Below are 54,082 nucleotides of genomic sequence, written 5' to 3' on the forward strand. Positions count from 1 at the left end.
CGCCATCACGCGCAGGCTGCCTAACCTCTCACCCCAGATGGACCAGAGCCTCCGCTCCTGAACACCGCTGAATGTCCCAAATCATCTGACGACAGACAGTAAAGCGTTTTCGAGAAGGCGTTGCCAGACAGTAGAATGCACGAAGATGTTTGAACGGATTTGCTTCGTAGAGCGGTTTTAGCTTCGCTTGGGCGCGGTCTGGCGGCGAAGCCGTCCCATCCAGCGCAGAAAGGCGGTCGAGCGCCAGGATAATGAGGCTCGCATTCGCTCCCGCGAGGCCAGCGTTGCGTTGAGATGAAATTTCAGGTCCTGCATGGTCGCTTCCAACGAACTGCACAGTGCATTGAAGTGCGCCACCGTCTGCTCTCGACGGGCAAGTTCCTCGCCCATCTCAACCATCTTTTGCGCGTCGCGCGCTTGGATCCGGGAGGTTTCGTTTAACTCTTCGATTAGTGCTTCCCGCTCTTGCATGAGTTCGGTGATAAAGCTGGCTTGCTGCACTTGAATACGGGAAGTTTCGGTTAATTCTCTTCTGATTGCATCCCGCGCCTGGGTAAGTTCGGCGATGGAGGCCGCGCGCGTCTCGACCTCGCGGAAGTTCAGCGCATCGATACTACCGCCCCATTCACGGAGCCGGCTCATGTGCTCCGGCTCGCTCGCCAGATCAAACATCGTGTTGAGAGCAAAGTTTTGATGGTCCACCCGTGCTACGCGCCGGGCGATTTCGGCGACGCGCAGGGGTACGGGCTCGTCCTCTAGGACGTCAGCCTCTGCGTCGAACACCTCCGCAAACAACTCTTCGCTGAACGCCGCGAAATGGCGCAGAATTTTACTACTTTCATAAGTCGCTCGTAGCCGGGCCTCTGGGCTCGGTGCGCTCGCGTTGGCGTTATTTGCGCGGATCCGGAACGCAGTCAGGCGGTCCGGAAGAACGTGGATGCTGTGGCCAGCTACCAACATCCGGATCCACATATCGAAGTCTTGGAGGTTCGTCAGACGCGGGTCATAGGAGCCAGCTGCTGCATAGGCTTCCCGCCGGATCATAGCGGTCGGTGCGCACAAGATGTTGCCGTGGAAGAAGAAACGCAGCCACGTGCGCCGGGAGAAGTCCGTGAACCGCAGCGGCACGGTGAAATCGTTGAATGCTTCTGTCGGCAACCCTTCCTCATTTACCGGCCGCGGCATGCCAAAGACGAGGGAGACCTCTGGGTTGGCGTCGAGGAAGGCGACCTGTCGGAGAAGCCGGCCCGGCAGCGCCCAGTCGTCCGAGTTTAGGATTGCTAGATAGCGCCCGCGCGCTCGGGCGATCGTGGCGTTCATCGCTGTCGAGATGCCCCGGTTCTGGGGCCAGCATTCGAGGCGAATACGAGGATCCGTGAAGCTGCGTAGGATTTCGACCGTCCCATCCGTTGAGCCGTCGTCGGTGACAACGATCTCGAAGTCCTGGAAAGACTGCGCCAACACGCTTTCGATGGTCTGCCGGACGTAGGAAGCGTGATTGTAAGCCTTGATCAGCACCGAAACGGTCGGGGCCACAGCGGGCGCGGCCGGCGCGAGTAAAGGGAGCAGCGCATGGTCGGCCCGCGGCAGCTCTCGCTCCTCCCACCAAAGTGGTCGGACGCAAACCTCGCTCGGCTTCACTCTGGTGAGGTCGACAGAGCTGTACTCCATTTCGTCCCAGAAGGTGCGCAGCCGCTCTTGGCCCCAGAGATAATGCCGGCCGAAGCCTTGGGCGACGTCGATGTGCCCGAGCCGCTCGGCTTGGTCCGCCTCACGGGCGGCGTTCCGCTCGAAGCCGAGATGCTTGTAGTGCCAGAGCACCATCGCATCGTGAGCGGGCAGTAGTAGATCGCCCTGCGGCTCGGCGGCGTGACGCCCCGGGCCGAACCCAGTCTCATGTAGCGCCTCAGGCTTGAACAGACTGAGTTTGTTAAACGCAGCGCGGGATCGTCCACGCGTGACCCGCTCGGTCAGTAGCCCAGCATCGTCCAGCATTTCCTTGTGGTTGAGGTCGAAGCCCAACGCTGGAATTAGTGTCACGCCGCAATCGGCCTGTTCTGCGAGGTAATCCGCCATGGCTCGACCCGGCACGTGCAGGTGCTCGTCGATCGCCGTGACGACCACCCAGTCGGCCACGCCCCGACTCTCCTTCCAAGCCTCGTCCTGCATGGCCTTAAGGGAGAGCACGAAGGATCCCGCTTCGACGCGAGCGAAGTCGCGTAGCTCTACCTTCGGGTGCGCCGCTAGGATCTCGCGGGAGCCGTCCGTTGAGCCGTCATCGTACACGACGTAGCGGTCGACGAAGCTGTCGTAGTGGCGGAAAAAGAAGCCAAGCATGTCGGCCTCGTTCCAGCAGACTGTGTAGAGGTGGACGACAGGCTTCGTCATGTCACGGCTAGACCCTGGTAGCCGCCGATGTCGCGGCGCACGATGCGGGCCGGATTACCAAGGACGAGGCAGCCCTCCGGCACATCCCGCGTGACCACCGCCCCGCCGCCCACGACGGCGTTTGCTCCAATCGTCCGTTCCGGAAGGATGGTGGCGCCAGTGCCGGCGACGCTGCCCCGACCCATCGTGACATGGCCTGCCAGGACGACGCCTGGTCCGATTGAGACGAAGTCACCGAGAACGGCGTGATGGCCGATGCTCGCCCCGCGGTTGACGAAAACGAAGGCGCCGAAGCGGCTCSCCGCCCCGAGGCTGCAGCCTGCGTTGACGTAGCAGCCCCGCCCGAGGTCGAGTCGGCGTGGGGCTGCAACACTCGGGTCGACTAGGCGGAACGGGTGGCAGAACTTGGCCTCTGACGCCTCGCGCGCCGCTTGCTGGCGGTGAGCGGGGGTGAACAGCGGTACAAGGTAGGGCAAGGCACGGAGGTCATCTCCCGCTTCTTGAAGAGCTACTTCATGAGCTTCTTCTGAGAGATAGCTCTTGGCTGGCCGGTTTCGGATGCCAGCGGCGAGCGCAAATCCAGCGCGATGTAGGCTTTCTTCCACGTCCGCCACGACGGGGGAGCCAATGCCGTACAGGACAATACGCGTCATGCTCGGGCCTCAGACGCGAAGGTGCGAAGCGCGTCTGAGACCGCCTCCGGCGCCTCGACGGCGATCTCGGGCTGGATTGGCAGGCTGAGAAGGGTCGCGGCGAGCGCATCCGTGACAGGCAGGGCGCCAGCGGCGGCTTCCTGGAAGGCCGGATGTCGATGTAGGCCAGGAGCGTAGTGCACGGCGGTGCCGATGCCGGCCTTAGCAAGATGCCGCATTAGCCGATCGCGCTCAGGATGGGTGACGGTGAACTGGTGATAGACACTGCCGGACACGTCTGACGGAAGGGCAAGGCCGGGTAAGCTCAAGCTCTCCCGGTAGCGCACAGCTATGGCGCAGCGTTCGGCGTTCCCGGCATCGAGATGCGGCAGCAGTGCGAGCAGGATCGCGGCCTGGATCTCGTCGAGGCGCGAGTTGAAGCCGAGGCTCCCGCATACGCGCTCGGGACCCGAGAAGCCGTACTGACGCAGGGCTCGCAGCCGATCGCCGAGGGCGGCGTCGCGGGTTAGGATCGCGCCGCCGTCGCCAACGCAGCCAAGGTTTTTCGTCGGGTAGAAGGAGTAGGCGGCAGCATGCCCGAAGCTACCGAGCGGTCGTCCATCGAGATGAGCACCGTGGCTCTGCGCGCAATCCTCAATCACGGCGAGGCCACTCCGCTCGGCGATCGCCATCAGGGCCGGCATATCAGCTGGGTGGCCAAACAGGTGTACGGGTAGGATCGCGGCCGTGCGCGGGCCAATTGCGGCGGAGACCGCAGCTGGGTCGATGCAGCGTGTGACTGGGTCGACGTCGACGAAGTGGGGTAGCGCGCCGCAATGGAGGATCGCCTGGGCCGTCCCCGCGAAGGTGAGTGCCGGCGCGATGACCTCGTCGCCGGGGCCGATACCGAGGGCGCGGAGGGCGAGTGCCAGCGCCTCCGTGCCGGATGCGACGCCGATCCCGTGCGGCAGCCCGGCGCTAGCTGCGAAGGCCGCCTCGAAATCTGCCACCGCCTGCCCCAGGATGTAGGTGCTGCCGCCGAGGACGGAGGCGACCGCGCGGTCGATCTCCTCCCGGAAGCGGGCGATACGTCGCGGAGGCGCCGCCTGCGGAATAGTCATGCGTGGCAATCCGCGATGAACAAGTCCGGCCGTGCGCGGTCGTAGTGCTGAGTATTCTCGTATAATTCGGAGGCGCAGACGAGCATGATCGTGCCGGCCTCAAACTCGCGCAGGTGGATTAGGATGCCGGCGCGGATCCACAGTCCTTGGTCGTAGCGCTCAAGGCGAACGCCGACACACTCATTCCCATTGTCTACCTCGACAAGTAAGGAGCCTTTCAGAACGACGAGAAACTCGTCGCAGGAGTTGGCGTGGCCGCCGCGGATGCTCCCCGGCGCCTCGATCGTCATGAAGAACACGCGTTTAGGGGCGAACGGTAGGCTCTTGAATTGTTCAAGCGCAACGAGCGTCCCGCGGGGATCGACATGCACCTGATGATGAAGGAGATGTACGCCTTCGATGTATCTCAACATGGAATATTTATCTGAAAATTAAGCTCTTGTACCCTCTTTTAAATACTTATAATCGGTTTGACAAACACCTAATCGTCCCGTGTAACTCGGGACAATTTGGCAATATGTGAGCAGACGCGTTGATCCGCCCCCATTGAAGTGGTCCGCCCTTTGGTATGGCTTTTGAACCTGGAGGACGGACGAGATGGCAAAGCACCCGAAACCTGAGGAGATCGTTGCCAAGTTGCGGCAGGCGGATGTGCTGATCTCACAGGGCCAGAGCGTGGCCGATGCAATCCGCGCGCTCGGCGTGAGTTCGGTGACGTACGCGACGAACTCCTGAATGGCGAGATCTTCTACACACTCAAGGAGGCGCAGATCGTGATCGAAAGCTGGAGGCGTCACTACAACACTGTGCGCCCACATGCATCGCTGGGATACCGGCCCCCGGCACCGGAGGTGTTCGTGCCAGCGTTCTCCGCTTGGCCGTCTGCGCTCGCCCGACCAGCTGCGCCGGCCAAGCTACCCGTGGTGAAGCGGCCTACCGCGCACTAACTTTACCCTTGGACCACCGCATGGGGGCCGATCAGGGCGGCACTGCGCCGCTCCTGAGGTGAGCTCCGGAAACGACCGAGAGTCCAACAACGCACGCCGTTAACGTAAAAACCGGAATTCCGACGATTCCTCTTCGTTTGCGCAAATCGTCTGAAACCTGATGCAGCAATAGTCGATTAAATTGCGAGGTAAGTTCTGTAGTATCGAATGCATAAGGCCATTCCGAGGTGACCCCGTGAAATGGATCCCATTTGAGATATATCGTCAAATTCTCTTAAACATCCCAATTGCTTGTGTAGACATCGCCATCGTTTCGGAAGGGCGCATTTTGCTCGTCGAACGGATGGATGCTCCCGCCAAAGGGCAGATGTGGCTGCCCGGCGGAAGAGTTCACAAAGGGGAGCTTATGAGGGACGCCGCAAGCAGGAAGGCGATTGAAGAAGTAGGGATCGATTCCAACGTTGGGCCGATAATTCATACAGCGGAAACAATTTTCGATGATGGCCCGGATGGTATCGCTGTCCACAGTATCAACACATGCTTTTTCTTGTTCCCTAAAGAGCGAGACATTCGAGTGAAGCTCGACAACCATCATGCTCGCCACATTTGGACGGATGCAATTGCCGGCGATTTCCACCCATACGTTCGGCGGTGCCTCCTGGCAGCGGGCCTTCAGCGGTCATCAGACGGCTGATCCTGTCCGCTCCAATCGAGCGACCGATTCGCTATGGAAGAGCCGACAGGATCCATCACCGGCCGAACGTCCAGAGCGGCACCGCGCCGCTGGGCCGGCCCGGCTTGTCCCGCCTGTGGGTGGTTCGCTCGAACACGATCCGGTCGGCGAGCACGGACGACACCTTTTCGCCGCTGAGGACCATGGCACCACAGAAGTCCGGCCGGATGGTGCCGGCCTGAGAGTGGACGCCAAACAGATCCAGGGTCGTCCATCCGAGCGCCACCGCTTGCTCGGCGTGTCGGTCGAGGAAGTCGATCGCGGCCTCGTGCATGGCGACCCAATTCGGACCGGTCAGGCCTGGGCAGGGCGAGACGCTGGGGCGCAGGTCGAGGAAGGCCTTGCGCCAGAGCACTGGGTCGGCGGGGACGAGCTTCGGTGAGGCTGGCATAGGATCCGGCAGTTGGGGCTGGCCGGACGGGATAGGGGAGGTGGTTCCGCAAGCCTATGGCCGGAGGGTCACAGGCACCGTTTCGTACGCCTCGGCCGACTGTGCCGACTCTTGTGCGTCCCAAAAACACGGTCTGTTCTGGTTTGTCCGAGAAGTCCGAAAAGCCATCCCTCTGAAATACAAGGAAAGTTTGGCTGGGGCGCCAGGATTCGAACCTGGGAATGGCGGTACCAAAAACCGCTGCCTTACCACTTGGCGACGCCCCATCGCGCTCGGCGGAGAGGTGTCTAGACGCAGTATCGGGTGCTGGCAACAGGGGGAGGGGACGCTTATGGCTCTCGCGGGTTCAGCGGGAGGCGTTGGGACATGAGCGGGCGGATCGCGGTGGTGACGGGGGCAGGGTCGGGGATCGGACGGAGCGTGGCCCTGGCGCTGGCCGTGGCCGGCTATGATCTTGCCCTGGCCGGGCGGCGCTTGGCCCCTCTGGAGGCAGTGGCCGGAACGGCGCGGGCGGCCGGCGTGGCCGCGGAGGCGGTAGAAACGGACGTGGCGGACGCGGATTCGGTGGCGCGGCTGTTCGCCCGGGTGGGCGAGCGGTTCGGGCGGCTCGACCTGCTGTTCAACAATGCCGGGGTGTTCACGCCCGCGGCGGCGATCGACACGGTCGCCCTCGACGACTGGCGACGCTCGGTCGACGTGAACCTCACCGGTGCGTTCCTGTGCACGCAAGGTGCCTTCCGGATGATGAAGGCGCAGGATCCTCGGGGCGGGCGCATCATCAACAACGGCTCCATCGCCGCGCAGGCGCCGCGGCCGCATTCGGCGCCCTACGCGGCCACCAAGCACGCGATCACCGGCCTGACCAAGGCGACGGCCCTGGACGGACGCCCCTACGACATCGCCTGCGGGCAGATCGACGTCGGCAATGCCGAGACGGAGATGACGGCAGGGATCGCGAAGGGCGCCCGGCAGGCGGATGGCAGCATTCGCCCCGAGCCCGTGATGGATGTGCGGCATGTCGCCGACGCCGTGGTCTACATGGCGGGCCTGCCGCTCTCGGCCAACGTCCCGTTCCTCACCGTGATGGCCACCGCCATGCCCTATCTCGGACGCGGCTGAGTTTTGCGCATCGCGTCCGAAACGCCTACAGAACACCCCTTCGTCGCTTATCCGTCGCGAATGCAGTGCCGCCCACGGCGGACCCGGAAATTTTTGCCCGCCATGCTGATGCCGTCTGAGATCAAGCCGCCGGAGGCGAAGGCCGACCCCGTCGCCCGCCGCCGCACCTTCGCGATCATCTCGCACCCGGATGCCGGCAAGACCACGCTCACCGAGAAGCTGCTGCTGTTCGGCGGCGCGATCCAGCTCGCCGGCGAGGTCAAGGCCAAGCGCAACCGGGTCTCGACCCGCTCGGACTGGATGGGCATCGAGAAGGAGCGCGGCATCTCCGTCGTCACCTCGGTGATGACCTTCGAATACGGCGACTGCGTCTTCAACCTCCTCGACACCCCAGGCCACGAGGACTTCTCCGAGGACACCTACCGCACCCTGACGGCGGTCGATTCGGCCGTGATGGTGATCGATGCCGCCAAGGGCATCGAGGCGCGTACCCGCAAGCTGTTCGAAGTCTGCCGCCTGCGCGACATCCCCATCGTCACCTTCATCAACAAGCTCGACCGCGAGGCGCGCGACCCCTTCGAGCTCCTCGACGAGATCGAGAAGGTGCTCGCCCTCGACGTGGCGCCGGTGACCTGGCCGATCGGTCGCGGGCGAAGCTTCGCCGGCACCTACGACCTCGGCAACGGCCGGGTGCGCCGCCTCGACGCGGCGGACGATGCCGGGACTGTGGCGGTGACGGGCGTCGACGATCCGCTCTTCGACCAGCTGCTGACCGAGGACGGTGAGGCCGCGACCTGGCGGGAGGAGGCGGAGCTCGCCGAAACCGGACTGAAGCGCTTCGACCTCGCGGCGTTCCGCGAGGGCCACCTGACGCCGGTGTTCTTCGGCTCGGCCCTGCGCAATTTCGGGGTGCGCGACCTGATCGACGGGCTTGCCCGCTTCGCACCGCCACCGCGCGGCCAGGATGCCGACAAGCGCCTCGTAGAGCCGACCGAACCGAAGATGACGGGCTTCGTGTTCAAGATCCAGGCGAACATGGATCCGAACCACCGCGATCGCATCGCCTTCATGCGGGTCTGCTCGGGGCGCCTGAACCGGGGCATGAAGGCCAAGCTGGTGCGCACCGGCAAGCCGATGTCGCTCTCGGCCCCCCAATTCTTCTTCGCCCAGGACCGGGCCATCGCCGATGAGGCCTTCGCCGGCGACGTCGTCGGCATCCCGAACCACGGAACCCTGCGCATCGGGGACACCCTGACGGAGGGCGAGGAGATCGTCTTCCGCGGCGTGCCGAGCTTCGCACCCGAGATCCTGCGCCGGATCAAGCTCACCGACGCCATGAAGGCCAAGAAGCTGAAGGAGGCGCTGCAGCAGATGGGCGAGGAAGGCGTCGTGCAGGTCTTCCGCCCGCATGACGGCTCCCAGGCTATCGTCGGCGTCGTGGGCGCCCTGCAGCTCGACGTGCTGAAGGAGCGTCTTCAGGCGGAGTACGGCTTGCCGATCGACTACGAGCCGACCCGGTTCTCGATCTGCCGCTGGATCACCGCCGAGAAGGAGTCCGAACTCGACAAGTTCATCGGCAGCCACGGCTCCGCCATGGCGAGCGACCTCGATGGGGCCCCGGTCTTCATGGCCACGACGGCCTTCTCCCTGCGCTACGAGGAGGAGCGCGCCCCGGAGGTCCACTTCAGCGACATCAAGGACTATCAGAAGCGCTCGGCCTGACACAGGCCGCCCAGCGCCAAGCTTTCGCGCTGCGGCAGACAGTATCCGAAAATCTTCGCTCACATATCCGCGCGGCTGAAGACAAGACCGCCGAAAGGGATTAGCGTCGAGGGTAGTCGCTCTCGGCGCAAGCACGCACGGGCATGCGCGGCGGGATTGGGTCCGGAAGGGCTTTTGTCTTGCCGAGACAGGCTCGGACGCCGACGTCGTGGGCATCCTCCCTGCGTGAGGGCTTGAGCCATGACGACCCTTCCGGTTCACGATCTCGGCCACAGCATGGCCCGCCCGGTGGTGAATGCCATCGACGGGCACGACCTCTCGATGGCGCTGCGCCGCGGCGTCGACGATTTCCTGGCGATGCCGACCCACGCCCTCTTCATCGGGCTGATTTATCCCCTCGTCGGCATCGTGCTGGCCACCGCCGCCTTCGGCACCGAGGTCCTGCCCCTGGTCTTTCCCCTGGCGGCGGGTTTCGCCCTGATCGGCCCCTTCGCGGCGATCGGCCTCTACGAACTGAGCCGCCGCCGCGAGAAGGGCCTGTCCACCGACTGGGCCTACGCCTTCGCCAACCTGACACGTCCGGCTGCGGGCGCCCTCGCCGGGCTCGGACTGCTGCTGGCGGTGGTCTTCGCCTGCTGGCTGGTGGCGGCGCAGGGGATCTACTGGGCGCTCTACGGAACGAGCGTACCGGATTCGATCTTTGCCTTCGCTCAGGACGTGCTTACCACCCCGCGGGGCTGGGCCCTGATCGTCATCGGCAATCTCGTGGGTTTCGCCTTCTCCCTCGTGGTCCTCGCGCTCAGCGTGGTCTCGGTGCCGATGCTCGTGGACCGGGACGTGGACATGCTAACCGCGATCGAAACTTCGCTCGCCGCCTTCCGGCGCAATCCGCGGACCCTGACGGCCTGGGGCTTCATCGTGGCCGGCCTGCTCATCCTCGGGTCGCTGCCACTCTTCGTCGGCCTCGCGGTGGTGATGCCGATTCTCGGTCATGCGACCTGGCACCTCTACAGGCGGGTCATCCCCGCCTGAGACCGACGGTCGGCCTCAGAACTTTCCCAACATCGGGAAGTCGATGCTCAGGGCCGATTCGGTGGCCAGCGGCGCCTCGCGCCGGCGCGGCTTGCGATTGATGACCTGCTTCAGCTTGGCCTTCAGCACCGACATGTCGAAGGGCTTGAGGATGAAGGCGTCGGCCCCGGCCTGGTGAGCGAGATTGATGTCCTCGAAGTCGAACGAGGCTTCCGTCAGCAGGAACGGCGTGTTCATCAGGGCGTCGTCCGCCCGGATCTCCCGCAGGAACGAGAGGCCGTCCATCGGCTCCATGTCGAGATCGGAGATCACGAGCGCGTAGCGGCGCTCCCGCATGCGCTCGAGGGCCGTGACCGCATCGGTCACGCCCTCGACATCGGGAAAGCCAAGCCGATTCATCAGCAGGATGACCAGCTTGAGCAACTTCTCCTGATCATCGACGATGAGGATCGCGGGCGTATCGCTCATAGAATTTCACGGGTTTGAGGACGGGGCGACGACGGCGCGCCACGCAACCGCAGCATCAGACGAAGAGGTGGTCGATACCCTGCTTCGTCATCGACTCCGCCTGAAGGGTCGCCGCGAGGGCATGGATCGCGATGCCCTTCGGCGTTCCGCGCTGGAACATCGGGAGCAGGTTGGCCTTCTGGAAGATCGCGTCGTTGACCGGACTCCGGATCCCCGTGGTGAAGGAGTTCACGAACTCACGTTTCAGGATCTCGCGCCATTCCACGATCTGCACGTCACGATGCCGCGAATCGTTGCTGATCCGGGCAAAGGTCTCGCTCACCGAAGCCCGCTCGCCCTCGATGACCTGCGCAGCGAAGTTCTGCTCGATGAGCAGGAAGCTGGTGATCACCGAAAACTCGTTCTTCTTCTGCGCCTGCCGCGTGATCTCGCCGATCTGCCGGGTGCGCGTCGCCGCGTCCGCCGCGAGGTTGAGTCGCGAGAAGTAGATCAGATGGACGAGGGTCGACCGTTTGGCTCTCATGATTTCGATCCACCACCTTGTTCCGGCGACCTTAGACGCGACGACGATAACGGCGCGTAAACGACCGCACCTGCGACCGTTGACCCGGCAAAAGCTGCCGATCGGACGAAGCAAAGTACGATTCCTGCCGGGTACCGGTCACGGATATCGACGAATAATCAACGACTTGCCCTTGGCATGCTGATTGCTCGATGAGGCTGAAGCTGTGCGGGAACGCGACGGCATTACCACCGTGACGCAAGGTTTTCGGCCATGGATGTCTTCACCGCGATGCAGACGGCCGTTTCCGGCCTCAAGGCGCAGGCGTTCTCGCTCGACAACATCTCGGGCAACATCGCGAATTCCCAGACGACCGGATTCAAGCGGGTCGATACGAGCTTCGTCGACCTAGTCGCCGAGCAGCAGACGCCGAGCCGGCAGGTCGCCGGATCGGTCGCGGCGAATTCTCGCCAGACCACGACGGTGCAGGGCAACCTGAACGCCACCGACATCGGCACGAACATGGCGTTGAACGGGGAGGGCTTCTTCGCCGTGGCCACCAAGTCCGGCGACGCCAACGGCCAGTCAAACTTCGCGACCGGCGATTCCTATACGCGACGCGGCGACTTCGCTCTGGACAAGGACGGGTACCTCGTCAACGGCGGGGGCGCCTATCTCAAGGGCAGCAGTCTAGACCCGCTGACCGGACAAGCGACCGGAGAAGGACCGATCAAGGTTTCGAATTCGATCATACCGGCGCACGCCACCACAACGATCACCTACTCGGCCAACCTGCCCAAGACGCCAGCGACATCCGCCGCGGACGCCAACAAGCCGAACTCGGAACTCATCGGCGATTCCGCGTGGAGAGCGAGTTCGACGGGCGCGCAGGTCAAAATCTCCGATCCGGCAGACATACAGAAATTCGTTGCAACCAGCATCGCTGGGCCGGCACTCACCGCCTACACGCCGAGCGGTGGACCAGTCGGCATCCAGATGCGGTGGGCGAAAGTTCAGAACGGCGCAGCGGCCAACGGGGCGACCCCGGCGACCAACGATATCTGGAATCTGTACTATGCCGACAAGAGCACCGTGTCGGATTCCGGAACGTCCTGGGTCAATGCCGGTACGGATTTCCAGTTCAACAGCAGCGGTCAGCTGATTTCGCCAGCCTCCAACGCGGTGACCATTCCTGCTCTCACGGTCGGCGACGTTAATCTGGGCAACGTTCAGCTCAATTACGGCAGCGGCGGCCTGACGGCCTACACCTCGGCCGGCGGCACCGTGACGACAAATACCCAGACTCAGGACGGCTACACCTCGGGGACACTCACCGGCCTCAGCATCACAACCGACGGCAAGGTCTCCGGTACCTACAGCAACGGCAACACCATCGCGCTGGCGAACATCAAGGTGGTGCAGTTCACCAACTCGGACGGCCTGAAGGCGAATTCGAACGGCACCTATCAGCAGACCCTCGAGTCCGGCACGGCCCTCGTCGGACTGAACGGAACCACCGTCGTCGGCAGCAACGTGGAGCAGTCGAATACCGACATTGCGGGCGAGTTTTCTAAGATGATCGTAACCCAACAGGCATATTCCGCCAATACGAAGGTTATCTCGACCGCCCAGGACATGATGTCCGCGTTGATCAACATCATCCGCTGAGGACGCCTGACACCGGACGCGATCCGACACCGAGGGGAGGGGCTTCGTGAGCTTCAACGCCATCAACACCGCCTCCGCCGGGCTGAAGGCGACCCAGGCCGCGATCGGGGTCGTCTCGCAGAACATCGCCAATGTCGGCACGGTCGGGTACACGAAGCGCACCCTCGACACCGTCTCGACGGGCGTTGGCAATTCCGGCGTCTCGGTCGGCACGATCGGCCGGGCCCTCGATGCGGCCTCCCTCCGGCAACTGCGCATGGAGACCTCGGGTGCCGCCTATACCGGCTCCCTCTCCGCGGTTCGGACGCAGCTCGATCAGCTCTACGGGACCCCCGGCGCGTCCACGGCCCTGGACGGCGTAATGAACGACTTCGCCCAGTCGCTGCAAGCCCTCGCCAGCGATCCGACCTCCGCACCTGCCCGTGCCACGGTCGTCACAAAGGCCGCGAACCTCGCCTCCACCATCGGCACGATCGCGCAGGGCGTCCAGGACCTGCGCTCGGCGACCGAGAGCCAGCTCGGCAGCGACACGGCGAAGGCGAGTGCGTACCTCGCCTCCATCGCCAAGCTGAACACGCAGATCACGGGCACCACCGACGAGGGGGCCCGCGCCAGCCTGCTCGACCAGCGCGACCAGGCCGTGACCGGCCTGTCCGCCTTCCTGGACATCCAGACCGTCGACCAGCGGGACGGCACCCTGACGGTCATCACCACGTCGGGCATGACCCTCGTCGATCGTGGCGCCGCGGCGATTCTCAGCTTCGACGGACGCGGCACGCTCTCGCCCGACTCGGAATACACGGACAACGCGGCGACCCGGGGGGTCGGAACGATCACCGCGACGACGCCCGGCGGCTCCAAGATCGACCTGATCGCCACCCAGGCGATTCGCTCCGGCTCGCTCGCCGCCGGAATCGAGCTGCGCGACTCGGTCCTGCCGCAGGCGCAGCGCCAGCTCGACGAACTGGCGGCTGGGCTCTCGCGCTCCCTGTCGGATCGCAGCGCGGTGGGTACTCCGCCCACCGACGGGACGACGGGGGCCTTGGATATCGACCTCGCCGGACTGAAGGCCGGTAATGCCGTGACGGTGAGCGTGCGCGACGCCGCCGGCACACAGCGCAACCTCGTCCTCCTCCCCTACACCTCGGACTCTGAGCCGAAAATCGATCGCGCGGATATCAACGACCCGACGGCATCGATCCTTCCGATCAAGCTGACGGGGACCAATGCCGGGCTGCGCGACGCCATCCAGACGGCCCTCGGGGCGAGCTTCAGCGTCACCAGCCAGCCGAGCGCCGGCACCGGCGGCCTGCGCATCCTCACCGATCCATCGAGTGGGGCGCCGACGCTCCTCGGCGTCAGCGCCAGCGTCACGCAACTGAAAGACCCGAACGATTTCCAGAGCGGCGCCGCACAGATTCCGCTCTTCGTCGACGGAAACAAGAAGGGCACGCTCTACACCGGCTCCTTCGACGGCGGTTCGCAGCTGACGGGTTTCGCGCAGCGGATCAGCGTGAACCAAGCGGTGGTCAGCAACACCGCTAACCTCGTGACCCTCTCGTCCAAGACCCTGGCGTCGGATGCGTCGCGGCCCCAGTACCTGTACCAGGCCCTCACCGGTGCAAGCCGAACTTTCGCGGCAGCCAGCGGAATCGGCGGCGTCGCGGCGCCCTACACCGCGAGCGTCCAGGATTTCGCCCAGCGGATCATCGACGCCCAAGGGGCGGGAGCGGCCTCCGCGCAGGACCTCGACGAAGGGCAGGGCATCGCGCTGGCGACCGCCCAGTCCCGCGTCGCCTCCGTCTCCGGCGTGAGCATCGACGAGGAGATGTCGAAGCTCGTGCAGCTCCAGACCGCTTACAGCGCCAATGCGCGGGTGCTCACCGCCGCCCGCGACCTCCTCGACACCCTCCTGCGGATCTGAGGCCGAGCCCCCATGTGCCGAGCCCGACCGAGACCCCGCCCACTTCCGAGGCACCGATGAGCATCGCTCCGTTCAATGCCAGCACCTATCTGGGCGACCGCAACACGGCCAACCTCGTCGGCCTGAAGAGTCGCCTCGATACGCTGACGAACCAGCTCTCCAGCGGCAAGGTCGGCACGACCTATGGCAGTCTCGGCACGGGGCGGACGACCAGCCTGAGCGCGCACGCGGCCCTCAGCGCCCTCGACGGCTACGACGCGGTGATCACGAACGCGACGACCCGTGTCACCCTCGCCAACGCGAGCGTGACGCAGATCAACACCCTCGGCGACGGGATGCGGCGCTCGCTGACCGCCAGCAACAGCTCGACGATCGCCAACACACCGCAGGCCGCGCGCAACAGCCTGGACGCGGCGGTCGATGCCCTGAACGTCGATCTCGCGGGCCAATACATCTTCGGCGGTCGCGCCACCGACTCGCCCCCGGTCGCCGCCACCGACACGATGCTGAACGGCGACGTCGCCAAGGGCCTCGCCGGCCTGAAGACCCTGATATCGGAGCAGAAGACCGCGGACCTCGGTCTGCCGACCGGATCTGGCCGGGTCAGTAGTTCCGTGACCGGGACGCCGGCCAACACCGTGACGATCAGCGAGGACGGGACCGGGGCCGCCGGAACCGAGACGCGGGCCAATTTCGGTTTTCGGCTCCTCTCGGCGACGAGTTCCAACACGACGGCGATCGCCGCCAGCGCTACCACCGCCGCGACGGCTCCGCCGGTGACGTTCACCCTGGCGAAGCCGCCGGCCGAGGGGGATCGCCTTCGGATCGCGATCAATCAGCCGGACGGAACGCAGAGCTTCGTCGATCTCACCGCGAAGGCGTCCTCGTCGGCGGGCGCGACAGACACCATGCCGGTCTTCGCCACGGCGGCCGAGGCGCAGACCTACCTCAACACTCGCTTCGCACCCTCGCCGGTCGCGAGCATCCAGGGCCCCACCGATCTCGGTGTGCAAGCCAATTTCGGAACCGGCACGCCGGCGTCGCTGACGCTTGGCGTCAATGGAACACCCGTCGCGGGCGACACCGTGACGGTCAGCGTTGCCATGCGCGACGGCACGACCCAGACCCTGACCCTGACGGCCAGCCCCAACGCCGATCCGACCTCCACCACCGAGTTCTCCCTGGCAGGCGGCCCACAGGCTGTTGCGAACAGTCTCTCGCAGGCCGTCACCAATGCCCTGAAGGGTACGGCTTCCACCAGCCTCGCGGCGAGCTCGGCGTCCCGAGCGGCACAGGATTTCTTCGCCGGGTCGCAATCCGCCGGCCTCGCACCGCGGCGCATCAGCACCGACGGCAACGGCTACGCCGAAGCGGCCAGCACCAAGACCGTGATCTGGTACACGGGCGACGACACCTCGTCGGATCCACGCGCCACGGCCACGGCGCAGATCGGGGCGAACCGGGTCCTGAACATCGGCGTGCAGGCGAACGAAGCTCCGATCCGGAAGGTGCTCGCCGGTCTCGCCATGATCGCGGCCGATGCGGGAACGACGGCAGTCAGCGGGACGCCGGAGGCCCAACGCTTCAGCGCGCTCGCCGACCACGCCGGCACCCTGCTCGTCTCGAACAACACCACGGGGGGCGTTCCGGGCATCGCCAGCGATCTCGGCCTCGCCGCCAGCACCCTCTCGGACACCAAGATGGAAAACCGGACCAACCGCAACGCCCTTCAGGGCTCGCTCGACGGCGTCGAGAACATCTCGGCGGAGGACGTGACGGCGCAGCTCCTGCAGTTGCAGACGCAGCTCCAGGCGAGCTACCAGGTCACCTCGATGCTCTCGAAGCTGAACTTAGTGAACTATCTCAGCTGAGATCGGCGAGTTGGTCCGGCGGACGGGATGGCTTAACCCAGGGGCCGGAGCGAATGCGGGAGCCCGGTCATGACCCCCAGGATGCCTACCGTGCTGGCCATGGCGATGCTGATCGTGCCCGGCCTCTCGGTGGGAGCCGGCGCGGCGGAGCGTCTCCGACCACAGGTTCAGGGGGAGAAACTTCTGCCCTGCCCGAAACAGGGTGCGGGCTTCGTCCGCGTGCCGGGCTCACCCACCTGCATCCGCCTCAGCGGCCGCGCCGTCGGTGGCATCGACGTCGGCAGCCACTGCGCCGCGCCGGTCACGGCGGGGCAGCTTTCGATCGACACGCGCAGCGAATCCGAGTTCGGGCCGGTGCGTGCCTTCGTCCGCATGGGTCACGGGCGTCCCTGACGCGCCCCGCGGACAGGCGTCCCGCCGCGCGTCCTGTTATTCAGAGGCTGCGCGACAGCACCAGCGGCTGGCTTCGCGCGACCCCGCTGCGGCCATAGGGGGAGGGGCCCTGGGACGGGCGGCCATAGACGGTGGGCGTGCGGGTGCGCCCGATCTCGTCCGCCAGGGTCTTCACGAGGCCTTCCGACACGGTTCGAGCCGTCGCCAGCACGGCCTGGTTGGTCTCCAGGGCATGGGCGAAGCGGGCATGGGCCGCCTTGAGGGTGGCGATCCCCTCCGGCGCGAAGCGCGCGAGGGCGATGGCGTTAGCCTTCGTCGCCTCGAGGCCCTGGAAATAGGCGGCCGCCAGGGCCGACTTGCGCTCGTTCTCGGCGAGGCCCTCCCGCAGGCGGCCGACGCGGATGTGGTCGCTCTCGCGGGCGAGCACGCCCTCAAGCGCTTCGAGGCTCGCGATCACCCCGGCGACCAGGGCCGTCGCCCCGGCCCGGTCCGACACGCGGGGCGCCGGAACGTCAGCTGACCTTTGCACCGGCACCCTCCTGCATTTTCATCATCTCGCGGAACACCTGGTCGGCAATACCGACGCCACCGCTCTTCACGATCTGGCCGGCGTATTCCTTGGTGAGCATCGACCGGTAGACGCCACCCCCGGTGCCGTTGTCGCCGAGCGGACCGTCGGTACCCTCGGATTGCGACAGGCGGTCGAGGGACTGCTCTAGGAACATCGATTCGAAGTCGGTCGAGGCCTTCTTGGCCTTGGCCTCGGCGGCCGACTTCGCGGTGCTACCGGCGCTCCCGCCGACCGCGCTCTGAACGGTCTTGGCGATGTCGCCGACGATGGCCTTGCCGACCCCGAGGGCGGCACTGGCGGCGAGGGGCGCGAACAGCATGGGTTCAGGTCTCCGGCTGGAGTTGGGAGAGGGCGGCGAGAGGCATCACATCACCTCGATATCGGCCTGGAGGGCGCCCGCGGCCTTGATCGCCTGCAGGATCGAGATGAGGTCGCGAGGGCCGACGCCCAGGGCGTTGAGGCCGTCGACGAGTTCGCGCAGGGTCACGCCCTCCTTGACCAGGGCGAGCTTGTTGCCGTCGCCCGTGTCGACCTTGACGCCGGTGCGCGGCACCACCGTGGTGGTGCCGCTGGAGAGGGGAGCAGGCTGGCTCACCTGCGGCTGTTCGGTGATGGTGACGGTGAGGTTGCCCTGTGCGATCGCCACGGTGGAGACCCGCACGTCGCGGCCCATCACGATGATGCCCGAACGCTCGTCGACGACGACCCGGGCGGTCTGGTCGGGCTCGACCTTCAGCTGCTCGATCTCGGTCACGAGCCGGATCATGTTGCCGGTGTAGCGGGCAGGGATCTGCAGGGTCACCGTGGCGGGATCGGTGGGTTCGGCGGTATCGGCGCCCATGAAGTCGTTAATCGCAGCGGCGATGCGCTTCGAGGTGGTGAAGTCGGGATTGCGCAGGGACAGGCGCAGCGAGCGCATGTCGTTCATCTTGAACGCCATCTCGCGCTCGATCATCGCGCCGTTCGGCACCCGCCCGTTCGTGGGAACGCCGCGGGTGATCTTGGCGGCGTCGCCTTCGGCCGAGAAGCCCGCGATGGCCACCGAGCCCTGCGCCAGGGCGTAGACCTCGCCGTCGGCGCCCAGCAGCGGCGTGACCAGGAGGGTGCCGCCCTGGAGGGACTTGGCGTCGCCGAGGGACGAGACGGTGATGTCGATGCGGTTGCCCTGGGTGGCGAAGGGCGGCAGGCTCGCGGTCACCATCACGGCCGCGAGGTTCTGGGTGCGCATGGTAGCGCCGCGGGTGTTCACGCCGAGGCGCTCCAGCATCGCCTGGAGGGACTGCTTCGTGAACGGGATGTTGTTCAGGGTGTCGCCGGTGCCGTTGAGCCCGACCACGATGCCGTAGCCCACGAGCTGATTCTGGCGCACGCCCTCCACGCTGGCGAGGTCCTTGACCCGCGACAGGGCGAGGGCGGGGACCGCCTGGCCGACCAGCATCGCCCACCCTGCCAGAAGGCAGAGGGCGAAGCGCCGGATTCGGGTGGGGCCGTTCGGAGTGTCGGTCATGGCGCACTTTGCGACGGGAAGGTCCTGTCCAGTCTGCCAGGACCATGCCAACCGAACGCTTGTGCCAAAGCGTTGTATTTGAACGATATTCTCTGGCAATACCGGCGCCGGCCGGGCAAAGGTCCCGGACGCTTCATGCCGACCCGGCACGTTCTGCCGGGTCATTTACGACCGGTTAACCACGCTTGCCGGATTCTGCCGGCGCCGGGCGGACCATCGCCCCGATCGGTCTCACCTCATGCGCGTCGACACCCGCTTCGTCACTGCCAGCACCGGCCCGAGCGCGGCACCGCGCCGGAGCGAGGGCGCGCCCGCCTTCGCCGTCGCCAACCCGGCGACGAACGCGGGCGGGCCGGGCGCCACCGCCGCGGCATCGCTCGCCGGCCTCGATGCCATCCTCACGCTTCAGAGCAACACCGATACGCCGGAGGAGCGCCGGCGCCGGTCGACCCAGCGTGGCAACGACCTGCTCGATGGGCTCGACCGGCTGAAGGCCTCCCTGATCATGGGCCGCGTCTCGACGCGCGATCTACAGGCCATCGCGGCCCGCCTGTCGGAGCGCAGCGGCACCAGCGGCGACCCCCGTCTCGATGGATTGATCGCCGAGATCGAGCTGCGGGCCGCGGTCGAACTCGCCAAGCTGTCCGCCGCCCGCGCCGCCTGAGGCGCGGGGGCCGGAGCCGACCTCAGGCCCTCGTCTTCTTGGCGCGCGGCGTGTCGTCCGATCCGGCGGCGACTTCGCTGCCCTCGGTGTTGATCCGCTCGGCGATCTGGCTCAGCAGGGCGTCGGTCTTCTTCTCCTCCTCGAGGGTCTGTTCCAGGAGCTTGGCGGCATCCTCGTAGCCAAGCTGGCGTGCCCAGGTCTTCAGGGTGCCGTAGCGGGCGATCTCGTAATGCTCGACGGCCTGGGCACAGGCAGCCAGCACCGCATCGGCGGCTGGGCTATCGCCGAAATCCTCGAGATCCTCCTCCATCTCGGAGGTAATGCCCTGCATCGCCTCGCAGGTCTTGGCGCGGGCCGGCTTGCCAATGATCTCGAAGACCTGCTGGAGCCGCTCCACCTGCTCGGCACTCTCCTCCGCGTGAGTCTCGAACGCGCTGCGAAGCTCCGCGTGCTCGGCCGCCTTGGCGGACTTCTTCAGGGCTCGGACGGATTGCTTCTCGGCGTAGTAGACGTCCTTGAGGGTCTCGTAGAACGCGTCGTGCAGGGTTTTGGCCTTGGCTGCCATGGGGCGATCTCCGAAGTCGTGACGGTGGAAAAGGATGCGATCACCAGCGGAGTCAGGGCCGAGAAACCGGAAGGGTCCCGCAAGCGTCGCCATGGGAGAACCACACCCGCCGAGGCCAGTTCCCCTGGGATTTTTCTTCAATTTCTCGCTTTGCCTGCAGTGTCTTAGGATAGAATTGCCTGGTAGCACCGAAAATTATCGTTTCCTTGAGGACACCTTCCTGGCCCTGAGAACGAGAGAAGCCAGCAATAGCTTTGCGCATGGGCCCGTGCGACCCCGACGGGACGGCGTCGCCCGCGTTCTCCGCCGGACCGCCCCGGCCTGTCGGCAGGTGCAGGTCCGGTCCTGATCCCTCGCCACTGAGACCTGCATTTTAACGCAGGACAGATTCTAGGTGACAAAGCGCAGCCGCTGTTGCAACGCACAGCCTCCGGTGGCGTGTTTGCAGCCGTTGCGTGTTTGCCGCAGCGCGCAAAACATCCGAGAGGATTGCGGTGTGCGGTAACCACGATGCGTTGTCGTGGCCTGCACCCTGCATTATAGCCACGCAAAACGATCGCCGCGGACCGGCTGCAAGAGGCGCGAATGGCGAAGGTCACGATTGAGGACGGGTACGTACCGAGTGAGAGCGAGCCGTTCATGAATGATCGGCAGCGGGAGTATTTCCGTCGCAAACTGCTCGGCTGGAAGTCCGATATTCTACGTGAGGCCCAAGATACGCTGGTCGCGTTACAGACCGAGAACGAAAATCATCCCGATTTGGCGGATCGTGCCTCGTCCGAGACGGACCGGGCCATCGAGTTGCGAGCGCGGGACCGGCAACGCAAGCTCACCGGCAAGATCGACGCCGCCCTGGCGCGGCTGGAGGACGGTTCCTACGGCTATTGCGAGGAGACCGGCGAGCCGATCTCGCTGAAGCGCCTGGATGCCCGCCCCATCGCGACGCTGTCGCTCGAGGCGCAGGAGCGTCACGAGCGACGCGAGCGCGTCTACCGGGACGACTGAGCGGGCTGGTCGCGGGCGGACCGCGATCCAAACCGTTCTCCGAGAGGGACGAACGGGCTCCGACGGGGCTCAGAACGGCAGGAGCACGTCGACCAGCTGCTGACCGTAGCGCGGCTGCTGCACATCGGTGATCTGGCCGCGTCCGCCATAGGCGATCCGGGCCTGGGCGATCTTGCTCGAATCGATGGTGTTGTCGGACTCGATGTCCTCGGGCCGGACCACGCCCGCGACGATGAGTTCGCGGACCTCGAAGTTGATGCGGATCTCCTGCTTGCCCTCCACCACGAGGTTTCCATTGGGCAGGACCTGCGTGACGATGGCCGCGACGCTGGTGGTGACGGTCTCGTTGCGCTGAACCGAACCGGCACCGTCGCTCGATGTGGTCGAGGTGGCGTTGATGAGCTTGTCGGGGCTGATCCCGGCCGCCGTCACCCCCTTGCTGCTCTCCAGGCCGAAGGCGTTGGGCAGGCCGAAACCCTCGGCGTTCGAGCGCGAGCGCTTGGTCTCGTTGTTCAGGTTCGCCTTATCGGTGACATTGACCTTCACGGTGACGAGGTCGCCGATTCGGGCGGCCCGCTGGTCCTTGAAGAAGGCGCGCGAGCCTGTCCGCCACAGGGAGTTCGGAGCGTACGAGACCGGCTGGACCTCCGGCATCGGCAGGCGCACCGGTTTGTAGCCGGCCTGGGCGGTCGGGTCCTCGATGGCCGAGAGGGCTGGCGTCGCACCGATCTGGGATAGTCGGTCCGCAGTGTTGCAGGCGCCGAGGGTCGTGCAGAGGAGCGCGACGGCGAGGGCTGGAGAGACGCGGTGGGTCATCGGGACCGAACCTTTGGCAAACCGAAAAGGGACGCGGACGGGGCGGCTCAGCGCTGAAGCGCGGGACCGTCGAGGGCGGCGCTGGCCTGGCGCACCAGGGGCGCGGGACCGACGGAAACGCGGCCGGGTCCGATCACGGTGGCGGACAGGATCTTCTTCGAGACCGGGTTGGTGACCGTGATCATGGCGCCGAGGCGGCCACCCTCGTTGGCCAGTCCCCGGAGGGAAAGATTGAGACCGGGGGAATCGAAGAGGATCGTGACGGCCTCGCCCCGGGCCACGAGGTCGGGCGGCGCGAGGTCGCCCGAGCGCAGGATCGCACCGGCACCGAGGCTGCGCTGCGCCACCTGTCCGGCGAGATCGCCGAGGGACCCCTGCGCGTCCGACGGTGTCGCTTCGCGCGGACGGCGCTCGAGGGTCAGGTCAGCCGCGTTGATCGTCTCGCCGCGATTGAGGCTGCGCCCCAGGACGGCGACCTCCCGGATCTCCATGACCTGGCCCGAGACCCGGAGGGATGCCTGGCGCTCGCCCAGGGTGATTAGGCCGGCGATCCGGCGCGAGCGCGGATCGTAGCTGAGGTCGAGGGCGACGGCCTGACCGTTCAGGTCCAGGGGCGCCAGAAGGGTCGGGGACTCGCCATCGAGGCGAATGGCGAGGTTGCGCGGATCGACGCCGTAGCCGGATTCCAGGGCGCGCTTCAGGGCGGCCTCGATCTCCGGCTGCGTCACCCGGCGGGCGGCGCGCTGGACCGAGACCTGGACCCGGCCGCCGGTCTCCACCGGGCCGAGCCCGAGACCGGCCACCGCATCGGCGATGCGACGCGCCTGGATCGTGCCGGTGGCGCCAAGGGCCGGCGCCCGGAACAGCGGACGCTGCGCCGTCTCCGCAGAGGCCCCTTCGACGAGGTCGCCGAGGGTGAGGACGTCGCCGCGGGCGGTGACGTCGCCGCGCAAGCGCAGGCTCGCCCCGGCGGGGCGGGCCTCCTGGGCCAGGACCTGGAAGGTGAGGAACGAGAAGGCCAGGACGGCCAGCAGGGTTCGGCCCACGATGGCGACGCTCAGGGTCGAGACCCGGATCGGGCGGCGGGGGGGGATCTGTCTGAGCGCATGCATGGTCAGGACCTCGATCAGCTGCGGAACATCTGGGAGGTGGTCGAGAGCATCTGGTCGGCGGCGGTCACCACCTTCGAGTTCATCTCGTAGGCGCGCTGTGCCGCGATCAGCGACGAGATCTCGGTGACGGCATTGACGTTCGCCTCCTCGAGATAGCTCTGCTGCAGGTTGCCGAACCCTTCCGAGCCCGGCAGACCGTTGATCGCCGGACCGGACCCGGCGGTCTCGATGAACAGGTTGTCGCCGATCGATTCGAGGCCGACCTTGTTGACGAAGCGGGCGAGCTGGAACTGGCCCAGGGCCTGCGGCGCGGTCTGCCCTGGCACGGTGGCCTGGACCGCTCCCTGGGCGCTGATCGTCACCGACGTGGCGTTGTTCGGCACCGTCACCCCGGGATCGACGAGGTAGCCGTCGCGGGTGACGAGCTGCCCCTGGGCCGAGAGGTCGAACGAGCCGTCGCGGGTGTAGGCCGTGCGTCCGTCCGGCAGCGTCACCCGGAACAGGCCTTCGCCGCGAATGGCGACGTCGTATTCCTTCTCGGTGCTCGTCAGCGTCCCCTGCGACATCACCCGGGCGGTCGACGTCGTCTTCACGCCCGAGCCGATGGCGAGGCCTGCGGGCAGCTGCGTATTCTGGTCGGAGGTCGAGGAGCCCGCCCGGCGCAGGTTCTGGTAGAGCAGATCCTGGAAATGCGGCTGCTGGCGCTTGTAGCCGGTGGTGCGCAGGTTCGCGATGTTGTTCGAGATGACTTGGACGTTGAGTTCCTGGGCCGCCATGCCGGTGGCGGCGGCGTAGAGGGCGCGCATCTGCTGAGATCCTTACGCGACGTCGGCGAGACGGCGAATCGCCGTGCCGCGCAGGTCGTCGAGACGCGAGATCACGCCCGAGACCATGGTGTAGGTGCGGTTCACGTCCATGAGCCGGGTCATCTCGATGACGGGCTTCACGTTCGAGCGCTCCAGGGCGCCGGCCTCCACTCTGCCGGCGAGGCCGGCGGCCTGCGGCTGTGCCGCGGAGGCGTAGAGATTCGCGCCCTCGTTGGTCAGCGCCTGGGGATTGGCAAAGGTGACGAGGCGGACGCGGCCGCGGATGCCGAGGTTGGTCGAGACCGTGCCGTCCGGGCCGATCGACACGCCGGTCTCCTGCTGGCCGATCTGGATCGGCCCCGCCTCGCCTTGCACCGGGTACCCGTCGCTGGTGACCAGCGTCCCCTGGGCGTCGGTCTCGAACGCGCCGTTGCGGGTGTAGCGATCGCCATTCGGGGTGCGCACCACCAGGAAGGCCTCGCCGCGCACCGCCACGTGGAGGGGATTGCCGGTCTGCTCGATGGGTCCTTGGGCGAGGTCCAGGGCGGTGCCCTGGTCGATCACGTAGGAGACGCGGCGGTCCGGCCTCTGAAAGGAATCCGCGCTCGCCACCGGCATCAGGTATTCTTGGAACCGGCTGTTGCGCCCCTTGAAGCCGTTGGTGGAGATGTTGGCCATGTTGTTGGCGATGACGTCCAGCTCGCGCTGGAGCGCGACCTGGCTCGAAACCCCCACGAACAATGCGTTCTGCATGACACTCTTAGCCCCGACGAGCGACGATGTCCCGACATCCGCATGGGCCGTGCCAGCTTAGGAGATCCGTATTCTATGAACATCGTCAGTATCTTAAGTAGATATGGACGACCAGGCAGCGCCTGCCGTGTCCGACCGCGCGGCAAGTCCGACCCGGCAGCTTTTGCCGCCTTAACGACGCGTTAACCTTGCTGGCCCGATACCTCTGCGAGGGTCGACATCCGAGGGTGTCGATGTCGTCGAGCGGGTCCCGCTCGCCCCACCGCGCAGTCCCGAGGTCCAGCGATGGCCAAGAAGCCGAAGAAGGCCGCCACCGAGGGTGAGGAGGGCGCGGAGGGCGAGGCCCCGAAAGGCGGCAAGAAGAAGCTCATCATCATCGGCGCGGTGGTGCTGGCGCTGGTGGGTGGCGGCGGTTTCGTCTTCCTGAAGAAGAAGGCCGGCGACGGCCACGCCGAAGCGGCCGCCGAGGTGAAGAAGCCGGTCGTGTTCCTCGATGTCCGCGAGATGATGGTCAATCTCGCCAGCGAGCCGGGCCAGGACCGGACGCGCTTCGCCAAGATCAAGGTCGCGATCGAGCTCAAGGACGCCAAGGTCGAGGGCGAGGTGAAGCCCCTGATGCCGCGCATCGAGGACGCCTTCCAGGTCTACCTGCGCGAACTGCGTGCGAGCGACCTCGCCGGGTCGGCCGGCATCTACCGCCTGCGCGAGGAATTGCTGCGCCGGGTCAACGTCGCCATCCACCCGGCCCGGGCGGAGGCGGTCCTCTTCAAGGACGTGGTGATCCAGTAGGCGCGCGCCGCCGATTGGGATGGATGAAGTTTCGCAGGTGACGAGAGTCTGATGGCCGGACCGGAAGACGAGATCGACGAGGACGACTGGGCCGCAGCCCTCATCGCCCAGAACGGCGAGGGGGGCGAAGCCTCGCTCGCCGACGAGTGGGGCGCGGCACTCGCCGAACAGGGCACCACCACCCATGCCAGCGACGTCGCCGCCGAATGGGCGACGATGATCGAGGACGGGGAGACCGACAATCTCCCCGAACTCGCCGGCAACGACCGCATCTTGAACCAGGACGAGATCGACGGCGTCCTCGGCTTCTCCCTGCGCGAGCTCTCGGCCTCGGGGGCCGGCGGCGTGCGCGCCATCGTCGATTCGGGCGTCGTCCAGTACGAACGTCTGCCGATGCTGGAAATCGTCTTCGACCGGATGATCCGGTTGTTGTCGACCAGCCTGCGCAACTTCTTCCAGGACAACGTCGAGGTGACCCTCGACAACATCACCTCGGTGCGCTTCGGCGACTACCTGAACGCGATCCCGCTGCCGACCCTGCTCGGCGTCTTCCGGGCCGATGCCTGGGAGAATTCCGGCCTCGTCACGGTGGAATCCAATCTCGCCTACTCGACCCTCGACCTGCTCCTCGGCGGCAAGCGCGGCGGCTCCTCGACCCGCCTCGACGGACGCCCCTTCACCACCATCGAAATGCAGCTCGTGCGGCGCCTGGTGGAGATCATCCTCACGGACCTCGAGCTCTCGTTCCAGCCGCTCTCGCCGGTGCGCTTCGCCATCGACCGGATCGAGACCAACCCGCGCTTTGCGACCATCACCCGGCCCGCCAACGCCGCCATCCTGATCAGCCTCAAGCTCGACATGGATGGACGCGGCGGCCTACTGCAGATCCTGTTCCCCTACGCCACCATCGAGCCGATCCGTGAACTGCTCATGCAGAGCTTCATGGGCGAGAAGCTCGGCCGCGACCACGTCTGGGAAAGCCACCTCGCCACGGAGATCTGGCAGGCCGACGCGACCATGGAGGCGGTGCTGCACGAGATGATGCTGCCCCTGAAGAAGGTGCTGTCGCTCAAGGTCGGCGATACGCTGATGTTCGACACCAAACCCTCGGACCTGATCGCGATCCGCTGCGGCGACTGGGCCCTGACCCAGGGCCGGATCGGCCGGATCGACGACAACATCGCGGTGCAGCTCACCCGGCCGCTGCGCCGGTCGCGCACCACGCTCCAGGCCTTCGAAGCCTCCATGAATAACCGCAACGACGGGTGACGCGACCAGCCATGAGCCTCCTCGTCACCCTCCTGGCCGATGGCCTCGTCGCCGTCCTGCTGGTCGCCAGCATCGTCTCCTCGATGCGCCTGAGCGGCCGCATCACCAAGCTCAAGGCCGACGAGGCGGCCCTGCGCCAGACCATCGGCGACCTCGTCATGGCGAGCTCCACCGCCGAACGGGCCATCGTCGGCCTGCGCGCCACCCTCGACGAGTGCGACCGGACCCTGGCCGACCGCCTCGGCACCGCCGAGCGCTACGCCACCGACCTCGCCGCCCACGTGGAGGCGGGTGAGACGGTGATCGCCCGCATCGCCTCCATCGTGGCCCAGGCCGCCCCGACCCGCGAGCTCGCGCGCACGGCGGCCCCGGCACCGGAGTTGCGTGACCTCGAGCGCGTGGTCCCGCCCGTCCGCGTCGCACCGCCCGCACCGTCGAGCCCCAACGGCGAGCGCCTCGGGGTCGCCGCCGCCGCCGCCCTGGCCATGTCCGAGCGCGCCCTCGGCCGCCTTCGGAGCAAGGCCGCGTGACGAAGCCGCCCCCCGGGAAACGGACCGGCAGCTTGGTCCGGTTCCGTCAGACGCGGCCACTCAAGCTGCGCCTGATTGATGCCGTGACCCTGGCGGCGGCCGGGCTCCTGGTGCTGAAGGTCGCGGCCATCGCGGTGGAGGAATCGAAGCCGCAACCGGGCGCGGCGATGCCGGAGTTCGCGCGCGTCCTCGCCAAGGCCCGCACGAATTACGAGCCCGCAGACCCGTCGACCACCGGCTCGGTGACGCCGAAGGAACCCGAGAAACCGGCTCCGGAGCCCGAGAAGCCGGCACCACGTCCACCGCCGCCGCCGGAGCCGATGCCGGCGTCCGAGCGCGCCCTCCTCGAGCGCCTCGCCGCGCGGCGCGATACTCTCAAGCAGCGCAGCGAGGCCCTCGATCTGCGCGAGCAGCTGCTCGGCACCGCCGAGCGCAAGCTGGAAGAGGGCGTCGACACGCTTAAGCAGGGTGAGGACAAGGCCGAAGGAGGCGGCTCGCAGCGCGCCGAAGCCGAGCGGGCCGCGCTGAAGAATATCGTCACGATGTACGAGACGATGAAGCCGAAGGACGCCGCGCGGGTGTTCGACCGGCTGAGCCTCGACGTCCTCGTGCCGATCGTTCTGGCGATGAATCCCCGCAAGATGGCCGAGGTGCTGGCGCTGATGCAGTCGGAGCCCGCGGAGAAGCTCACCGTGGCCCTGGCCAATCGGGCGCGCGGGCAGGCCGGCGGCCCGGCAGCCACGGTCGCGGCCGGTCTCGGCCCGAACGAACTCCCGGCGATCGACGCACCGACGCCTCCGCCCCGGCGCTGACCACCCTGACGTTTGCAGGCGGTCATCCACTGGGTTGTCCGCACCTCCATTGCGCGTTCGTCCGCGCCCGACTAGGGGCAGGCATCCCGAGCGGATGAAATCCCCACCGCGCGGGTTCGGGGAGCCAAGCACGTGCCGTCCATCAGCCTGATCCGAGTCCTCGCCGTCCTGAGCTTCGCCCTGACCGTGGCGGCTCCCGTCGCGGCACAGGACGCCGAAGCTCCGGCCGCCACCGAGGCGCCGGCCAAGCCGAAACCGCGCAAGGCCGCCCCGCCGAAGCCAGCTCCGGCGAAGCCCGCGGCGCCGATGCCGGCTGCCGCCTCCGCGCCTCCGACCACCACGGCCGGCTGGCCGACCGGTGCGAGCTCCCTCACCGAGGTCTATGGCGACTGGACCGTGACCTGCGCGAAGGCCGACGCGAAGGCGGAATGCGCGGTGATGCAGGCCCAGGGGGCCAAGGGCCGTCGCGAATTCGCCCTGGAGATCCGGACGCCCAACGATGGGCGCGCGCAGGGCTTCATCCTGATGCCGCTCGGCCTCGCCATCGAGCCCGGCATCTCGTTCAAGCTCGACGAGGCCGTCCTCGGAAAGGGCGCGCCCTATCTGTCCTGCAGCCAGGAGGGATGCCTCGTGCCCATCAGCCTGCCCACCCTGGCGACCGACACGATGAAGACCGCCAAGAACCTGCTGGTCTCCGCGACGAAGCCGGAGGCCAAAGAACCCGTCACCATCACGGTACCGCTCGAAGGATTCGCCAACGCGCTGGCGCGCGCCATCGCGCTGACGAGCTGAGCGGGACCGTGGCGCGGCCGGACCCGAGGAGCGTAGCTATGAAGAGATCGGCCCTGCCGACCCGAAGCCTGATGACCCTGATGGTGGCCGGAGCCCTGGCGGCGCCGGCATGGGCCCAGGAGGAACGGCCGCCCGAGAAGCCGCCCGGCCCCCCGCCGACGGCCGCCGAGGCAAAGGCCGAACGCCAGAAGAACAGCGCAGCCAAGCTCGCCGGCCTGCTCGCTTTCGTGGAAACCTACTGCCGCGACCTCAAACCGAATTCCGAGCGCTTGAATTCCGTCGTCGCCGGCCTCGGTGTCGCGCCCGACGATCTGGCCCAGGGTGACCTGAACCTGCGCAGCCGGGCCTATACGGAGATCTACACCAAGGACATTTCCGCCAATTGCGCGCGCGCCGCCGAGAATTTCGGCGAGACCGGCCGGACGATCCCGGGTCTGATCGCCAAACGTTAGCGGTCCGGAGAAAGCGACACCGCGTCTTAAGCGCCCGTTAGCCTCGACACGCGAGAGTGGCCGGACAGTGCGGCGTAAGGCGGATCGGCTCGGCTGCGAGTCGCTCCACCCCATGGGTTTGGCGTATCCAGCGATGGCTCTCGATGCCGGTATCGCGACACGACGGCGTCGGCTTCGGGCTGGCTTCGCCGCGATCTCGATCGTGGCCGCGGCTCTCTGCGGGGGGACGGACGCGACCGCCGCACGACTCACGGCGATCAAGGGCGCGCAGAGCGAGCGCTACGGTCGCCTCGTCCTGACCTTCGACGGCCCGGTTTCGGTCAAGGCGCGGATGTCCGGGTCCGTGCTCGTCCTCGGCTTCTCGGAGAAGGCGAGCGCCGGCCCCGAGCGGATCGCCGCCGAGATGCCGGACTACGTCACAGCCGTGCGGCGCGATCCCGACGGACTGGGCCTACGCCTTGCCCTGCAACGTCCCTACCGCGTCAACGTCCAGGAGGCGGGGGAGAAGGTGTTCGTCGATCTCCTGCCGCAGGACTGGAGCGGTCTGCCGCCGGCCCTGCCGCCGGAGGTGGTGACCGAGCTGTTCCGGCGGACCCAGGCCGCTGAGGCGGCCCTGCGGGCGGCGCGCCCCCCCGCCGAGCCGAAGACCCTGCGCCTCGAACTGGCGCATCTTCCGACGCTCACCCGCCTGAGCCTGCGTGCACCGGCGTCCGCCGCACCGCGCTTCGAGGCCGTCGGCCCGGCCATGCGCCTCGCGATTCCGGGAGCCTGGCGCATCGACGAGGTCGCCACCCGCGGGCGCCTGAAGCCGTCCATCGAGAGCCTGTCGGCCGAGAGCGACGAGACCGGCGCCCGTCTTCTCGTCACCCCTGCGGACGGCTACGAGATCCGAACCTTCAGCGACGAGGACGGCGCGACGATCGACCTCGTCCGAAAGCCTGCCGAGAAGGCCAAGCCCAGCGCGCAGGATGCGAAGGCCGGGGAGGGCGCTGGGCCCGTCGGCGAGGCCAAGACGACCGAGACTAAGACGACCGAGATTAAGACGACCGAGATCAAGGGAGTTGAGACCAGAGCGACGGAGGTGAGGGCGGCAGAACCCAAACCCGAGAAGGCACCGCAGCGGTCGCCGGGGCAGACCACGGAGACGTCCGGGGCTGCACCGGCGGCTCCCGTCGCCGCGACGGTTCAGCGGCCCAGCGGACCGGGCCTCGCGTTTCCGTTCAAGACCATGCCGCCGGCCGCTTTGTTCGAGCGCGCGGGCATCGCCAACCTGGTCTTCGAGACCGCAGAGCCGGTCGTCGTCCCCGCGGGCGATCCCATGCTCGCGCCGCTCGGTCCGCCAACGCGAACCGGTCGGATCGTGACCGTGCGCTTTCTCGTTCCGCGCGACCGGCTCCTGGACCTTGTGCCGGTCGGCCCCGCCGGGGCCCCGACCGGCTGGGAGTTGGTGGCCAGCGAGAACCTGTCTGCGAGCGACGCCCTCTCGGCGATTCGCGTCACCGATGCGGCCGGGCGGATCAGTGTCGGCGTGCGCCTCCCGAACCCCGGGGTCGCCTCCTGGCTCAGCCTCGACGGGGAGCGCATCGCCGTCGTGACGGGCCGGGGCCCGAAGCCGGCCGGAATTCCGAAACGGCAGATCTTCGTCGACTTCGAATTGCTGCCGAGCCGGCAGGGCGTCGCAGTCCTGGCGCAGGCGGACGACCTCCTCGTGCGGCCGGACCTCGACGGGGTCGCGATCAGCCGGGAAAGCGGCATGGCCGTCTCCGGCGTCGCGCGCCCCGCCGAGGCGCCCCTGATAACCCTCAGTGACCTCGCCGTGGACCGGGGTCCCTGGGAGGCCTCGCAGCGCGGCGACACCCGCGAGCTGATCCGCGACCAGCTTCAAGCGGCCGCGGAGGCACCGCGTGCCGCGCGCGGACCGCTCCGAATGGTCCTGGCGCGCACGATGCTCGCCAATCGCCTCCCCCTGGAAGCGCTCGGCGTCCTCAAGACCGCATTCGGCGACGATCCCGTCCTGGCTGGCCAGCGCGATGTTCCGATGCTGACCGTGATCGGAAACGCCCTGATCGGGCGCATGTCCGACATGCGCACGGGTCTGGCCGTCGAGATCCTCAGGAACGATCCCGAGGCGCGGCTGTGGCAGGGCTACCTCGAAGCCCTCGAAGGCCGCTGGAGCGCGGCCGATGCCTCGTTCCGCGCGACCGCGAGCGTGCTCGACCGCTACCCCGACGACCTTCAGGCCCTCCTGCGCACCGCAGTCGCCGAGGCCGCGGTCGAGACGGGAGACTGGGATGCAGCCAACCGCCAGATCGTCGCGGCCACCCGCGCAGCGGACCGCCCGACCCAGGAACGACTGGCCTTGCTGCGCGCCCGGATCGACGAGGTCACCGGCCAGACCGTGGCCGCCCTCGATGCCTACGAGCGCCTCAGCGAAAGCGGAGAGGCAGGGGTCGCCGCCTCGGCCCGCCTGAGGGCCACCGTGCTGGGGCACGCGGCGGGGAAGATCACGGTAGCGGATGCCATCGAGCGCCTGGAGCTCCTGGCCCTGTCCTGGCACGGCGGCGACCTCGAGCCGCGAACCATCTCGGCCCTGGCCAAGCTCTACGTCGAGGCGGGACGCTGGCGTCAGGCGATGATGACCGCCCGCCGCGCCGATTCTACCGGCACGGATTCACCGCTGGTGCGCGACGTGCACGACATGGCCCAGACCCTCTTCGAGGATCTCTACCTCGGTGAGCGCAGCTCCAAGCTGTCCGGAGTCGAGGCCCTGGCACTGTATTTCGACTTCAAGGAGTTCGCCCCACTGGGCCGTCGCGGCGACGAGATCGTACGGCGGCTGTCGGATCGCCTCGTGGAGTTGGACCTCCTCGATTCTGCGGGCGAACTGCTGCAGCATCAGGTCGACCATCGCCTGACGGGGCCCAGCCGTGCGGGCACGGCGGCGCGACTCGCGGCCATCCGGCTCATGGACGAGAAGCCCCTCCAGGCCCTCCAGACCCTGGACGCCACCTACCTGCCCGAACTCCCCGAGGATCTGCGCCGGGCGCGGGCGCTGCTGCGGGCGCGCGCCCTGTCCGACCTGTCCCGCACCGACCTCGCTCTCGAGACCATCGAGGGCGAGACGGGGCCGGATGCCGAGCGCCTCAGGGCGGACATCCTCTGGACCGGCCGGCGCTGGCGCGACGCCGGGGAGGCGCACGAGGCACTGGTCGGCGATGCCTGGCGCCGCCGCGTGCCCCTCGACGACGACGCCCGCACGGACATCCTGCGCGCGGCGATCGCCTACGGGCTCGCTGGCGAGACCCTTGGCCTCGAGCGCCTCCGGGCGAAATTTGCGGGTCCGATGGCCGAGAGCGTCGATGCCCGCACTTTCGCCCTTCTCACCCAAGCCAACGCCGTCCGCACCGCGGGCTTCCGCGAAATCGCGCAGAAGGCCACCAGTGCCGAAACGCTCCAGGCGTTCCTCTCGGAATACCGCAAGCGCTATCCCGAGAGCGCCGTGCCGGCGCCGGGCAAGCGCGAGACGGATGCGCGGGCCGACGCCCAGGCGAGTGCGACCCCGCCCGGCTGAGCGGGGACGACGTCACGCCGGACATGCGGCGTAAAAGCCTGATGCGATTCGCCGAATTCTGTCGGGCCCAGCGCAACAAACGCGCCGCGGCGACGTTCTGCCTCCAATCCCAATCACCCGTGCGGCTTACGTTCCAGCCCGGCACAGCAGAGGCCTTCCCATGCTCACGGAACCGCTCGACACCACGACCGGAAAGACCCACCTCGACATCTTCGACACCCAGCAGCGCAGCGCGATGGCCACGCGCCTCGGCGTGTCGGAAGATCGCCTGAAGCGCGCCGTGCGCCTCGTCGGCAACCGCATCTCGACCCTGAAGAGCTACCTCGAGCGCTGATCGCGCGAATCGGCATGTGACGATAGGGAAGGGCGCTCTCGGGCGCCCTTTTTCGTGCGCGGCCACCGGCTCACGCGGCCCTTCAGGTCCCGTAGCTCTGCACCAGCGAGCCCGCCACCAGGGTCCAGCCGTCGACGAGGACGAAGAAGATCAGCTTGAACGGCAACGCCACGGTCGCCGGTGGCACCATCATCATGCCAACGGCCATGAGGATCGAGGCGACGACGAGGTCGATGATCAGGAAGGGGATGAACAGCAGGAAGCCGATTTCGAAGGCACGGCGCAGCTCTGAGATCATGAAGGCCGGCGTCACCACTTCGAGGCCGACGGCTTCGGGACCGGCCGGGATGGGAGCCTTCGCCATATCCAGGAAGAGCTTGAGATCCTTCTCGCGGACGTTCTTCAGCATGAAGGTCTTGAAGGGTGCGGAGGCGCGCTCGAAGGCGACGCTCTGCGTGATCTGCCCGGCGATCAGCGGCTCGATGCCATTGCGATAGGCTTCGCGCCCGACCGGTGCCATCACGAAGGCGGTCAGGAACAGCGCCAGGCTGGTGACCACCGCGTTCGGCGGGGCGCTCTGGGTCCCCAGCGCCGAGCGCAGAATCGACAGCACCACCACGATCCGGGTGAAGGACGTGGCCATCACCAGCACCGAGGGCGCCAGTGCGAGGACGGTGAGAAGCGCGACGAGCTGGAGGGCCCGTTCGGTCACCCCGCCGGTGCCGAGATCGACCGAAAGGCTCTGGGCCTGCACCGCCGTCGCGGCACAGGCCAGCCCCAGGCCGATCGAGACCGGTAGGCGCAAGCGTCTCAGGGGGAAGGAGCGGGGGTCGGTCATACCGGTTCCGGGCGATGCGACGCGACGCGGCCGCGCGCCCCTCTTAGCATTCGCGCCCCGGGCCGCATCCCCGTGCGAGGCCATGCGAACTCGGCCCCGGCAGGGTGTGCGGGTCGGGCGCGGAGCGCCCCCGGATCCGTCTACTGCTTGCGATCCAGAGGGCGGCCGAGCAGCCGCGCGAACTCCGCCTCGATCTCTTCCACGGAGAATGGATTGGGGCTGGCTGGCGCCTTCGCGGGCGCAGGAGCGGGAGCGGGAGCGGGAGCGGGAGGCGGCGGGGTTGGCGCTGCGGTGGGTGGCGATTCGATCACCGCCGGGGGAGCGGCGTCTTCGACCTCCGGCGCGTCGGCGACCGCCGCGTGGATCACGGGGTCCGGCTCGATCGGAGCAGGCTGAAGCGGAGCGGGCGGCTCCACCGGCACGGCCTCGAGCTCTGGCTCCTCGATACGATCGGCGAAGAGCGCGTCGTCGACGGCAGGCCGCGGTTCGACGGCGATCCGCTCGTCCGATACCGACGCCTCAGCGGTGGCCGCCATCGCGGCGGCGATGGGATCGATGCCGGACGCCTCGGCGACCGGGACCCGGTTCACCTCCGGCTGGGGTTCGGGGCGCGCTTCCGGGGCGTCAGGCCTGTCTTCGGGCATCGCAGGCGCGACGGCCTCAGCCACGGGGCTCTGCATGGGCATGGCGGGACGGACCGCCGCCGAGGGTCTGCGCAGGGCCTCCTCCAGCTGGCGTGCCATGTCGGAGAGAATCGCGGCATCGACGCCGCGGGCTGTGGGTGCCGAGACGGGAGGCGCCGGTGCGGCGACCGCCTCCGCGGGCGTGTCGCGACCGGTTTCGGGCTCGGATCCCCGCTCCGGCAGGCCGACGCGGTCCGCGATCGCGGCAGGAACGAAGTTCGCCAAGGAGGGCGGCGTCCGGCGCATGACGCGCGCAATCTGGGAGTCGCGCTGTCGCGGCGCAGCCGGCTCCGGGGCTGGGACGCCCGGCATCGGCTCTAGAGCAGCCGCACGCGGGCGATCGCCCAGGGGTGGGGCCACCTCGTAATCCGCGCCGGGGGACGGCACCGCCATCTCGAAGACCGGCTCACGATAGGGAGCAACGGGCGGAACGGATGGCGCCAGGCTCGGGACCGGAGCCTGCTCGGATACCGGCGGTTCCGGCATCGTCTTCAGCACCGGCTCGGGAGCCTCTTCGAAGGCGGTCTCATCGGACGCCATCCGGGCGCTCATGCCGCGCAGGATGTTGCGCTCGATCACGACGTCGTTGGGGCCGCCCACGAGAAGCAGATGCTCGACGTTGTCGCGCCGCAGCAGGATCAGCTGGCGCTGACGGTCGAGCTCATAGATGTCGACGATGCCGAGGCGCGGCTGGCGGCCGCGGGGAGAATTCTTGCCGGAGAGGGGCGATCCCTTCCCGCCGAGTCGCCGGATCAGGAAGACGCCCGCCGCAAGGATGAGGAAGATGACGACGAAGATGATGGCGAACTGGAGGGGAAACGAGCCATCCGAGCTGAAGAACGATGACAAGACCGGGGTCTCTCGCTTTTGGGGCTCGTGGCCCGACGCAACACTGGAAAACCCAGTATCATGTTCGGCGCCAGCGCGGGCAACAACGTTAAGACTTCGTTAACAGCTCCTTTGGCCAAGACAAATTCGGCAATGTCTTGAAGGACTTGCGGTTCGTTGAGGACGCCCCGCCGCCCGATCCGATCACGGAGCGGCGGGGCGTGCCGCGTCTCCCCGGCGAAGCCGATACGCAACGCGGCCTGGAATGACAGTGCCCCGCCCGCGGTTAGCGGCGCATCAAGCGGTCGTCTGCCGCTCGTCTCGAAACGGGACCCGCCAGCGGTCCTGGCGCGTTGGATGGGCGGCACAGCCGGAGGTGGTTCGACGTGGCATCCGTGGAAGATCAGCATCAAGCGCATCTGCGCGACGCGGTCGCGTTGGCCCGCGACAACGTTCTCCGGGGCGGGCGCCCCTACGGCGCCGTGATCGTACGCGATGGCGATGTGCTGTCGCGGGCCGTCAACACCATCGCGATCACCCAGGATCCCACCGACCACGCCGAGATGGTGGCGATCCGGGAAGTGAGCCGTCGGCTCGGGCGCCCGAAGCTCGACGGCTGCATCGTCTATGCCAGCGGTCGCCCCTGCCCGATGTGCCATGCGGCCATGCGCTTGGCCGGCATCAAACAGGCCTACTTCGCCTACAGCGCGGAGGAGGGCGAGCGCCACGGACTCCTCGGCGCCGGTATCTATGCCGAACTCTGCCAGCCCCTGGGCGATCAACCGATGCGCGTGGAGCACCTCCCCGTGGCGGTGGAGGACCATCCCTACGTGCTCTGGCGCGAGCGGCAGGGCGCCTCCGAGACGGGTTGAGGCGATGACCGTTCCGCGTTGGATCCCCTTCCTCGCCGCCGGCCTCTTCCTCGCGGCCGCCATCACCCTCGGCGTTCTCTGGAGCCGCGGCGCCCTCCGCCATCCCAGCGAGGATGCCCGGTCGGCCGGTCCGCCAGCGGCTTGTGCGCCCCTCAATCCCAGCGGGCCGCCGCCCGCGGAATGCCCACAAGCGAAACCACCTACGCAGAGAACGCCCTGAGGTCTGTTCCTACTTCGAGCGAGACGCCCGGGGTTTAACCGGGCGTTAACCATGGGGGCGGCAGATTTTGCCGGTCCCACCGGGCAGATTCTTCCGGGTGAGGGGAGGGTCTCGCCCATGTCCGTCACCGACCTGCCCATTCTCGGCATGCTGCGCACGCGGATGCAGTGGCACCAGACGCGCCAGAAGCTCCTGGCCGAGAACGTGGCGAATGCCGACCTGCCCGGCTTCAAGCCGCGGGATCTCGCCAGCCCCGACCTCGGACGATCCGGTCCCGTCATGTCGCAGCCGCAGGGCGCCACCACGAGCAGCAGCCTCGCGGTGACCAACGTGTCCCACATCGCCCCGGGTGGAGGCCCGGACGGTCCCGGAGCCGACCCGCGCCGCGTGAAGGACTTCGAGATCCGTCCCAACGGCAACGGCGTCAATCTCGAAGAGGAAATGATGAAGGCTGGCGACAACCAGGCGGATTATCAGATGGCCGCCTCGCTCTACCAGAAGAGCCTCGACACCATCAAAATCGCCATCGGCAAGCGCTGAGCGGCCATCCAACGCCTGACGGAGCGCGCCATGGACTTCCTGAAATCCCTCACCACCGCCGCCTCGGGCCTGAAGGCCCAGTCGAGCCGGATGCGAATCATCGCCGAGAACATCGCCAACGCGGATTCCGCGCCGAGCGCCGTCGGCGGCCAGCCCTATCGCCGCAAGATCCCGACCTTCACCCAGCAGGTCGACCGCGAGACCGGCGCGTCGCTGATCGAGGCGGGGCGGGTGCGCCGCGATACCTCGCCGTTCCGGACCAAGTACGATCCGGGCAATCCGAGCGCCAACGCCAGGGGCGAGGTGGCGATGCCCAACGTCAACGGCCTGATCGAGAACATGGACATGCGCGAGGCCCAGCGCTCCTACGAGGCCAACCTCAACATGGTCACGGCAACCCGCCGCATGGTCGCCAAGACCCTCGAGATCCTCAAGGCCTGATCGCCGCTTCCGCTGCCTGAAAGTCCGCCGCCATGACCAGCAACGCCTTCGCCGCCGGCGCCTACGCGGCGATCCAGAACATCGGCGCCAAGGGTTCGCCGAAGATCGCGCCGGCCACCGGCGCGTCGGGCTCCAACTTCACATCGCTCCTGACGTCCAGCCTGGACAGCGTCGGCGAGGCGGGACGCAAAGCCGACAGCCAGGCGCTCGCCGTGGCGGGCGGCAAGGCGAACGTCGTCGACGTGGTAACGGCGGTGGCCGAGAGCGAGACCGCCCTCCAGACCCTCGTCGCCGTCCGAGACCGGGTGATCTCCGCCTACGAGGAAATCATGCGGATGCAGATCTAGGCGTCCACGGACCGTCGATCCCGAAACCGCGGCCAACCGCTTTGCCTCCGCTCTCCCAAGACTTCCGCCAAGACGCGAGATGACATCCCCTCCATGACCGGTCTCGCCATCATCGACGTCGCCCGCGACGGCATCTTCGTGTTCCTCAAGGTGGCGGGACCGGTCATGCTGGTCGCCCTCGTGGTGGGCCTCGTGATCTCCCTGTTCCAGGCCCTGACGCAGATCCAGGAGCAGACCCTGATCTACGTCCCCAAGATCGTGGCCGTGTTCGCGACGCTCCTGCTGATGCTGCCGTTCATGGGCGAAGCCCTCGGCAGCTACATGACCCGGATCGCGGCCCGCATCGTGTCCGGCGGCTGAAGCCTGCTATGACGGGCCATGAACCTCCTCCTGCCGGGCATCGCGGCGGCCTTCCTCCTCACCTTCGCCCGGATCGGCACCCTGGTGATGCTGATGCCGGGCGTTGGCGAGCAGCTGGTCTCGCCGCGGCTGCGCCTCGCCTTCGCGCTGCTGCTCACCCTGATCCTGTTTCCGACGGTGCGGCCGCTCCTGCCGATGCAGGGCGGAGCCATCGCGGGTCCGGGTCTGATCGCGCTGCTCATCGGCGAGTTGCTGGTCGGTCTGGTGCTCGGCCTCACGGTGCGGATGGTTCTCGCCGCCCTGCAGACCGCCGGCATGATCGTCTCGCAGCAACTCGGGCTGTCCTACGCCATGACGGTGGACCCGACGCAGGGCGGGCAGCAGACCGCGATCGGCAATTTCCTGGCGCTCCTCGGCATCACCCTGATCGTGGCGACCGACCTGCACCACGTCGCCCTCGAGGCGATCGGGCGCAGCTACGTCCTGCTCCCGCCGGATGGCGTCCCGGGCATGGGCGAGGCGGCGAGCCTCGCGTTGAAGGCCATCGCGCGGGGCTTCTCGCTCGGCGTGCAGATCTCGGCCCCGTTCATCGCCTTCGGCATTCTGTTCAACGTGGGGCTCGGCGTGCTGGCGCGCCTGATGCCGCAGATGCAGGTGTTCTTCGTGGCCGTTCCGGCCTCGGTCCTCATCGGGATGCTGCTGCTGCTGGGCAGCCTCGGCGTGATGATGAGCGTCTTCCTCGACGATATCGGGCACTACCTGGCGGAGCTCGCCGGGCGCTGAGCCCCCGCGCGGAGGTCTGAGCGGTGGCGGACGATTCCGATCCGGAAGACAAGACCGAAGACCCGACCCCGCGGCGGATCGAGAAGGCGATCGAGCAGGGCAACGTTCCCAACAGCCCCGAGATCAACACCTTCTTCATCCTGGCCGCCTTCACCATGGCGCTGCTCATGGTGTCTGGCCTGATCGCCAGGAACTTGGTGCCGAGCCTGCGGGGCTTCCTGATGAACGCCCATGCGGTGCCATCGGATTCGGCGGCCTATACCGAGATGGGATTGCGCACGCTGATCATCTGCGCGCAGGCCCTCTGTATACCAGTAGGTCTCGTCCTGGTCGCGGGCTTGGCCGCCGGTCTCGTCCAGCATCCGTTCGTCTTCAGCACGGAGGCGGTCGGCCCGAAATGGGACCGGGTCTCGCCGATGGCGGGCGTCAAGCGCGTCTTCGGGATGGAGGCCCTGTTCCAGTTCGTGAAGGGGCTGGCCAAGCTCGGCATGGTCGGGGTCGTGGCCGGCACCATCCTGTGGGGCGAGCGCGACCGGATGGAGGTGTTCGCGCGCCTCGACCCGAGCGCCGTCCTGGCCGCGATCCTGACCCTCGCCCTGAAGATGATGGCGGGCATGCTCGCGGTGTTCGTCGCCATCGCGCTCGGCGACGCCGTCTACCAGCGCTTCCGCTGGCGCCAGCGCCTGCGCATGTCGAAGGAAGAGATGAAGCAGGAGCACAAGGAGAGCGAGGGCAGCCCGGAGGTGAAGGGCCGCATGAAGCAGATCCGGGCCCAGCGCGTGAAGAAGCGCATGATGGCCGCCGTCCCCACCGCCACCGTCATCGTCACGAACCCGACCCACTACGCGGTCGCCCTGCGCTACGAGGCCGGCATGGCGGCCCCCGTCTGCGTGGCCAAGGGCGTCGACTCGCTGGCCCTCAAGATCCGCGCGGTGGCCAAGGACCACGACGTCCCGATCCTCGAGAACCCGCCCCTGGCCCGGGCGCTGCACGCCACCGTGGAGATCGACGCGGAGATCCCGGCGGAGCATTACCGCGCGGTGGCCGAAGTCATCGGCTACGTCATGCGCCTGCGCCCGCGGGCCGCGTGAGGATTGGCGCTTGCGCTCGCCACGCTTTATGCACCCTCTTTCGCGAGATTTCTCGGCGACATACGCCGGTTTGCCCTTGCTGCGTGCGAAAGCGAGGGGCTAACCGGATGAGCTTCAGGGATGGGTCGGCGGCGGATGGTTGAGTTCAGCGGACACGGTAAGCCCGCGTCGAACGCGATCGATCGTTCCGAGCGGCCCGGGCGCGTCGGGCTGCTCCTCGTGCTGGCGGGCCTGCTCGTCGGTGCCGCCGTGGGCCTGTCCTTCGTCGCGAGCGAACAGGCCCAGCCGCTGATCCTCGGGCTGCTGGCGCTCCTCGCCATGGCGGGCGTGTTCTGCCTCTTCGCCCTCGCCATCGGGGCGATCCAGCTCGCCGGCCAGACCACCCGGGACGACATCACCAAGGCGATCGTCGACGCCGCGCCCGAGGGCGCGATCGTGGTGGAGGAGGGCGGGCGCCTGATCTACGCCAACGAATCGTACCTGCGCATCGCCGGCGGCGAGACCTTCGCCAGCCTGCGCCCGGTGGAGCGGGTGTTCGTCGGCTCGCCGGAGGTCTCGGAGGCGGTCTACCGCCTCGCCCAGGCCTCCCGCGACGGCCTCGGGCATGCCGAGGAGATCCGGATGGCCCCGCCTCCGGGCAGCGCGGCCGAGCGGGCCTTCGCCTGGTTCCGCATCAGCGTGCGCCCGATCGAGCGGCCCCGTCGCCCGGCGACCCTGTGGACGGTGAGCGACATCACCCACGAGCGCGAGCGCCAGGAGAACGTCTTCCAGGAACTCCAGCACGCGATCGACTATCTCGACCACGCCCCCGCCGGCTTCCTCTCGATCGATCCGACCGGCGCGATCGTCTACATGAACGCGACCCTCGCGGCCTGGCTCGGCTACGACCTCGCGACGGTCGGCTCCGGCGGCCTGCGCCTGCCCGAGATCGCCCCCGGCGCCGACGTCCTGACCGCCTCGGAGGGCCTGCCGGGCGAGGTCCGGACCGACCGGTTCGACCTCGACCTGCGCCGCCGCAACGGACATCCGCTGCCCGCGCGCCTGTACCATCGGGTCGCCTTCGGCCAGGACGGACGGCCCGGCCCGTCGCGCACCTTCGTGCTCAACCGCTCGGCGGGTGCCGAGAGCGACGAGCCGCAGCGGGTCGCCGAGGTGCGGCTCGCCCGCTTCCTGAACAACAGCCCCATCGCCATCGCGACCCTCGACCAGAGCGGCCACATCGCCCGCGCCAACGCCTCCTTCGCACGGCTGTTCGGCGGGCTTCCGCGCCAGGCCCTGCCCGATGGGCGCAACGACCTCCAGGGCGAGCCCACCATGTGGGATGCCATCGCCGAGCGCGATCGCGCCGGCCTCGAGGCGGCCCTGGGCAAGGCCGCGGCCGGTCTCGTCGAGGTGCAGCCCATCGAGATCGCACTCTCGGGCCCCGGCAACCGGTCGGCCCGCGTCTGGCTGAGCCCGGCGGGCGGCGAGCCGGCGGGCGGCGGCGGCCGGGACGAGGCCGAGCAGAGCGACCGCGAGCGGGTCATCCTCTATGCCCTCGACACCACCGCCCAGCGCCAGCTCGAGCAGCAGGTGGCGCAGGCGCAGAAGATGGACACGGTGGGCCAGCTCGCCGGCGGCATCGCCCACGACTTCAACAACGTCCTCCAGGCGATCATCGGCTACTCGGACCTGCTCCTGGCCAGCCACCGGCCGACCGACCCGGCCTTCCAGGACATCATGCAGATCAAGCAGAACGCGAACCGGGCCGCGAGCCTGGTGCGCCAGCTGCTCGCCTTCTCGCGGCGCCAGACCCTGCGCCCGGAGGTGATGAACGTCGGCGAGGCCCTCTCGGACCTCACGCTCCTGCTCAAGCGTCTGCTCGGCGAGCGGGTCGACCTCGACCTGAAGCACGGGCGCGACATCTGGCCGATCAAGGCCGACGTGAACCAGTTCGAGCAGGTGATCGTGAACCTCGCGGTGAACGCGCGCGACGCGATGCCGGAGGGCGGCCGCCTGCTGATCCGCACCGCCAACGTCGTCGACGAGGCCGTTCCGAGCGAGAACCGCGTCGGCATGCCGGTGGGCGACCACGTGCTGATCGAGGTCCTGGACACCGGGCAGGGTATTCCGCCCGACGTCATGGAAAAGATCTTCGAGCCGTTCTTCACCACCAAGGAGATCGGCAAGGGCACGGGCCTCGGCCTCTCGACGGTGTTCGGCATCGTCAAGCAGAGCGGCGGCACCATCGACGTGCGCTCCACGGTGGGGGAGGGCACCGCCTTCCGGATCTACTTCCCGCGCCACGAACCCGCCGCCGAGCCCGCGCCCGAGCCGGAGCTCGCGCTGGCCCCCCCGACGGGGCAGAGCACCGCCGCGATCGCGGCCACCCGGCTCAAGGGCGGGCCGGACCGGCCACGCCCAGACGGCGAGAAGCCCGCGCCCCGCAAGCCGGCGCCGGACCATACCGGCCAGGGCGTGATCCTGCTGGTGGAGGACGAGGACCCCGTGCGCGCCGTGAACAGCCGCGCCCTGTCGGCCCGCGGCTACACCGTGCTCGAAGCCGCCTCGGGCCTCGATGCCCTGCGGATCATCGCCGAGACCACCGAGACCATCGATCTCGTCGTCTCCGACGTGGTGATGCCCGAGATGGACGGGCCGACCCTCCTGCGCGAACTGCGCAAGCAATCCCCCGACCTCAAGGTCATCTTCGTGTCGGGCTACGCCGAGGACGCCTTCCGCAAGAACCTCCCCGACGGCGAGGATTTCAACTTCCTGCCCAAGCCCTTCAGCCTGAAGCAGCTCGTGGAGACGGTGAAGGAGACCATCGCCCGCTGAGGGCCGATGCGGGGGACGACGTCGCGCCAGGACGCGCGATTTCTTCCGCGTCGGCCTTGCCCGATGAGAACAAAACAGGTACACAATCGGCAACCGGGGCGCATTGAGCCTTGCACCTCCCCCATGCATAAGGATGCCGACGAATGGCCCAGCCCGCGCTGAAAGTTGTGGATTCCCCGATGGTGGACAAGGACAAGGCGAAGGCGATCGACGCCGCGCTGTCGCAGATCGAGCGGGCCTTCGGCAAGGGCTCGATCATGCGCCTGGGCAAGAACGACAAGGTCGCGGAGGTCGAGGTGATCTCCACCGGCTCGCTGGGCCTCGACATCGCCCTCGGCGTGGGTGGCCTGCCCCGCGGCCGCGTCATCGAGATCTACGGCCCGGAATCCTCGGGCAAGACCACGCTCGCCCTGCACACCATCGCGGAGGCCCAGAAGAAGGGCGGCGTCTGCGCCTTCGTGGACGCCGAGCACGCCCTCGACCCAGTCTACGCCCGCAAGCTCGGCGTGCAGCTCGACGACCTCCTGATCTCGCAGCCCGACACCGGCGAGCAGGCCCTGGAGATCACCGACACCCTGGTGCGCTCGGGGGCCATCGACGTGCTGGTGGTCGATTCGGTGGCGGCCCTGACGCCGCGCGCCGAGATCGAGGGCGAGATGGGCGATTCGCAGCCCGGCCTCCAGGCGCGCCTGATGAGCCAGGCCCTGCGCAAGCTCACCGGCTCGATCTCGCGCTCGAAGTGCATGGTCATCTTCATCAACCAGATCCGCATGAAGATCGGCGTGATGTACGGCAGCCCCGAGACCACCACGGGCGGCAACGCCCTGAAGTTCTACGCCTCCGTGCGCCTCGACATCCGCCGCGTCTCGACCCTGAAGGATCGTGACGAGGCCATCGGCAACCAGGTCCGCGTCAAGGTCGTGAAGAACAAGGTCGCGCCGCCCTTCAAGCAGGTCGAGTTCGACATCATGTTCGGCGAAGGCGTCTCCAAGGTCGGCGAGCTCATCGACCTCGGCGTCAAGGCCGGTATCGTCGAGAAGTCCGGCGCCTGGTTCTCCTATGCCAGCCAGCGCCTCGGCCAGGGCCGCGAGAACTCGAAGGGCTTCCTGCGCGACAACCCGGAGATCGCCGGCAAGATCGAGACCTCGATCCGCCAGAATTCCGGGCTCGTCGCCGAGAAGATCCTCGAGAACGCCAAGCCGACCGAGGACGAGCTCGACGAGGGGGAGGCCTGAGGGCCTTCCGCGCTCCCGGAACGGGATGGCGCGGCTCTCAAAGCCAGAAAAAAGGCCGCCGGGCACGATGCCCGGCGGCTTTTCTCGTTCCTGAATCCGCCGGTCAGCCCGGAGGGAGAACGTCGACCTGGATCGCCGCGTAATAGGCGGCCAGATCGGCGATCTCGATGTCGCTGAGAGGCTTGGCCACGACGTTCATGATCTCGTTGCGCCGCGTGCCGTCCCGATATTCCTTGAGCGCCTTTACGAGGTACGGTTCGACCTGACCCGACAGGTTCGGAGCCTCGGGGAGCTTCGAGACCCCGTCGAGGCCGTGGCAGGTCTGGCAGGCCACCGCCGCCTTGCGGCCGGCCTTCGCGTCCCCCGCCCACGCCCCGTGACCGAGGAGCAGGATCGGGAGGACGCCCAGCAAAGCCGCCCGGACGGGCCCCGCGGTTCCGGAGACGGACCGCACGCTACTTGCCCTCGTAGGAGATGCGGTAGATCGCGCCCGCCGTGTCGTCGGCCACGAGGAGCGAGCCGTCGAGGAGCACCGCCACGTCGGTCGGGCGACCGAGATACTCGCCGTCCTGCGTCAGCCAGCCCTCCGCGAAGGGCTTCGGCGCGCCGGCCTTGCCGTCCTTGTCGATGGGCACGAACATGATCCGCGCCCCGAGGGGCTGGGTGCGATTCCAGGAGCCGTGCTCGGCGGTGAAGATGCCGCCCTTGTAGGAATCCGGGAACTGACGGCCGTTGTAGAAGGTCATGCCGAGATCCGCCGCATGGGGCGGCAGTTCCGCCTGCGGGAACACCACGTCCTTCGGCGGCGTCTCGTCCTTGTACTCGACGGTGCGGACCTGTCCGCCGCCGAACCACGGGAAGCCGAAATTCTCGCCGGCCTTGGCGATGCGGTTCAGCTCGCCGGGCGGGATGTCGTCGCCCATGCCGTCGACCTGGTTGTCGGTGAACCACAGGGCCTTGTCGGCGGGGTTGAAGTCCATGCCCACCGAGTTGCGGATGCCGGTGGCGTAGACCTCGCGGTTCTTGCCGTCGGCGTCCATGCGGATGATGCCGCCGATGCCGGTCTTGGCATAGAGGTCGCGCTTGGCGGCCGGGGGCACGTTGTAGGGCTGGCCGAGGGAGATGTAGGTCTTGCCGTCGGGCCCGACCCGGCACATCCGGGCGGTGTGGTTGTAGCTCTCCTCGGCGGCCGGAATCAGGTCGCCCTGCTTCACCAGCACGCCGGCGGCGACGTCGGGGCTCTCGTAGAAGAATTCCGCCGCCGGGAAGGACAGGACCCGGTTCTGCTCGACGATGGTCAGGACGCCGTCCTTGGAGAAGCAGACGCCGTTGGGGATCTTGAAATCGAGGCCGGGGGCGAAGGCGCGGACCTCGTCGGCGACGCGGTCCTTGTCCCGGTCGGTGACCGTGTAGACCTTGCTCTTGCGCGTTCCGACGAACAGCACGCCGGCATTGGGCCCGACCGCGATCGAGCGGGCATCGGGCACCACGGCGTAGAGGTCGATCTTGAAACCGTCGGGGAGCTTGATCTTGGCCAGCGTCCTGCGCAGGGCGTCGGCGCGTCGGCCGGTCTGCGGGATCTCCGGCGCCTCCGCGGTGCCGGTGCCCTGCATCCCCGTGAGCTTTTCGAGGGCGTCGGCCTTCGCCTTGGTCTCGGCGGGCGCGGCGCCCTGCGCGCGGGCGCCGGCGGTGAACGCCAGCGCGGCGCAACCGGCCAGCAGCGTTGCGGTGAGGACCGATCGCATGGATGTCTCCCGAAGTCCGCCCGCATGGTCGGGGCGGTTGAGCCCCGACGATATGCGCCTGCCGGGCGCGCCGGCAAGGGGCGGGCAGGCGGGGGGCGGGCCGGCGAGGGGCGGGCAGGCGGGCGACGGCGCGACCACGCCTCAGGGCGTGTAGGGCAGCAGCTTGATGAACAGGCCCCACAGCACGAACAGGATGCCGACGATCGAGACCAGCCAGACCAGGGAGCGGACCTTCGGGATGCCGAAGCCGTAGACGGGCAGGTAGACCAGCCGGGCGAAGAAGTAGAGGTAGGCGCCGAGGACGACCGCCGTGTTGTGGCGGCCCGTCGCCACGCAGGCGAGGACGAGGGCGGCGAAGATCGGGAAGGTCTCGAGGTAGTTCTTCGACGCCTTCTCCAGCCGGCTCGCGGCGCCCGTCACCTCGGGCGTCGGCCCCTCGCGATTGCCGGACGCCCAGCCGAAGCCGCCCCGCTGCTGCACGCCGCTCGCGGAGGCGGCGACGATGTGGACCAGACCGAGCAGGCAGGACCAGGCGAGGAGGCGTATTTCGACCGGCATGGGGCGATGTCCCTGAGAAGAGGTGCGGGGTGTTCCTAGCTCGGCCCTGGGCAAAAGCGAAACCCGGTCGTGACTTGCGCCGGAACGCTCCTTATGAGTGCGCCTGCGCGGCGGAGCCCCTGGATACGGGATGTTCGGCGCGCAGCATGCGGCGCGCCGGAGCGTTCCGGGGCGCCCGTATGCCGGCGGCACCCTACGACAGAGTTGTGATGCGATGAGCGGCGTCAACGAGATCCGGTCGACCTTCCTCGACTACTTCGCGAAAGAGGGCCACGAAGTGGTGCCGTCCTCGTCGCTGGTGCCGCGCAACGACCCGACGCTGATGTTCACCAATGCCGGCATGGTGCAGTTCAAGAACGTCTTCACCGGTGTCGAGAAGCGCGCCTACGACCGCGCCACCACGGCGCAGAAATGCGTCCGCGCCGGCGGCAAGCACAACGACCTCGACAACGTCGGCTACACCGCCCGGCACCACACCTTCTTCGAGATGCTCGGCAACTTCTCCTTCGGCGACTACTTCAAGCCGCGGGCGATCGAGCTGGCCTGGAACCTGATCAACAGGGAGTTCGGCCTGTCCAAGGACCGGCTGCTGGTGACGGTCTATGCCGACGACGACGAGGCCGCCGGTCTCTGGCGCAAGATCGCGGGGTTCTCGGACGACCGCATCATCCGCATCGGCACCTCCGACAATTTCTGGCAGATGGGCGATACCGGCCCCTGCGGCCCGTGCTCCGAGATCTTCATCGACCAGGGGCCGACGCTCCAGGGGGGGCCGCCCGGCTCCCCCGACGAGGACGGCGACCGCTTCCTCGAGTTCTGGAACCTCGTGTTCATGCAGTACGAGCAGGTCGAGCCGGGCAACCGCCTCGCCCTGCCGCGCCCCTCCATCGACACCGGCATGGGCCTCGAGCGCATGGCCGCGATCCTCCAGGGGGTGACGAGCAACTACGAGACCGACCTCTTCCGCGCCCTCATCGACGCCGTGAGCCACGCGGTCGGTCGCCCGCCCGAGCCCGGCACGCAGGCCTCCTACCGGGTCATCGCCGACCACCTGCGCGCCGCGTCCTTCCTCGTGGCCGACGGCGTGCTGCCGGGCAACGAGGGCCGCGGCTACGTCCTGCGCCGGATCATGCGCCGCGCCATGCGGCATGCCGAACTCCTCGGCTCGCGCGAGCCGATGATGTACCGCCTCGTGCCGACGCTGCTGCGCGAGATGGGCCAGGCCTATCCCGAACTCACCCGCGCGGAGGGCCTCATCGGCGAGACCCTGCGGCTGGAGGAGACCCGCTTCCGCCGCACCCTGGAGCGCGGCCTCGCGATCCTCGACGCCGAGAGCCGCGACCTGCGCTCCGGCCAGAACCTCTCGGGCGAGACGGCCTTCACCCTCTACGACACCTACGGCTTCCCCCTCGACCTGACGCAGGACGCCCTGAAGGCGCGCGGCATCGGCGTCGACACGGACGCCTTCGGCCAAGCCATGGAGCGCCAGCGCAAGGCCGCGCGTGCCGCCTGGACGGGCTCGGGCGAGGCCGCCACCGAGACGGTCTGGTACGGCCTGAAGGAGCGCGTCGGCGCCACCGAGTTCCTCGGCTACGAGACCGAGAGCGCCGAGGGCATCGTCACCGCCCTGCTGCGCGACGGCGCCGAGACCGGGAGCCTGACGGCGGGCGAGACCGGCCTCGTCCTCGTGAACCAGACCCCGTTCTACGGCGAGTCCGGCGGCCAGGTCGGCGACACCGGCACCCTGTCGGCGGCCGGCCTGAAGGCGCGGGTCACCGCCACCGAGAAGAAGCTCGGCGATCTCTTCGTCCACCACGTCACGGTGGACGCGGGCACGCTGTCGCTCAACCAGGCCGTCGAACTCGCCGTCGACCACGGCCGCCGCGCCGCGATCCGCGCCAACCACTCGGCGACGCACCTGCTGCACGAGGCCCTGCGCCAAGTGCTCGGCGACCACGTCGCCCAGAAGGGCTCGCTCGTCTCCCCCGACCGCCTGCGCTTCGACTTCAGCCACCCGAAGCCCATGGACGAGGCCGAGATCCGGGCCGTCGAGGACATCGCCAACGCCGTGCTCCTGCAGAACACGCCGGTGGTCACCAAGCTGATGGCCGTGGACGAAGCCATCGAATCCGGCGCCCGCGCGCTGTTCGGCGAGAAGTACGGCGACGAGGTTCGCGTGGTCTCCATGGGCGCCCCGATCGCGGGCGAGGGCGGACGCAGCAAGGCGTTCTCAGTGGAGCTCTGCGGCGGCACCCATGCGGGGCGCACCGGCGAGATCGGCCAGGTCTCGGTGGTGGGCGAGAGCGCCGTCGGCGCCGGTGTCCGCCGCATCGAGGCCCTGACCGCGGATGCCGCGCGGCGCCACCGCGTCGAGGAGAGCCGGACGCTGGCGCAGATCGCCGGGCTGCTGAAGGCCGCCACGGCCGACGTGCCGGATCGCCTCGCGGCCCTGATCGAGGATCGCCGGCGCCTGGAGCGCGACCTCACCGACGCGCGCAAGAAGATCGCCATGGGGGGCGCGGGCGCGGGCGGCGACGACGGCATCGCCGAGATCGGCGGCGTGAAGGTCATGGCGCGGGTGGTCGAGGGCGTGGAGATGCGCGACCTCAAGAGCCTCGCCGACGAGGGCAAGACCCGCCTGGGCTCCGGCATCGTCGCCATCGTGGGCGTCGCCCCCGACGGCAAGGCCGGCCTCGTCGTCGGCGTCACCCCGGATCTCACCGAGCGCTACGACGCCGTGGCCCTGGTCCGGGCCGGCGCGGGCCATCTCGGCGGCAAGGGCGGCGGCGGGCGCCGCGACATGGCCCAGGCCGGTGGTCCCGAGGGCGCGGGGGCCCAGGCCGCCATCGACGCCATCCGCGCCGCCCTCACGGCCTGACACGCCCGCGCCCGCCCCTCCGCTTCGTCCGGGGGGCGGCGCGCGCTCAGTTCACGCGCTTCCAGGTCTGGCTCTTGCAGAACACGCTCATCACGCAGCCCGAGACCTCGACGATGTCCGCCCCCTTCAGCGTCAGAGTGCCGGCGTAGGTCTTGCCGTCGTTGGGATTGTAGAGCGTGCCCTCGTAGCCGTTCGCGCCGGCGGTGCGGGTGTCCATGATCTGCACGCCGACGAGGCTGCGGGTGCGCAGGGACGGGTCGGGGTTCTTCGCGTCGAGGCCCGGACCCGCGACGCTCGCCAGCGTCCCGCAATAGCCGTTGCCGCAGCGGCTGATCCGCACCTTCGAGGCGCCGGTCTCCGTCAGCCACAGCCCCGTGGCGTCCCGTCCCTGCTGGGCCGAGACCGCGCCGCTCAGCAGAAGCGCGATCGCCCCTGCACAGCCTGCGCTCCGCAACACCCGTCCCGTGATCGCCATGTCGGAAATCCTCGCCCTGCGCGTTCGTCGGGCGGGGGCATAGCGTGCGTCTATTCCACTGGCCAGACCTTCGGTCGGCCGTGACGGCGGGGCCGCCTCAGGCGCGGGCCAGGACGGCGCCGGTATAGGTCTCGCCGACCTCGCAGAGCGGCAAGCCGTCCGCCCGCAGCAGGAGCGCCTCGATCGCGAAGAGCGGGTCGGCAGGCCCGGCGGTGTCCGGACGGTCCCCCGCGGGCAGGAGGCGCAGGGACAGGGTCCGGCGGGTTGGCGACAGGTCGTGCACGACGCGGCCGAAGGGCACCGTGCTGGTCTCCAGCAACCGGTTCATCGCGGGCGTGAGGCGCGACGGGACGTACCAGTTCTCCGCCTCCGACAGGACGAGCGCGCCGCAGGTCAGGCGGACCCGGCGGTAGCGCACCGGCACCGTGCGCGGCAGGGCGAGGCGCTCCCGCTGCACCGGGCTGGCCGGCCGCTCCGGCGCCGGGACCGCATGGGCGACCAGGCCGGGGGACTGGGCGAGCCCTCGGGCGCGGCACCAGTCCTCCAGAACCGCCGTGGCACTCGGACCGGCGCGCAGCCGGTCACACAGGTCCTTCAGGAGGGTGGCCGCAGCAGGGATCGTGACCGGGTCGCCGGGGAGGGACGTCGCCATGAACACCGAACCACGTCCCATTCACCTGCACCGCGCGTCGTCGTGGCCGCCGCACGTGCTCACACCGCACCGCCATACGCAGCACGTGCGAAAAGGTCTACGTCGATGTCCGGACGGGGGGAGGGGAAGTTTGGTGGAGCCTAACGGGATCGAACCGATGACCTCTTCCATGCCATGGAAGCGCTCTCCCAGCTGAGCTAAGGCCCCACTCTCGACACCCGGGGTTCTGGATCACCCGGGTGGGTCGTCCGCAGCGGAGAGGCCTGAGCCGCACCGGCGATGGCGGTGACATACTGGGATCGGGCCGCCGCCTCAACCCCTATTTCGCGGTCCGGGCGATTTCCTGCGGGCGACGTCCAGAGGGATCGCGCGCCGTTCGCAGCGCGGAGGCCAAACGCCGAAAGCCGCGCGACGCGGATGCATCGGGCGGGGCCAGGGGCAGGGTATGTCGTGGTCTGAATAGAGAGTTGGTGGAGCCTAACGGGATCGAACCGATGACCTCTTCCATGCCATGGAAGCGCTCTCCCAGCTGAGCTAAGGCCCCACTCTCAACACCCCGGCCTCTGGAAGGCCCGGGGTGGTCGTCGTCGGAGGGCGTGTCGCCCACCGCCGATAGCGGTGATGTACTGGGGCTTGTCCGCGGCCTCAACCCCCTTTGTGCCCCGCCGGCAAACTTTTTTGCCGGCGGTTGGGCGGAGGGCGCGGGCGAGCGTCAGCTCTCCTCGTCGTTCTCGATGTCGCCGTCGATCAGGTCGGCCACGTCGTCGTCGCCGGCGTCCTCTTCCTCGAGGAAGGTGTCGTCCGTATCGTCGTTGCTGTCGCCGTCGACATCCTCGGTCGTCGTATCCGCCTCGTCCTCGGCCGCCTCGACCTCGTCGAGGGACACGATCTCCGGACCGCCCTTCTCGGCATCCGTATCCTCGTCGTCATCGGCCGGGGCGGCGTTGGCCCGCGCCGCGAGGGCCGGGGCGGCACGGCCGGAGGCTGCCGCGACCTGATAGATCGTTCCGCATTTCGGGCAGGTCGGAGGGTCGTTGTCGAGGTCGTAGAACTTGGCGCCGCAGCTCATGCATTGACGCTTCAAGCCGAGTTCCGGTCTGGCCACGGGCGAACCTCTAGTACGTGCGATCTTTTGGGAGAGGCGCCCCGTTAGTCGCGTGGGACGCTCCTGTCAAATTCTCTTGCGGTTGACGTACGTTCCACGTCCGTCTTCGGCCGTCCACGGGCGTTTTCCGGGCCGGACGGCTCGGGATGCGCGCCATCGGATGACGGCGGCGGCGACGCATGTTAACCGGCCCCATGATCGGCGCGCCTGCAGAAGCCCGCAGGCGCCCCTGCGCCCAGCCGAAAAGTCGACGCCCGTGTCCCATGATTCCCAGCCGCACCCCCTGACTGCCCATGCGGGCCTGCCTCTCCACGGCAGCCTGCGGCCTCCGGGGGACAAGTCCATCTCGCACCGCGCGATGATTCTCGGATTGCTCAGCATCGGCGAGACCAATGTCGAGGGCCTTCTCGAGGGCGACGACGTCCTGCGCACCGCGGCGGCCGCCAAGGCCCTCGGGGCCGACGTGGAGCGGGTGGGCGAGGGGCGCTGGCGCCTGCGCGGCGTCGGGATCGGCGGCCTGAGCGATCCCGAGGACGTGCTCGATTTCGGCAATGCCGGGACCGGCTCGCGCCTGATGATGGGCGTCGTGGGCGGCCAGCCCGTCACCGCAACCTTCGACGGCGATGCCTCCCTGCGCAAGCGGCCCATGCGCCGCATCCTGGATCCGCTGGTGCGAATGGGAACCGAGGTGGTGCGCGAGGAGGAGGGCGGCCGCGTGCCCCTGACCCTGCGCGGCCCCCGCGAGGCGATCCCGATCACCTACGAGACGCCCGTGGCCTCGGCCCAGATCAAGTCGGCCGTGCTGCTGGCCGCCCTGAACGCCCCCGGGACCACGACGGTGATCGAGGCGGCGGCCACCCGCGATCACACCGAGCGGATGCTGCGCCTGTTCGGCGCCGAGGTCACGGTGACGCCCCACGGCCCCGACGGACACGGGCGGACGATCGCGCTCACCGGGCAGCCCATGCTCCGGGGTACCAAGGTGGTCGTCCCCGCCGATCCCTCGTCGGCGGCCTTCCCCCTGGTGGCGGCCCTCATCGTGCCCGGCTCCGAGGTGACGCTGGAAGGCGTCATGATGAACCCCTTGCGGATCGGGCTCATCACCACCCTGATCGAGATGGGCGCCGACATCGAGCGCCTGCGCGAGCGGGAGGAGGGCGGCGAGACCGTCGCCGACCTGCGCGTGCGGGCGAGCCGCCTCAGGGGCGTCGACGTGCCCCCGGAGCGCGCCCCGGCCATGATCGACGAGTACCCGGTGCTCGCCGTCGCGGCCGCCTTCGCGGAGGGCACCACGCGGATGCGCGGCCTGCACGAGCTGCGCGTGAAGGAATCCGACCGCCTCGCGGCGGTGGCGGACGGACTCAGCGCCAACGGCGTCGCCTATCTCGTCGAGGGTGACGATCTCGTCGTCCACGGCACCGGCGAGCCGGCCCGGGGGGGTGGCACCGTGGCGACCCATCTCGATCACCGCATCGCCATGGCGTTCCTGGTGATGGGCCTCGCCACCCGGGAGCCGGTCACGGTGGATGACGGCGCGATGATCGCCACGAGCTTCCCGAGCTTCCTGCCGACGATGCAGGGCCTCGGCGGCCGGATCGAAGGGTGAGCGCGATGCCGATGGTGATCGCGATCGACGGCCCCGCCGCCTCGGGCAAGGGCACCCTCGCCAAGCGGCTGGCCGCCCATTACGGCCTGCCGCACCTCGATACCGGTCTGCTCTACCGGGCCGTCGCCCTGACGGTGATCGATTCCGGCCACAGCCTCGACGATCATCAGGCCGCGGCGCGGGCCGCCTCCAGCCTGATCGCGGACCGGCTCGCCGATCCGCGCCTGCGCGAGCGCGCCATGGGCGAGGCGGCCTCCCGCATCTCGGCGGTTCCCGCCGTGCGGGCCGCCCTCCTGGCCTGGCAACAGCGCTTTGCCGGCGATGCCAGCGGCGCCGTGCTGGACGGACGCGATATCGGGACCGTGGTCTGCCCCAACGCCCAGGTGAAGCTCTTCATCACGGCCGCGCCCGAGGAGCGCGCCCGGCGCCGCCACCTCGAATTGCTGCGGCGCGGGGAATCCGCGAGCCTGGGCGCCATTCTCGACGATATCGTCGCCCGCGACGCACGGGACGCGCAGCGTTCGACGGCGCCGCTGAAGGCGGCGACCGACGCCGTCCTCCTCGATACCACCGCGCTCGATCCCGACGAGGCCTTCGCGGCCGCCCGGGCCATCGTCGATCGCGCGCGCCCGCACTAGGTTGCGGACTCATAAAGTTCGCAGCCAGACCCGGATGGCGGCGAGTTTGACGCTGGCAAGAAAGTTGTCGGGATCCTTGTCGTAGCGGGTAGCGACGGCGCGGAAGTGCTT

At 68.2% G+C, this 54,082-nt stretch carries 55 protein-coding genes, 3 tRNA genes and 2 pseudogenes; 33 read left to right on the forward strand and 27 right to left on the reverse strand.

The window, feature by feature from the left end; genetic code table 11:
• Positions 1-177 precede the first annotated feature (177 nt).
• From ASF41_RS11690 to ASF41_RS11705, 4 genes are read right to left on the reverse strand one after another with little or no spacing between them, the layout of a single operon-like run.
• On the reverse strand, positions 178-2,388 hold the full coding sequence (locus ASF41_RS11690) for a glycosyltransferase (protein WP_056493418.1): 2,211 nt from the start codon (positions 2,386-2,388) through the stop codon (positions 178-180).
• A complete protein-coding gene (locus ASF41_RS11695; protein ID WP_056493421.1) occupies positions 2,385-3,041 on the reverse strand; it encodes an acetyltransferase in 657 nt (218 codons plus the stop codon). Before ASF41_RS11695 ends, ASF41_RS11690 begins: the two co-directional genes overlap by 4 nt.
• Positions 3,038-4,141, reverse strand: a complete 1,104-nt coding sequence (locus ASF41_RS11700) for a DegT/DnrJ/EryC1/StrS aminotransferase family protein (protein WP_056493425.1) — start codon at positions 4,139-4,141, stop codon at positions 3,038-3,040. Before ASF41_RS11700 ends, ASF41_RS11695 begins: the two co-directional genes overlap by 4 nt.
• Complete coding sequence (locus ASF41_RS11705) at positions 4,138-4,554, reverse strand: FdtA/QdtA family cupin domain-containing protein (RefSeq protein ID WP_056493427.1); 417 nt, start codon at positions 4,552-4,554, stop codon at positions 4,138-4,140. Before ASF41_RS11705 ends, ASF41_RS11700 begins: the two co-directional genes overlap by 4 nt.
• Before the next feature lie 184 nt (positions 4,555-4,738).
• Here ASF41_RS11705 and ASF41_RS11710 point away from each other — a divergent pair, with 184 nt between their 5' ends.
• The 3 genes and pseudogenes from ASF41_RS11710 (at position 4,739) to ASF41_RS23720 (ending at position 5,782) form a co-directional block, all read left to right on the forward strand.
• Positions 4,739-4,876 (forward strand): hypothetical protein, encoded by a 138-nt coding sequence (locus ASF41_RS11710; RefSeq protein ID WP_156394135.1) that lies wholly within the window; start codon positions 4,739-4,741, stop codon positions 4,874-4,876.
• Positions 4,858-5,088: pseudogene (locus ASF41_RS23715) on the forward strand (transposase); the annotation flags it as partial. The gene ASF41_RS11710 and the pseudogene ASF41_RS23715, both read left to right, overlap by 19 nt.
• Positions 5,089-5,323: 235 nt before the next feature.
• Positions 5,324-5,782: an NUDIX domain-containing protein gene (locus ASF41_RS23720; RefSeq protein ID WP_082504306.1), complete on the forward strand. Its 459-nt coding sequence runs from the start codon at positions 5,324-5,326 to the stop codon at positions 5,780-5,782.
• Between the two features lie 55 nt (positions 5,783-5,837).
• Here the strand turns inward: ASF41_RS23720 and ASF41_RS11715 are convergent, their stop codons facing one another.
• Both ASF41_RS11715 and ASF41_RS11720 read right to left on the reverse strand, forming a co-directional pair.
• Positions 5,838-6,212: a hypothetical protein gene (locus ASF41_RS11715; protein ID WP_056493430.1), complete on the reverse strand. Its 375-nt coding sequence runs from the start codon at positions 6,210-6,212 to the stop codon at positions 5,838-5,840.
• 191 nt (positions 6,213-6,403) lie between these two features.
• Positions 6,404-6,478, reverse strand: a tRNA-Gln gene (locus tag ASF41_RS11720).
• A gap of 100 nt (positions 6,479-6,578) precedes the next feature.
• Here ASF41_RS11720 and ASF41_RS11725 point away from each other — a divergent pair.
• From ASF41_RS11725 to ASF41_RS11735, 3 genes are all read left to right on the forward strand, one after another.
• Entirely contained in the window at positions 6,579-7,331 is a 753-nt protein-coding gene (locus ASF41_RS11725) for an SDR family oxidoreductase (protein WP_056493433.1), read from the forward strand.
• A 102-nt stretch (positions 7,332-7,433) separates the two neighbouring features.
• Complete coding sequence (locus ASF41_RS11730) at positions 7,434-9,053, forward strand: peptide chain release factor 3 (RefSeq protein WP_056493436.1); 1,620 nt, start codon at positions 7,434-7,436, stop codon at positions 9,051-9,053.
• A 240-nt stretch (positions 9,054-9,293) separates the two neighbouring features.
• The gene (locus ASF41_RS11735; protein ID WP_056493439.1) at positions 9,294-10,085 is read left to right on the forward strand and encodes a DUF2189 domain-containing protein; all 792 of its coding nucleotides are present in this window, start codon (positions 9,294-9,296) and stop codon (positions 10,083-10,085) included.
• Between the two features lie 15 nt (positions 10,086-10,100).
• Here the strand turns inward: ASF41_RS11735 and ASF41_RS11740 are convergent, their stop codons facing one another.
• Positions 10,101-10,553: a response regulator gene (locus ASF41_RS11740; RefSeq protein WP_056215936.1), complete on the reverse strand. Its 453-nt coding sequence runs from the start codon at positions 10,551-10,553 to the stop codon at positions 10,101-10,103.
• Positions 10,554-10,608: 55 nt separating this feature from the next.
• Positions 10,609-11,076: a BLUF domain-containing protein gene (locus tag ASF41_RS11745; protein ID WP_056274034.1), complete on the reverse strand. Its 468-nt coding sequence runs from the start codon at positions 11,074-11,076 to the stop codon at positions 10,609-10,611.
• A 252-nt stretch (positions 11,077-11,328) separates the two neighbouring features.
• Here ASF41_RS11745 and ASF41_RS11750 point away from each other — a divergent pair, with 252 nt between their 5' ends.
• The 4 genes from ASF41_RS11750 to ASF41_RS11765 all read left to right on the forward strand — a co-directional run bounded on the left by ASF41_RS11750 (position 11,329) and on the right by ASF41_RS11765 (position 16,911).
• Positions 11,329-12,723 carry a flagellar hook protein FlgE gene (locus ASF41_RS11750; RefSeq protein ID WP_056493442.1) on the forward strand — a complete coding sequence of 465 codons (1,395 nt, stop codon included), beginning with the start codon at positions 11,329-11,331 and terminating at the stop codon, positions 12,721-12,723.
• Between the two features lie 46 nt (positions 12,724-12,769).
• Positions 12,770-14,647 carry a flagellar hook-associated protein FlgK gene (gene flgK / locus ASF41_RS11755; RefSeq protein WP_056215928.1) on the forward strand — a complete coding sequence of 626 codons (1,878 nt, stop codon included), beginning with the start codon at positions 12,770-12,772 and terminating at the stop codon, positions 14,645-14,647.
• Positions 14,648-14,703: 56 nt separating this feature from the next.
• On the forward strand, positions 14,704-16,518 hold the full coding sequence (locus tag ASF41_RS11760; protein WP_056493445.1) for a hypothetical protein: 1,815 nt from the start codon (positions 14,704-14,706) through the stop codon (positions 16,516-16,518).
• Positions 16,519-16,587: 69 nt separating this feature from the next.
• On the forward strand, positions 16,588-16,911 hold the full coding sequence (locus ASF41_RS11765) for a porin (RefSeq protein ID WP_156653272.1): 324 nt from the start codon (positions 16,588-16,590) through the stop codon (positions 16,909-16,911).
• Positions 16,912-16,951: 40 nt separating this feature from the next.
• Here ASF41_RS11765 and ASF41_RS11770 read toward each other — a convergent pair whose 3' ends face one another.
• The 3 genes from ASF41_RS11770 to ASF41_RS11780 are packed head-to-tail and all read right to left on the reverse strand — an operon-like array spanning position 16,952 to position 18,920.
• Entirely contained in the window at positions 16,952-17,440 is a 489-nt protein-coding gene (locus tag ASF41_RS11770; protein WP_056380043.1) for a hypothetical protein, read from the reverse strand.
• Positions 17,424-17,801, reverse strand: coding sequence for a rod-binding protein (locus ASF41_RS11775; RefSeq protein WP_056215917.1), 378 nt, complete (start codon positions 17,799-17,801; stop codon positions 17,424-17,426). Before ASF41_RS11775 ends, ASF41_RS11770 begins: the two co-directional genes overlap by 17 nt.
• A gap of 45 nt (positions 17,802-17,846) precedes the next feature.
• Positions 17,847-18,920, reverse strand: coding sequence for a flagellar basal body P-ring protein FlgI (locus ASF41_RS11780; RefSeq protein ID WP_244479637.1), 1,074 nt, complete (start codon positions 18,918-18,920; stop codon positions 17,847-17,849).
• Positions 18,921-19,227: 307 nt separating this feature from the next.
• Between ASF41_RS11780 and ASF41_RS11785 the strand changes: the two genes are divergently transcribed.
• On the forward strand, positions 19,228-19,653 hold the full coding sequence (locus tag ASF41_RS11785) for a flagellar assembly protein FliX (RefSeq protein WP_056215912.1): 426 nt from the start codon (positions 19,228-19,230) through the stop codon (positions 19,651-19,653).
• Positions 19,654-19,675: 22 nt separating this feature from the next.
• Here the strand turns inward: ASF41_RS11785 and ASF41_RS11790 are convergent, their stop codons facing one another.
• A complete protein-coding gene (locus ASF41_RS11790) occupies positions 19,676-20,218 on the reverse strand; it encodes a ferritin-like domain-containing protein (RefSeq protein WP_056493451.1) in 543 nt (180 codons plus the stop codon).
• A 585-nt stretch (positions 20,219-20,803) separates the two neighbouring features.
• On the opposite strand from ASF41_RS11790, the gene dksA reads away from it, so the two are divergent.
• The gene (gene dksA / locus ASF41_RS11795; RefSeq protein ID WP_055951344.1) at positions 20,804-21,223 is read left to right on the forward strand and encodes an RNA polymerase-binding protein DksA; all 420 of its coding nucleotides are present in this window, start codon (positions 20,804-20,806) and stop codon (positions 21,221-21,223) included.
• A 69-nt stretch (positions 21,224-21,292) separates the two neighbouring features.
• Here dksA and flgH read toward each other — a convergent pair whose 3' ends face one another.
• From flgH to flgF, 4 genes are read right to left on the reverse strand one after another with little or no spacing between them, the layout of a single operon-like run.
• Positions 21,293-22,039 (reverse strand): flagellar basal body L-ring protein FlgH, encoded by a 747-nt coding sequence (gene flgH, locus ASF41_RS11800; RefSeq protein WP_056215907.1) that lies wholly within the window; start codon positions 22,037-22,039, stop codon positions 21,293-21,295.
• A 47-nt stretch (positions 22,040-22,086) separates the two neighbouring features.
• Positions 22,087-23,151, reverse strand: coding sequence for a flagellar basal body P-ring formation chaperone FlgA (gene flgA / locus ASF41_RS11805; RefSeq protein WP_056380025.1), 1,065 nt, complete (start codon positions 23,149-23,151; stop codon positions 22,087-22,089).
• Positions 23,152-23,165: 14 nt separating this feature from the next.
• The gene (flgG, locus tag ASF41_RS11810) at positions 23,166-23,957 is read right to left on the reverse strand and encodes a flagellar basal-body rod protein FlgG (RefSeq protein ID WP_055951334.1); all 792 of its coding nucleotides are present in this window, start codon (positions 23,955-23,957) and stop codon (positions 23,166-23,168) included.
• A gap of 12 nt (positions 23,958-23,969) precedes the next feature.
• The gene (gene flgF / locus ASF41_RS11815; RefSeq protein ID WP_056215900.1) at positions 23,970-24,710 is read right to left on the reverse strand and encodes a flagellar basal-body rod protein FlgF; all 741 of its coding nucleotides are present in this window, start codon (positions 24,708-24,710) and stop codon (positions 23,970-23,972) included.
• Positions 24,711-24,995: 285 nt separating this feature from the next.
• On the opposite strand from flgF, the gene fliL reads away from it, so the two are divergent.
• From fliL to ASF41_RS23725, 8 genes are all read left to right on the forward strand, one after another.
• Entirely contained in the window at positions 24,996-25,499 is a 504-nt protein-coding gene (gene fliL, locus ASF41_RS11820) for a flagellar basal body-associated protein FliL (RefSeq protein ID WP_056355571.1), read from the forward strand.
• Between the two features lie 51 nt (positions 25,500-25,550).
• Complete coding sequence (fliM, locus tag ASF41_RS11825; protein WP_056215891.1) at positions 25,551-26,768, forward strand: flagellar motor switch protein FliM; 1,218 nt, start codon at positions 25,551-25,553, stop codon at positions 26,766-26,768.
• A gap of 11 nt (positions 26,769-26,779) precedes the next feature.
• A complete protein-coding gene (locus ASF41_RS11830) occupies positions 26,780-27,298 on the forward strand; it encodes a DUF6468 domain-containing protein (protein ID WP_056493454.1) in 519 nt (172 codons plus the stop codon).
• Positions 27,295-28,110 carry a MotE family protein gene (locus ASF41_RS11835; RefSeq protein ID WP_407067275.1) on the forward strand — a complete coding sequence of 272 codons (816 nt, stop codon included), beginning with the start codon at positions 27,295-27,297 and terminating at the stop codon, positions 28,108-28,110. Before ASF41_RS11830 ends, ASF41_RS11835 begins: the two co-directional genes overlap by 4 nt.
• Positions 28,111-28,242: 132 nt before the next feature.
• Positions 28,243-28,902 carry an invasion associated locus B family protein gene (locus ASF41_RS11840; RefSeq protein ID WP_056274061.1) on the forward strand — a complete coding sequence of 220 codons (660 nt, stop codon included), beginning with the start codon at positions 28,243-28,245 and terminating at the stop codon, positions 28,900-28,902.
• Positions 28,903-28,940: 38 nt separating this feature from the next.
• On the forward strand, positions 28,941-29,354 hold the full coding sequence (locus ASF41_RS11845; protein WP_056274063.1) for a hypothetical protein: 414 nt from the start codon (positions 28,941-28,943) through the stop codon (positions 29,352-29,354).
• A 133-nt stretch (positions 29,355-29,487) separates the two neighbouring features.
• Positions 29,488-32,925 carry a hypothetical protein gene (locus ASF41_RS11850; protein WP_056493460.1) on the forward strand — a complete coding sequence of 1,146 codons (3,438 nt, stop codon included), beginning with the start codon at positions 29,488-29,490 and terminating at the stop codon, positions 32,923-32,925.
• 160 nt (positions 32,926-33,085) lie between these two features.
• Positions 33,086-33,259, forward strand: a complete 174-nt coding sequence (locus ASF41_RS23725; RefSeq protein ID WP_082487900.1) for a DUF3606 domain-containing protein — start codon at positions 33,086-33,088, stop codon at positions 33,257-33,259.
• A gap of 82 nt (positions 33,260-33,341) precedes the next feature.
• On the opposite strand, the gene fliP is transcribed toward ASF41_RS23725, so the two are convergent.
• Together fliP and ASF41_RS11860 are read right to left on the reverse strand one after the other, a co-directional pair.
• Positions 33,342-34,097: a flagellar type III secretion system pore protein FliP gene (gene fliP, locus ASF41_RS11855; RefSeq protein ID WP_056274069.1), complete on the reverse strand. Its 756-nt coding sequence runs from the start codon at positions 34,095-34,097 to the stop codon at positions 33,342-33,344.
• A 140-nt stretch (positions 34,098-34,237) separates the two neighbouring features.
• A complete protein-coding gene (locus ASF41_RS11860) occupies positions 34,238-35,380 on the reverse strand; it encodes a hypothetical protein (RefSeq protein ID WP_244479634.1) in 1,143 nt (380 codons plus the stop codon).
• A 9-nt stretch (positions 35,381-35,389) separates the two neighbouring features.
• On the opposite strand from ASF41_RS11860, the gene ASF41_RS26075 reads away from it, so the two are divergent.
• The 10 genes from ASF41_RS26075 (at position 35,390) to recA (ending at position 44,314) form a co-directional block, all read left to right on the forward strand.
• The gene (locus ASF41_RS26075) at positions 35,390-35,626 is read left to right on the forward strand and encodes a hypothetical protein (RefSeq protein ID WP_244479635.1); all 237 of its coding nucleotides are present in this window, start codon (positions 35,390-35,392) and stop codon (positions 35,624-35,626) included.
• 368 nt (positions 35,627-35,994) lie between these two features.
• Complete coding sequence (locus tag ASF41_RS11865; protein WP_244479636.1) at positions 35,995-36,480, forward strand: nucleoside deaminase; 486 nt, start codon at positions 35,995-35,997, stop codon at positions 36,478-36,480.
• Between the two features lie 337 nt (positions 36,481-36,817).
• Entirely contained in the window at positions 36,818-37,240 is a 423-nt protein-coding gene (flgB, locus tag ASF41_RS11870; protein ID WP_056493466.1) for a flagellar basal body rod protein FlgB, read from the forward strand.
• 30 nt (positions 37,241-37,270) lie between these two features.
• Positions 37,271-37,681 carry a flagellar basal body rod protein FlgC gene (flgC, locus tag ASF41_RS11875; RefSeq protein WP_056215858.1) on the forward strand — a complete coding sequence of 137 codons (411 nt, stop codon included), beginning with the start codon at positions 37,271-37,273 and terminating at the stop codon, positions 37,679-37,681.
• Between the two features lie 32 nt (positions 37,682-37,713).
• Positions 37,714-38,028, forward strand: a complete 315-nt coding sequence (gene fliE / locus ASF41_RS11880) for a flagellar hook-basal body complex protein FliE (protein WP_056215853.1) — start codon at positions 37,714-37,716, stop codon at positions 38,026-38,028.
• Between the two features lie 93 nt (positions 38,029-38,121).
• Entirely contained in the window at positions 38,122-38,388 is a 267-nt protein-coding gene (gene fliQ / locus ASF41_RS11885; protein ID WP_056215843.1) for a flagellar biosynthesis protein FliQ, read from the forward strand.
• Positions 38,389-38,406: 18 nt separating this feature from the next.
• Positions 38,407-39,171, forward strand: coding sequence for a flagellar biosynthetic protein FliR (fliR, locus tag ASF41_RS11890; RefSeq protein WP_056493468.1), 765 nt, complete (start codon positions 38,407-38,409; stop codon positions 39,169-39,171).
• 23 nt (positions 39,172-39,194) lie between these two features.
• Positions 39,195-40,262 carry a flagellar biosynthesis protein FlhB gene (gene flhB / locus ASF41_RS11895; RefSeq protein ID WP_056493471.1) on the forward strand — a complete coding sequence of 356 codons (1,068 nt, stop codon included), beginning with the start codon at positions 39,195-39,197 and terminating at the stop codon, positions 40,260-40,262.
• A gap of 135 nt (positions 40,263-40,397) precedes the next feature.
• The gene (cckA, locus tag ASF41_RS11900; RefSeq protein WP_056493474.1) at positions 40,398-43,079 is read left to right on the forward strand and encodes a cell cycle histidine kinase CckA; all 2,682 of its coding nucleotides are present in this window, start codon (positions 40,398-40,400) and stop codon (positions 43,077-43,079) included.
• 143 nt (positions 43,080-43,222) lie between these two features.
• Complete coding sequence (gene recA / locus ASF41_RS11905; RefSeq protein WP_056215830.1) at positions 43,223-44,314, forward strand: recombinase RecA; 1,092 nt, start codon at positions 43,223-43,225, stop codon at positions 44,312-44,314.
• A 103-nt stretch (positions 44,315-44,417) separates the two neighbouring features.
• On the opposite strand, the gene ASF41_RS11910 is transcribed toward recA, so the two are convergent.
• The 3 genes from ASF41_RS11910 to ASF41_RS11920 form a co-directional block, all read right to left on the reverse strand.
• On the reverse strand, positions 44,418-44,768 hold the full coding sequence (locus ASF41_RS11910) for a c-type cytochrome (RefSeq protein ID WP_407067276.1): 351 nt from the start codon (positions 44,766-44,768) through the stop codon (positions 44,418-44,420).
• Between the two features lies 1 nt (position 44,769).
• Entirely contained in the window at positions 44,770-46,059 is a 1,290-nt protein-coding gene (locus tag ASF41_RS11915) for a sorbosone dehydrogenase family protein (RefSeq protein WP_056274106.1), read from the reverse strand.
• A 141-nt stretch (positions 46,060-46,200) separates the two neighbouring features.
• Positions 46,201-46,617: an MAPEG family protein gene (locus ASF41_RS11920; protein WP_056493477.1), complete on the reverse strand. Its 417-nt coding sequence runs from the start codon at positions 46,615-46,617 to the stop codon at positions 46,201-46,203.
• Between the two features lie 214 nt (positions 46,618-46,831).
• On the opposite strand from ASF41_RS11920, the gene alaS reads away from it, so the two are divergent.
• Positions 46,832-49,495: an alanine--tRNA ligase gene (alaS, locus tag ASF41_RS11925; RefSeq protein ID WP_056493480.1), complete on the forward strand. Its 2,664-nt coding sequence runs from the start codon at positions 46,832-46,834 to the stop codon at positions 49,493-49,495.
• Positions 49,496-49,541: 46 nt separating this feature from the next.
• Here alaS and ASF41_RS11930 read toward each other — a convergent pair whose 3' ends face one another.
• From ASF41_RS11930 to ASF41_RS11950, 5 genes are all read right to left on the reverse strand, one after another.
• Positions 49,542-49,970, reverse strand: a complete 429-nt coding sequence (locus tag ASF41_RS11930; RefSeq protein ID WP_056493483.1) for a DUF2147 domain-containing protein — start codon at positions 49,968-49,970, stop codon at positions 49,542-49,544.
• Between the two features lie 97 nt (positions 49,971-50,067).
• Positions 50,068-50,622: a hypothetical protein gene (locus tag ASF41_RS11935; RefSeq protein WP_056215956.1), complete on the reverse strand. Its 555-nt coding sequence runs from the start codon at positions 50,620-50,622 to the stop codon at positions 50,068-50,070.
• 131 nt (positions 50,623-50,753) lie between these two features.
• Positions 50,754-50,829: transfer RNA gene (locus tag ASF41_RS11940), tRNA-Ala, on the reverse strand.
• Positions 50,830-51,090: 261 nt separating this feature from the next.
• Positions 51,091-51,166 (reverse strand) — tRNA-Ala (locus tag ASF41_RS11945).
• A gap of 168 nt (positions 51,167-51,334) precedes the next feature.
• Positions 51,335-51,727, reverse strand: a complete 393-nt coding sequence (locus tag ASF41_RS11950) for a TIGR02300 family protein (RefSeq protein WP_082487898.1) — start codon at positions 51,725-51,727, stop codon at positions 51,335-51,337.
• A 256-nt stretch (positions 51,728-51,983) separates the two neighbouring features.
• Here ASF41_RS11950 and aroA point away from each other — a divergent pair, with 256 nt between their 5' ends.
• A complete protein-coding gene (gene aroA, locus ASF41_RS11955; protein ID WP_056493486.1) occupies positions 51,984-53,333 on the forward strand; it encodes a 3-phosphoshikimate 1-carboxyvinyltransferase in 1,350 nt (449 codons plus the stop codon).
• 5 nt (positions 53,334-53,338) lie between these two features.
• Positions 53,339-53,971, forward strand: coding sequence for a (d)CMP kinase (gene cmk, locus ASF41_RS11960; protein ID WP_056215952.1), 633 nt, complete (start codon positions 53,339-53,341; stop codon positions 53,969-53,971).
• A gap of 9 nt (positions 53,972-53,980) precedes the next feature.
• Here cmk and ASF41_RS25410 read toward each other — a convergent pair.
• A pseudogene (locus ASF41_RS25410) lies at positions 53,981-54,082 on the reverse strand (IS5/IS1182 family transposase); the annotation flags it as partial.

The sequence above is a fragment of the Methylobacterium sp. Leaf111 genome, assembly GCF_001423285.1.
Taxonomy (GTDB): domain Bacteria; phylum Pseudomonadota; class Alphaproteobacteria; order Rhizobiales; family Beijerinckiaceae; genus Methylobacterium.

Excerpts from the sequence above, each read along its gene's own strand:
- ASF41_RS11935 (WP_056215956.1), bottom strand. The coding sequence starts at position 50,622 with ATGGCGACGTCCCTCCCCGGCGACCCGGTCACGATCCCTGCTGCGGCC.
- flgF (WP_056215900.1), bottom strand. The coding sequence starts at position 24,710 with ATGCAGAACGCATTGTTCGTGGGGGTTTCGAGCCAGGTCGCGCTCCAG.
- flgA (WP_056380025.1), bottom strand. The coding sequence starts at position 23,151 with ATGCATGCGCTCAGACAGATCCCCCCCCGCCGCCCGATCCGGGTCTCG.
- ASF41_RS11710 (WP_156394135.1), top strand. The coding sequence starts at position 4,739 with ATGGCAAAGCACCCGAAACCTGAGGAGATCGTTGCCAAGTTGCGGCAG.
- ASF41_RS11920 (WP_056493477.1), bottom strand. The coding sequence starts at position 46,617 with ATGCCGGTCGAAATACGCCTCCTCGCCTGGTCCTGCCTGCTCGGTCTG.
- ASF41_RS11715 (WP_056493430.1), bottom strand. The coding sequence starts at position 6,212 with ATGCCAGCCTCACCGAAGCTCGTCCCCGCCGACCCAGTGCTCTGGCGC.
- flgB (WP_056493466.1), top strand. The coding sequence starts at position 36,818 with ATGTCCGTCACCGACCTGCCCATTCTCGGCATGCTGCGCACGCGGATG.
- recA (WP_056215830.1), top strand. The coding sequence starts at position 43,223 with ATGGCCCAGCCCGCGCTGAAAGTTGTGGATTCCCCGATGGTGGACAAG.
- ASF41_RS11735 (WP_056493439.1), top strand. The coding sequence starts at position 9,294 with ATGACGACCCTTCCGGTTCACGATCTCGGCCACAGCATGGCCCGCCCG.
- cmk (WP_056215952.1), top strand. The coding sequence starts at position 53,339 with ATGCCGATGGTGATCGCGATCGACGGCCCCGCCGCCTCGGGCAAGGGC.
- ASF41_RS26075 (WP_244479635.1), top strand. The coding sequence starts at position 35,390 with ATGCTCGACGTTGTCGCGCCGCAGCAGGATCAGCTGGCGCTGACGGTC.
- ASF41_RS11780 (WP_244479637.1), bottom strand. The coding sequence starts at position 18,920 with ATGCTGGTCGGCCAGGCGGTCCCCGCCCTCGCCCTGTCGCGGGTCAAG.
- ASF41_RS11750 (WP_056493442.1), top strand. The coding sequence starts at position 11,329 with ATGGATGTCTTCACCGCGATGCAGACGGCCGTTTCCGGCCTCAAGGCG.
- ASF41_RS11700 (WP_056493425.1), bottom strand. The coding sequence starts at position 4,141 with ATGACTATTCCGCAGGCGGCGCCTCCGCGACGTATCGCCCGCTTCCGG.
- fliQ (WP_056215843.1), top strand. The coding sequence starts at position 38,122 with ATGACCGGTCTCGCCATCATCGACGTCGCCCGCGACGGCATCTTCGTG.
- ASF41_RS11790 (WP_056493451.1), bottom strand. The coding sequence starts at position 20,218 with ATGGCAGCCAAGGCCAAAACCCTGCACGACGCGTTCTACGAGACCCTC.
- fliP (WP_056274069.1), bottom strand. The coding sequence starts at position 34,097 with ATGACCGACCCCCGCTCCTTCCCCCTGAGACGCTTGCGCCTACCGGTC.
- ASF41_RS11765 (WP_156653272.1), top strand. The coding sequence starts at position 16,588 with ATGACCCCCAGGATGCCTACCGTGCTGGCCATGGCGATGCTGATCGTG.
- fliL (WP_056355571.1), top strand. The coding sequence starts at position 24,996 with ATGGCCAAGAAGCCGAAGAAGGCCGCCACCGAGGGTGAGGAGGGCGCG.
- fliM (WP_056215891.1), top strand. The coding sequence starts at position 25,551 with ATGGCCGGACCGGAAGACGAGATCGACGAGGACGACTGGGCCGCAGCC.
- dksA (WP_055951344.1), top strand. The coding sequence starts at position 20,804 with ATGGCGAAGGTCACGATTGAGGACGGGTACGTACCGAGTGAGAGCGAG.
- ASF41_RS11705 (WP_056493427.1), bottom strand. The coding sequence starts at position 4,554 with ATGTTGAGATACATCGAAGGCGTACATCTCCTTCATCATCAGGTGCAT.
- flgC (WP_056215858.1), top strand. The coding sequence starts at position 37,271 with ATGGACTTCCTGAAATCCCTCACCACCGCCGCCTCGGGCCTGAAGGCC.
- ASF41_RS11725 (WP_056493433.1), top strand. The coding sequence starts at position 6,579 with ATGAGCGGGCGGATCGCGGTGGTGACGGGGGCAGGGTCGGGGATCGGA.
- fliE (WP_056215853.1), top strand. The coding sequence starts at position 37,714 with ATGACCAGCAACGCCTTCGCCGCCGGCGCCTACGCGGCGATCCAGAAC.
- ASF41_RS11845 (WP_056274063.1), top strand. The coding sequence starts at position 28,941 with ATGAAGAGATCGGCCCTGCCGACCCGAAGCCTGATGACCCTGATGGTG.
- ASF41_RS11730 (WP_056493436.1), top strand. The coding sequence starts at position 7,434 with ATGCTGATGCCGTCTGAGATCAAGCCGCCGGAGGCGAAGGCCGACCCC.
- flgH (WP_056215907.1), bottom strand. The coding sequence starts at position 22,039 with ATGACCCACCGCGTCTCTCCAGCCCTCGCCGTCGCGCTCCTCTGCACG.
- ASF41_RS23725 (WP_082487900.1), top strand. The coding sequence starts at position 33,086 with ATGCTCACGGAACCGCTCGACACCACGACCGGAAAGACCCACCTCGAC.
- ASF41_RS11775 (WP_056215917.1), bottom strand. The coding sequence starts at position 17,801 with ATGCTGTTCGCGCCCCTCGCCGCCAGTGCCGCCCTCGGGGTCGGCAAG.
- ASF41_RS11930 (WP_056493483.1), bottom strand. The coding sequence starts at position 49,970 with ATGGCGATCACGGGACGGGTGTTGCGGAGCGCAGGCTGTGCAGGGGCG.
- fliR (WP_056493468.1), top strand. The coding sequence starts at position 38,407 with ATGAACCTCCTCCTGCCGGGCATCGCGGCGGCCTTCCTCCTCACCTTC.
- flgG (WP_055951334.1), bottom strand. The coding sequence starts at position 23,957 with ATGCGCGCCCTCTACGCCGCCGCCACCGGCATGGCGGCCCAGGAACTC.
- ASF41_RS11830 (WP_056493454.1), top strand. The coding sequence starts at position 26,780 with ATGAGCCTCCTCGTCACCCTCCTGGCCGATGGCCTCGTCGCCGTCCTG.
- ASF41_RS11850 (WP_056493460.1), top strand. The coding sequence starts at position 29,488 with ATGGCTCTCGATGCCGGTATCGCGACACGACGGCGTCGGCTTCGGGCT.
- ASF41_RS11690 (WP_056493418.1), bottom strand. The coding sequence starts at position 2,388 with ATGACGAAGCCTGTCGTCCACCTCTACACAGTCTGCTGGAACGAGGCC.
- cckA (WP_056493474.1), top strand. The coding sequence starts at position 40,398 with ATGGTTGAGTTCAGCGGACACGGTAAGCCCGCGTCGAACGCGATCGAT.
- ASF41_RS11745 (WP_056274034.1), bottom strand. The coding sequence starts at position 11,076 with ATGAGAGCCAAACGGTCGACCCTCGTCCATCTGATCTACTTCTCGCGA.
- ASF41_RS11785 (WP_056215912.1), top strand. The coding sequence starts at position 19,228 with ATGCGCGTCGACACCCGCTTCGTCACTGCCAGCACCGGCCCGAGCGCG.
- ASF41_RS11760 (WP_056493445.1), top strand. The coding sequence starts at position 14,704 with ATGAGCATCGCTCCGTTCAATGCCAGCACCTATCTGGGCGACCGCAAC.
- ASF41_RS11915 (WP_056274106.1), bottom strand. The coding sequence starts at position 46,059 with ATGCGATCGGTCCTCACCGCAACGCTGCTGGCCGGTTGCGCCGCGCTG.
- ASF41_RS11740 (WP_056215936.1), bottom strand. The coding sequence starts at position 10,553 with ATGAGCGATACGCCCGCGATCCTCATCGTCGATGATCAGGAGAAGTTG.
- alaS (WP_056493480.1), top strand. The coding sequence starts at position 46,832 with ATGAGCGGCGTCAACGAGATCCGGTCGACCTTCCTCGACTACTTCGCG.